We start from the raw sequence: 56,235 nt of genomic DNA, 5'->3' as shown, positions 1-56,235 counted from the left end.
GCCGTTCACCTGGAACCCGTCGGGACCCGGCGTGAAGATCGAGGACACGGTCCAGCTCACCGAGTCCGGAATAAAGGTCCTGACGGTGGATGACCGCTGGCCCGCTGCCACCGTCAATGGCCTCCAGCGGCCGGTGACGCTGCAGCTGTAGGGCCCACAGCCTTTAGACCGCACGGAGAAACCCGGGAGGGACGATCCGGGTTTCTCCATGCCAGGTGATCGGGCTGGGGGTCTTGTGGATACTGGCTGTCGTGAGCGAGACTCATTGAGCACACGATGAACCGATCATTTGGATTGCAGTACAAAACCAGCGGGAAGTGGACGCAATGGCGCGTCCGCGTCTGCTCCGTGGCAACGACGCCGCAGGGGCGGATCCCGCAGACCGGGAGGATTGCTATGGCCGGAATGTTCGAACTGTTCGTTGACGCGGAGTCGTATTTCAGGTTCCGTCTGACTGCGCCGGATGGCACCGTGATGGCAGTGTCCAAGGCTTTTGACAACAAAACTGCGGCTGTTGCCGGTATCGCCGCCGTGCGTGAATACGCCGGTATGGGACTGATTGCCGATGTTGTCCCGACGGAGAGGCGGGCCACGCCGCCGGAGGCACGTGATGTGAATGTTCAGGTTCGTGAAGTCCGGCGCATTCCGACGGCCGATCTTCACGCACGTTCCAGAGAAATGCATCGGGCCACCGGCGAACGTCGATGGGCCGGCGCAGTTTGAATGGCGCAATCTGACCAGCACGGGCCAATAGCCAGGGCATTGCCTCCGCGAAGAGCCGATCCATTCGTTCCCCCAACTACCGTTCCCGGCTCGTAGTGTCGTCTCGACAGGTTTTTCCGGAGAGCGGTCTGCGGGCGCGGGGAGCGCTGCGCGAGGACCAACGTTGACGTCGCTTTAGTCGCTGGCGCCTCCGTGCACTTGATCACGCACCGTCCTGGCCTGTGGATCGCAGGGGTTTGGGTGTCCCGATAGAGGAACCTTTACCGGGCAGGTTTCAGCAACAGTGACGAGGGGTTGTTCTTGGTTATCAGCGCTTGGGTCGCGCGCGTACGTGCATCCGCTCTCCCTGCTGTCCAAACAGACTTAGGAACTCGACGGGTCTGCCGTCAGCGCTGGCGAACCAGTGGGGGGTGTGTGTGTCGAATTCCGCGGCTTCGCCAGGGCGGAGTTCAAAGTCCTTGTCGCCCAGTACCAGTCGCAGCCGTCCGTTGAGGATGTAAAGCCATTCGTAGCCTTCATGAACGCGCGGGTCTGGTTCTGCCCCGCGGTCCTCACCGGTGAGCACCATCTTGAAGGCCTGTAGTCCGCCTGGGCGGCGCGTGAGTGGAACAGCCGTCATGCCGGCGTGGGTGATGGACTGCAGGTGAATTCTCGGGTCCCCAGTGGGCGGGGCACCGACCAGATCATCGAGGGGAACACCGTACAACGTCGCGAGGGGCAGCAGGATTTCGAGGTTGGGCCGGCGTTGGCCCGACTCAAGGCGGGACAGCGTGCTGACCGATACCCCGGATGCGGTGGAGACAACTCCGAGCGTGAGGTTCCGTTCCGTGCGGAGCGCGCGAAGTCGGGGGCCGACCGCCCCGAGAATATCGTCAAGTTCATTAGCCATACCGCTACTTTGCCATAACAGCAAAAGTATTTGTCAGTTCTCATTGGTGCGAGGCAGGCTGGTGTTACCGCCCAAAGGATCGTGGCGGCGAAACTTCAGGACGCGACGAAGGGCACATCAGTATGGAAACCACACGGTATGACGTTGTGATTATTGGCGGTGGCGCGGCAGGGCTCAGTGCGGCAACGACGCTGGGCCGGGCGCTGCGCTCGGTGTCGGTGATCGATTCCGGAACTCCGCGCAATGCACCCGCGGTGGGCATCCACGGTTTTCTTTCGCGGGACGGCATGAATCCCGGGGAACTCCTCTCCATTGGACGCAGCGAAGTGCTCTCGTACGGGGGAACAGTGATTGACGGCGAAGCCGTCTCGGCGCGGCGGACACCCGAGGGGTTCGAAGTGATCTTAGAAGATGCCCGCCGGTTCTCCGCGCGGCGCCTCCTTGTCACCACTGGGCTTACAGACGAGCTGCCTTCCATCGATGGATTACGGGAGCAATGGGGAAAGGGCGTTGTGCACTGCCCTTATTGCCATGGCTGGGAAATCCGCGGGCAACGCATTGGGGTGCTGGGCACAGGCCCGATGTCCGTCCAGCAGGCACTCCTGTTCAGGCAGTGGTCCCCGGATATCACCCTTTTCCTGAACGACACCGTGGAACCCACCGACGAGCAGTGGGACAAGCTCGCTGCCAGGTCCGTCACAGTCGTTGACGGACCGGTGGCTTCTGTTGACGCTGTCGATGGCGTCCTAGCGGGACTCACACTTCGCGAAGGCCATTCGTTCGATGTACAGGCACTGGCTGTCGGAACACGGATGGAGGCCAGATCCGCGCTTTTGGAATCCCTCGGGCTAAGTTCTCAGGTGCATCCCTCGGGTGCCGGGCGGTTCATCGAGACCGACGCTATGGGTGGTGCGACCGCGGCTCGCGGCGTGTATGCGGCGGGCAACGTCTCCAACCTTATGGCCCAGGTGATCACCGCGGCGGCCGAGGGTGTCATGGCCGGCGCGAGGATCAACGCGGACCTCATCGAGGATGAAACCCGGTGGGCCGTGGAGGGCCACTTCGGCCCCTTCTCCGCCGCCTCAGAATCAGCCGTCTCCAGGATCGTTCTGGGTAAACGGCTCCGTGACTTTGATGTTGGGCAGAAAAACAGCGATATATCCACAGTGGCCACAGGAGAAAGGCAACGATGATGGATCATCTGCACCAGCAGGTTCGACACAACGACCACCAGGACCACCAGTCCCAGCAACGCTCGGAGAGTCATGAGCAGCACCGCGTCCTGGACTTGGATGCCGAGGTGTTCGGTGACAATCTTGCAACGGTCCTGGACATGACTGGGGTGATAGCTGCGCGCAGCGTAATTGACCTTGGCGCTGGCACCGGCGCAGGTAGTCGGTTGCTGCGCGAGAGTTACCCCGATGCTACGGTGACGTGCATCGATAACGACCCGCAAATGCTCAAGCTGCTGCGCGAGCAGGGCTTCGCAGTGATCGAGGCCGATCTCGATGACGGCTTCCCCACACTGACCGGCTCCTTGCTCACAGCCGATGCAGAGGCCGAGACGCCCGTTGACCTGGTGTGGGCATCGTCCTCGCTGCACCACGTCGCCCACCCACCCCGGCTCCTGTCGGGGGTCCACCGGGCACTGGCGCCAGGCGGGGTTTTAGTCGTCGTCGAGCTTGCCGCTCTACCTCGCTTCCTCGGCGATCCCAATGGAGCCCGGCTGGAGCAGCGTTGCCATGCCGCTGCGGCGGCCGAGGGCTGGAACCACCACCCGAACTGGGCTCCTGTCCTTGAGGCCGTCGGGTTTGCTGTCACCCAGTCCGACGTGACGACCAACGCACCTGTGACCCCGGCTGCACGGGAGTACGCCCAGCAGTGGTTCGCGCGCTTCTCTCGTCTGGCGGCCCTGACCGCCGACGACCGCGCCAGCCTGGAAGACCTGCTGAAGCGGTTCTCCGACGACATCGAACTAGACCCCCGCACCACCAGAACCGTCTGGGTAGCCATCCCCAAATGGAATCAAAAACAGCCCTGAGCTAGCCCGTCAGAGTTGGAATCAGCGCAACACCCGCGCATCCCCTTCAGGGACGGGCCCGCCGCCGGTGTGGCTGGGGCCCGTCGAGAATTAGGAGCCTCAACAACGCTAAGCGGCGCCTTTAGGGGCTGACGTAGTTTCGAGCTCCGTTTTTCGGTCCGTGTTCTCTGTCCGGGTGGAGAACCGTTTTCGTTCGCCGAGGTGCCCGGTAGCGGATCGCTCACCGGGCGCCTTAAGCCTTAAACATTGCCAGACTTGAAGGTGAAGAACGTGACCGGCGAAGCGGTAGCTCCCAGCGCCCGATAGAAATCCAAGGCGTGCACGTCCTCGTTGTCGGCCGGGACGAATATCTCGTGGATGCCCTCCAGCGCGGCAGTGGCACGCAGTTCGAGCACCAGTCGGCTTGCGAAGCCCTGTCTCCGATGGTCCTGCCGTACGGCAAGATCGTAGATGAACACCTCCGACGTTGGTGAACGTGTCATCGGCAACGTGTGAGCAGTTAGGCCGGCAACAATATCCGGGCCAATGAAAGCCGCCAGGGCCCAGAAACCCTCTCGACCAAGAAGATCTTCGAGGTAGTCCTCGCTGAGCGGCTCGCTGTCTTCTCCGAAGACACGCGCCATCATCTCAAACATGACGCCTGCCGCAGCCGCGTCCCCGCGGAACAAGCGCTTGACCTCAAGTTCGCTCATTGCAAGATCATCCCACGCCATGCGGCCCGGTTCGGGCGAGATGTGCGGTTCCTCAAAAGATACCGGTAGAACAACACCCGTTGGTGCGGCATGTAGGGTCGCGTCACAAAACTCGGACGAGAGAACCGTACTTGGTGCCCGCTAGCCGGTCGTCTACTGGCGCGCGACTTGTCGATTGGCGCTGTGCCAATCAATGTCCGCAGGGGAACCTTTAACGGGGCATGAGTCACTGATGATCGTCAGATGGTTCGGAGTTCCTTGGTGGAGGGGGCAGTTGCAGCGGGTTGTGGCAACGCAACGGTCAGACCTCGGTGCAGGCACCCTTGGGTACTGATGGGTGTCCGAACAGGACGAAGTTGGTGCCATCATCTTCTAGAACCGAGACGTAGCTCGGTTCTAGAAGAGCAACGGCGGACTCGCAGATGGCGATCGCGGTCTTGGCCGCGTCGCTGCCGTTGGCGCCGCGCGGGTCCACGACACTGGTCTCGATGCGAATCCTGCCTGACTCGGTTTCAGTCACAGACTTGACCTGGCCCACCCAGGGCGCGTTCGCGTTGGCTGTCCTGAAGTCTGCGGTCTTGTCCGGCTCATTGGTGGCGCTGGGAATGGACTCAGGAGCGGCAGCCGTCTGGCTGGCTGCCGTCTGGGCCGGCATAGCGGTGGTGGGTGCTGTCTGGGGAACGGACGATGAGCATCCAGTGAGCAGCAGGGCAGCAATAGCCGTAGCGAGGGCAGGAATAGTCTTTTTCAAGGGTTGTCCAATGTCCAAAGGCGCGCGAAGGCGGCGCGCCCCCAGCACGATGTAACGGTAGGACTGGGTGATTCACCGGCCCCTGCCGCCCACATAACCCTCACCCTAACGAAGAATGGCGAAACCATGTCTATGCCTATGAGGCAACCCTGACCGGGCAGACTATTCAACGTCAGCAACAAAGTCCCGGTGAGTAGGTGCAGAACGCTGAAAGTCGTGTCGTCAAAAGCGCAGCGACGCGACTACTTCGGGATGACGGTGCCTTTTTCCACGGACAAGAGCCTGGCGTAGTTCATACACATGCTCAGGCTTTCGTTTGCGGGAACGCGGGCACCATCCAGGATTACGGAATTTCCCTCAGATAGAGATGAGCTATCGGGCAGAACCAATGACTCGCCATCGAAGTGCGTTCCTCTGGGGAAAACCAACGTGTAATCATCACCGTCTGCCGCTCGCACGATGACGCATCCGGCCTCGTCCTTTTCCAAGCTTCCCGTGAGCTGCGCTCCCACTCTCGGAGCCGAAGACGGGCCGGATTGAACTACGGCCTTCTTGCCCCCATCACTGAGAAGCAAATCGGTTGGCAATTCCTGCTGCATTGAAGGGGTCTGTGAGGGAGATCCAATGGTCGGTGAGTCCCCTGGCGTTGTCGCACATGACGCCAAAGAAAGAGCGATGGCCGCTACAGCGCCCAAGGCTAGGCGGTGCTCCATATCTGTCCCCAATCAGATAGCTGGTCCGTTGCCCCAGCCTAAAGCCGCCCAAAGGAATGTGACCCCTACTCAACGCGACTGCGACCGAATTGATACCGGCGCTATCTATACGAAAAGCTCCGCCGGCCGCCATACGCTGTGAATCGCGGCGGGTATTTTGGCTTCGTTCTGTCAGCCGAAAGTGGCCGGGTGCCCGCTCAGGGAACCTTCAGCGGACTCCGCGAGAAGACTGCTGGTTATAGGCCCAGGGCCATGGTCTGAATGCCATGCGACGCTCAGTATCGGCAGCACGCGGAATCGAGGACTTAGGGTGAGGCCATGGCTATGACAAAAATTGCGATCGATAGAGCGACGATTGAACCTTGGATAGCAGTGGCTCAATCCTCGCGGTTGTTGGCCGACATCCTCTCGCAGATTGGAGAGCCGCTTAGCGGGTCCAACTTTGAGGAGATGAATGCCCACTATCCTCCCGAGCGCTCTTCTGACTGGTGTCGAGAATTTCTAACCGCGGGAATCGAACATATGACGCTATGGGCGGATCACGTAGCTCCGCTCCGCTTTCACGAGGAAGCACATGTAACTCATACTTTCCGGCCCGTTCAAACCTTGTCACGTGCCGCGATCGAATCGTCCTCGCAGGCAGTATGGATGATGAACGGCGAATCGGCGCGAGAGTGCGCCCGACGCCACGTTTGCCTACTCCTTGATGACCTTGAGGAGCAACGCAAAGCCGCCCTGGGCGATGAACGCAAGAAACGTCTTAAACTGGCCCGCCAGATTGTTCTGGACAGGCTGGAGCCATTCATCGGTGAAAAGGACATCGGCCGATTTCCGGGATATATGAACATTGTCAAAGAAGCAGCTGCCACAGTAGCGGCCAAGGGGTCGGGAGATGCTGATCTGGTCGATGCAGAAGTGGTTGAGCGCCTATGGCGCGCCTCAGCGGGATCGGCACATGGCAAGAGATGGCCATCGTTGGAGCTGCAAATCGTTAACCCCGGGAAGGAGATTGCGCCTGGGTTATTCGAAACCGACAGGGCTCCCGACCCCGTGGCAATCACCAAAATCCTCAACCTTGCGAATTCTGTGGTTACCTACGGCGTCCTACGATTTGCTGACTACTCAGGCTACGAGCCGCAGCTGGCCGAGATCATCGACGCCGCCCAAAAAAAATTGGCCGCAGTCATTCCGCGACGCTCCGATTTATAGAACCGTGTCGGTGCCCGACTACTTCCGAAACGTCCTTGGCTGCGTCAGGAAACCCGTAGGGTGCTCCGGCTCCCTGGTCCGTGTCATCGCCGTCCCATATCCAGGGCGGACCGCAGCCACGAGGTCTTTTTCGGCCTCTTTAGGCTTGGGTGCAACTCCCGGTCAAGATCCGCGGACTTCACTTCCCATTCTTCCCACATCCCGAGCAGATCGTCCGCTCGGTTGCCGTGCCGGAACTCTGCCTCTTCAGGGAAAACCGGCAGCGCGTCAAGGAAAGTGATGTGGCGCCCGTCCTTCAGCTGCAGGTCTGAAATGAGTTCATCCGGCCGTTCGGTCAGGACCCAGCCGGTGAACTTTCGGCCTTCGATAACTTTCCAGTCCCCCGCGACAAAGACGCCGTGACAGGCCGGGTGCGGCGTGGTGCTGCAGACCATGCTCGTGATGAGGTTGGCGAACGCCTCTCGAACTTGAGGAGAGTCCTGCTTGATGCCGGTGAAGACTTCCACTGTGTGTGAATGGCCGCGGCCGCCGGGACCGGGGACGCTGATGCCGGCGGAAGCGTAGAAGTGGACCCCCATCCGTGATGATGCCTTGGGCCAGTAGAAGATGCCAACAGTGTTGCCCTCCAACGAGGTCATCGTGCCGAACTCAGGTTCGGCGCCGACAGCGGACGTATAGTGCGCTTCCAGATCCTCTAAATGTCTCACGGGGCCTCCACTTCGACCAGGCGATTGATCTCCGCTAGCCGATGCAGCGTTATGCCCATACCCTGCTCTCCGACCAAGGGGTGGTCCACCGACGGGTCGAGCTGAATGAAGGGAACAACTCCTGGGTCCCTACTATGCACAAGTGTTGGAGTGGAGATGGTTGAGTGCTCGTAGGGCAATTCGTTGCATAACCACCCGAACACTGGGGGCAGGGACGCACGTGCCGGGTCTTCCCAGTGGTCTGCCACCTGTTGGATGCTTTCCTCACTGACTGAGACCCACACGGACCAGCTGAAAACTTCACCAGGTGCATCGAGGATAGGGATTTCGATATGTCCCCTGAGAAAGTAATGCCACTCGCCTTTGATTTCGAGGACGCACATGTCAGAGTTCAGTTCGCCTGCGTCGCGTTCCGCCTGGGTTGCCTGCAACCAAGGATCTGGCGCCTGCGGCCCGAACACCATGGCGACCCCCTCATGTTGCTGCCCACAAGTTCCGCATTCCCACTTGGCATGACCGTCCATTAGCTCCCCCTCTATGTCTTGTGGCGCTCAACTTGCCGAGCCTACCGCCTCACAATGTTCCTTCTCTCTCAAATCGTCCCGTTTGCCGGTCCCCCACCGGCGCAGGCGCCAGCCAAAATTTCCGGGTCGCGATCGCCGTGTTTCCGGGGTCTGTCGATTCCCGTAAGACCCGCCCGCAAAAATGCCCGGTGAAGGAACCCTATACGGGACACATGGAGAAGTGTTCTCAGGCGATGACGATATCCGGTCCCTGAATCGCTCCCTGAGCATGCGGTGGTTCGGAGCCGGCACGCTTCGCTGAGCTAACCTCGTCGGCGTCGTATGGAGTGCGGAACAGGGCGGCTCCCCGTTCAGGGTTCTGCGGGACAATACCGGTCCCGCCATCGACAACCGCCTTTGCTGCGCACTCCAGCGGTTCCCCCTGCACCCATGTCCCGAACACTGGGTGTCCGGTGCCCGTTGTGACAGCACCCCAAGGGTGAAGTTCGAACAGTTACGGAAGAACCAGCGCACCGTCCACGCGGCGCGGGATGCCCAGCGGGTTGCTTTCGCGCAGTGCAGGGTGCAGGACCGTTTCCGGAGCGTCCTGGTAGGCGACCGGTCGCTGGAAGCGGCGGACCGCCGTCGCGCCTACCGACGTGAACAGGGATGTGGTGGCCGGGTACGGGCCGCCATGCTGCTGCGCCCAGTTCACTGCGACGCCGGTTGGCCAGCCGTCAAACAGGACCCTGCCGGCAAGGCCGGACAGTTGCTCCACGAGCTCCGCGACGTGCTCGCCCGGCTGGGCGTGGACTGTGGCGGTCAGGCTCCCGGGAACCTTGGCCAGGACCGCGGAGAGCTCCTCCTGGTCAGCATATTCGATCAGCATTGTGGTGGGACCGAAGCACTCCTCCAGAAGCTCGTCCGGGCGCTCCAGGGCATTGGCTGCGGAGGTGGAGAACACCACGGGCGCGGCACCATGAAGGGTTGCGTCCTGGTCCGCCGAACCGCTGACGACAGTCACGTCGGGCAGCGACGCCACGCTTCGCAGGCCCTCCGGGTAGGCATCCGAGATCCGGGTGGTGAGCATGGCCGCCGTCGGCTTGTTCTTGCTGGCCTCGGCCAGTTCCGCGGCGAAGCCAGTGCCCTCCGGGATGAAGACCAAGCCGGGCTTGGTGCAGAACTGGCCGGCACCCATGGTGAACGAGGCTGCAAGTCCCGCCGCGAGCTGGCCGGAACGCTCGGCCAGCGCGGCCGCGGTGATGACCACCGGGTTCAGGCTGCCCAGCTCGCCGTAGAAAGGGATGGGGTCGGGACGGGAGACCGCGAGGTCAAACAGCGCCCGGCCGCCGGGGATGGAGCCGGTGAAGCCCACGGCTTTGATGGCGGGATCCTGCACCAGCGCGGTGCCTACCTCACGGCCTGCCACAAGCGCGAACAGCCCGTCCGGCGCTCCGGCGGACCGCAGGGCTTCGGTGACCAGTTCGGCCGTCCGCCCGGACAGCTTCAGGTGGCCCGAGTGGGCCTTGACGATCACCGCGGAGCCGACCGCCAGGGCTGACGCGGTATCCCCGCCGGCCACCGAAAAGGCGAACGGGAAATTGGAGGCCGAGAAAACGGCCACCGGCCCGATGGGACGCAGGATGCGGCGCAGGTCCGGCTTGGGCGGCGTGGCGGACGGGTCGGCGTGGTCGATCACGGCTTCAAGGTAGGAGCCTTCGGTGATCACACGGGCGAAGAGCCGCAGCTGCCCGGACGTGCGGGCCACCTCGCCGGTCAGCCGGACCGTGCCGAGGCTGGTCTCCGAATCGGCGATCTCCACCAGTTCGGCCACATTGGCGTCCAAGGCGTCGGCGACGGCGTGGAGCCAGCCTGCTCGCTGGGCGTCCGACGCGACAGCCGCGATGGCGGCCGCCCGGGTAGCGGCGGCCGTGAGCTCGGAGAGGGAAAGGGTTGCAGTTGTCACTGGAGGTACCTGATTTTCGTCGGGAGTGGTGGTGTCTGCGGTCAGAGGTGATTGCAAGCAGTCAGGCTTGTGTAGGTCCCCCTGGAGGAGCGTCCGTGAACCGGAAGCCCAGTCCGGGCTGGTCCGTGAGGGTCAGGCGGCTGTTGCTGAAGCGGACCGGTGACGGCCCGGCCAGGATGCCCAGCTGTTCGAAGGAAGCGTCCTCCACGTCCTCTACCAGGGTGGGTTCCGCCAGCGTGAGGGCCAGCTGCCCGGACAGCTCCGGCAGCAGGTGCGGCATCACGCGGATGCTGTTGGTCCGTGCCAGCTCGACGATCCGCCGGAATGGCGTGATCCCGCCAACCCGGATGATGTTGGGCTGGATGATGTCCACAGCTCCCGCCTCGATGAAGTCGCGGAAGCGGTAGATCGTATGCAGGTTTTCGCCCAGGGCAATGGGCACGGGTGAATGCTTTCGCAGCCTGCGGTAGGCCCAGAGGTCGTCCGCCCGGATGGGCTCCTCAAGCCATTCCAGCCCGTATTCCGCGAGCACGTCCAAAGCCTTGAAAGTGGTGGGGAGGTCCCACCGCTGGTTGGCGTCGATCATCAGCTTGCGGTCCGGGCCGAGGACGGACCGGACCGCCGCCACGCGCTCGGCGTCCTCACGGATATCGGGCTTGCCCACCTTGATCTTGACCGCCCGGTGCCCTGCTGCCATCCAACGCTCGGTCTGGGCCACCAGCTCCTCCAGCGTGTAGTGCAGGTTCACGCCGGACCCGTACACCTCCGCGGACTCCTGCCGCTGGCCCAGCAGGGCCGTGACTGACGTACCGGTGCGCCGGGCCTGCAGGTCCCAGAGGGCAAGGTCGACGCCGGCCATGGCGATGGTGGTCAGTCCCCCGCCGCCGGCCTCGTGCAGCCGCTTCCACAACGCGTCCCATACCGTCTCGGGGTTGGCAGGCAGCCCCGCGATGAAAGGCGCGATGTCGTACTCGAGGAGGGCCTTGACGGCCTGCGGACCGATGGTAGGGGTCCAGGAAAAACCGTGCCCCGCGCCGCCGTCGTCCGTCTGAATTTCCGTGACGATCACGTGGTTTTCCGGTGCCTCCGCGCCCCAGCTGCGGCGCAGCGGGACGGTCAGGAGCCGGGCGGTCAGACCGGTAATCAGCGGCACGGTCCGGACGGTTTCGACGGCGGGCGCAGTCATCAGCGGCCGGCCAGCTCGTAGCCCTTGGCCAGGATGGATTTCAGCTGGAGCAGCTGGTCCTCGGTGGGGTCCACCAGCGGCGGCCGGACCGGGCCAACGGGAAGTCCGCCCAGCCGCAGACCGGCCTTGACCAGCGAGACGCCGAAGCCGGGGGTCTGGTCCCGGAGCCGCACCAGCGGGGCGTAGAAACCCTCCAGCAGGGCGTTGCGGCGGTCCTCGTCGCCGGAGACATAGGCGTCGTAGTACGCCTTGGCGATCTCCGGTGCCATGGCGAACGCGGCCGAGGAGTAGAGCGGAATGCCCAGGCCCCGGTAGGCGCCCTGGGTCAGTTCGGCGGTCAGGAGGCCGTTGAAGAAGGCGAAGTCCTCCCGTCCCGTGGCCCGGACCGCGGACACAATCTCCTGGGCCAGGCCCACATCGCCCAGTCCGTCCTTGAAGCCGATCACCTTCGGGTTGGCCGCGAGGCGGACCATGGACGCGGCAGTGAACTTGGCATTGCCGCGGTGGTACACGATCACCGGTAGGCTGCTGGCGTCCGCCACGGCTTCGATGTACGCCACCAGGCCCTCGGTGGGTCCGGTCACCAGGTACGGCGGGAGAACCAGGAGTGCGTCGGCACCAGCCTCCTCGGCAGCACGGGCGGCAGCAAGCGCATGCCCCAGCGGACCGCCTGCTCCGGCCACCACCGGGATCTTGCCTGCCACAACCTCGACGGCGGCGGTCACCACGGTGCGGACCTCCTCGATGCTCAGCGCATGGAACTCGCCGGTGCCGCAGGCCGGAAACACGCCGCCGGGCCCGAACGGAAGCCGCGAGCCGATGTGCTCCTTGAGGAGCTCCACATCAACGGCGCCTTCCGGCGTGAACGGGGTGACGGGGAAAAACAGTACGCCGTCGAATTTCATGGTGTCTCCTTGGATCCGCTGCCGGCGCTTACCAGCCGGGCGGATGTCTCGTCGTTGAGGGTGGATTCTGTCTTCAGTTCGGTCCGCCAGCTGCGCTTGGGTTCCCAGCCCAGCAGTTCACGGGCCTTGGTGATGGAGAAAGCGGGGCTGGTGCCGGTCAGGCCGGCGGCCAGGGCCTCGCTTCCGGGCAGGAACCGGGGCATCAGCTCGGCCAGCGGTGCCGTGGCCAGGGCGTCAGCCGCCCCCACAAAGAAGGTTTCCCCGTTGGGAATGCAGTCCATCTTCTGCAGGAGCACGTCAAGGAAGTCGGCCACATCGCGGGCGTCCACGTAGTTGAACAGCGCCGGCGCGGACAGGGCAGGATCGGCCAGGCGTTCGGCCAGGGTGTGGCCCTGTTGTGTGGGCGCGCCTTCCCACTCCTCCGGCGAGATGACGTAGCACGGGCGGAAGGCGGCGTACCGGATCCCCGCACCCTGCGCCGCGGCAAACATCGCCACCGTCTGCTCAGCGATCAGCTTGGACAGCGCATAGGCGTTCCAGGGCTTCGGCGTGCTGCGCTCATCCAGGGGGAAGCTGTCCGGCAGCCAGCCTGCCGGCGATCCGTAGCCCAGCACCGTGGGGCTGCTCGCCGTGACGATCTTGCCGATCCCCAATTCCGTGGCCGCGCTGATGACGGCAAAGGCCATGCGGGTATTGGTGGCGAAGATGACATCCTCCGGCGCGCTGAACGGAACAGCGATCGCCGCGAGGTGGATGACGGCGTCGGGCGTGGCCTTCCGGAGGAGGCGCAGGGCCTCGCCCGGGGCCAGCAGATCGCCGGTTTCCTGCACAACGCCGGCCGGCAGCTGCTGCGCCGGGATGGCGTCGCGGTCCACCGAGGTGACCTCGTGGCCCGCTTCGGCCAGCCCCGCCACAACGCTGCGCCCCAGCCGGCCGGAGCCGCCGGTGACAAAGATCCTGCTCATGTTGGTTCCTTTTGGATTAGGGCGGACTAGGCGTCGCGGCGAAGGTCTGCGCCGAGGTGGAGATCCTCGATGCGGACGGGAAGGGAAGACTCCAGCGAAAGATTGCCGGCAATGCCCACGGACACGGAGCGGAGGCCGTCGAGGTAACCGGACGGACGGCCCAGCGGGTCCTCGCCGGGGCCGTTGAAGAGATCGGAGAGGAGCAGGTCGTCGCCGCCGCCGTGGCCTCCCTCGCCGTTGACGATGGGCACTTCGTAGGCAGCTTCCCAGTGGCGTTGGACCACCAGGCGTTCGCCGTTGCGGCGGACGGCGTCTTCCTCCTCGACGGGAGTGGCGCTCGGGTCAACCACGGTCTTTTTGTCCGTGCTGTTGAGGACGGCGGCGCGTTCCACGACTTCGAGTTCGGCCCGGCCTTCGGTACCGTTGACGGCCACACGGTAGCCTTCCCACGGGCTGTGGGCGTTCAGGGAGTAGCTCAGGCGCGGGCCACCCTGGTACTCCACCACGAGTGCCAGGTTGTCCTCGATGGTGATGCCGTCGGTGAAGACGTCCTGGTCGCGGCGGTACCCGTCGTAGTGCTCGTTGTCCAGGAACAGGGCCTTCAGGCGCTCATCCTCACGCAAGTCCAGCGCGAACGGATCCTTTTCGGCTGTTTTGTCCCCGGGGCCGGGGCTTCCGGCGTCGGGCGTTCCACGCTCCGGACGGGGACCCAGGCCGCGCTCGGCGGCATTCCTGTCGCCATAGAACTTGAGGCCACCGGAGGCGAAGACGCGGTCCGGAACGTCGTTGATCCACCAGTTGACGAGATCAAAGTGGTGGGATGCCTTGTGGATCAGCAGGCCGCCGGAGTTCTTCTTCTCGCGGTGCCAGCGACGGAAGTAGTCAGCTCCGTGCACGGTGTCCAAAACCCAGCTGAAGTCGATGGAGGTGACCTTGCCAATCACGCCGCTCTGGATGATTTCCTTCAGCGCACTGTTGCGCGGTGAGTAGCGGTAGTTGAAGGTGACCACCACGTTGCGGCCGGTTTCCGCCACGGCCTTGGTGATGCGGCGGCAGCCTTCGGCGTCGATGGTGAGAGGTTTTTCGACGACGACGTCGGCGCCCGCCTCGAGTGCCTCCACGATGTAGTCCGCGTGGGTGTAGTCCGGCGTGGTCACAACAACGCGGTCGATGTTGTTGGCCTGGATGAAGGCGGTGAGTTCAGCGGGGGCAAACGAGGCCACGGGACCCGGAGCACCGAGCTCCTGGATGAGCTTCTGGTAGAACTCGACGCGGCCGGGGTTGACGTCGGAGAACGCCACAAGCTCGGCGGTGTCCCCGTGCTTGCCGAAAATGGCACGGATATACATCTCGGAGCGCCCACCGGTGCCGATGAGGGCGATGCGGGCCTTGCTGCCCGCCCCTGGCTCCGGAGCGGAGGTGGAGGCAGCGGTAGCAGAACTCAATTCGGCTGTGTTGACCATGAGGGTCCCTTTCGAAGGCTTTAATACTCGGCCGTGCTGCGGCCGCTGGTGGTGCGCTGGGCTGTAGTGCTTGGAACCTGTGCTGCTATGGACCGTGGTCCGGAAGTCTCTGCGGCAAGCGAGAAAGCGTTTTCTCGGCGCCGCTACATGATTTCTATCAAGAGACGCGCGGTCCCGTCAACCCTTATCCTCTCTGAGAGAAAGCGCTTTCTGGATGGAAGGCCCTGATTCTGCAGCGGCACAGCCTACACTCTTCGCGCCGAACGAATGGAAATCGGTTTCCCGGGGCGTTGTATGCTGTCCCACGGGCGCCGGTACTCGCGGGACCGGGACTTACGAAAGGCAGGGCCATGGCCAGGAAATCGGCAACCGGAAGGATCGGCATTGCAGATGTTGCTGTGAAGGCAGGGGTATCACACGCCACTGTTTCCCGCGTCATGAACGGCAACTTCACCGTGGACCCGGACATCGCGGCACGGGTACGGGCGGCCGCCGTCGAGCTCAAATACCAGCCCAATCCCGTGGGGCGCAGCCTCGCACTGGGAAAGACGGACACCATCGGCATTGTGGTGCCGGACCTCGCCAACCCCACCTTCCAGGCGATCCTGCGCGGATTGAGCCGGGCTGCGGCGGAGGATGGCTACCGCGTCCTGATTGCCGATTCCTTCGAGGTCTCCAGCGAGGAAGCCATCCTGGCCGGCGAGGCCCGCCGGCGCTGCGACGGTCTGGTGCTCTGCGCCCCGCGCATGAGCGACGCCGAGCTCGAGGAAATCGCACCATCGCTGCACCCGCTGGTCCTGATCAACCGGACGACGGCGGCTGCCGGGATTCCGAGCCTCGTGGTGGACTACGGGCAGGGAGTCCAGGACCTGGCCGAGTACCTGGTGGGCCTCGGCCATACGCGCCTGGCCTTCCTGGCCGGCCCGGCAGGCAGCGCCTCCAATGGCCTCCGGCTCGAGGGCCTCGAAGCGTTCAAGACCAGGCACCCGCAGGTGGATGTCACCATGCTCGACGGCGGCTCGGACTTCGATACCGGCCACGGGGCAGTGGACTCGGTCCTTGCCAGCGGCGCCACGGGTATCCTGGCCTTCAACGACCTCGTGGCCATGGGCCTGATGAGCGGCCTGCACGAACGCGGCGTGGACGTTCCGGGCGACATCTCCGTCACCGGCTTCGACGACATCCCTTTCGCCCGCTACACCACGCCCACCCTGACCACCGCGGCAGTCCCCATTGCCGAGCTCGGCGGCCAGGCCTGGCGTGAATTGCGGGCACTCATCCGCAAGGAAGACCACGACGCCCCGGGCGGCCGGTACCAGCCGCGCCTGGAAATCCGGGCCAGCAGTGGCCCGGCCAAGGCGCGCGGTACTGCAGCCCACGGCTGACCCGCACTATTCCTCCGCCGCGGGCCCAGCCCCGCCCTCGCGGTAATAGCCCTCGATGTGGGCAGCCACCAGCGTGGCCGCGCGCGCGCCGTCGTCGTTCCTGATGGCGGCCAGAATGTCACGGTGCTCCGCCTGCAGGCGCGACGCCGTGGCATCCCAGTCCGGGAGATTGGCCGTAAACCGGGCGGTGTATCCCTGGATGGATTCGCGCAGCGAGCCCATCATGGCGCTGACCACGGCATTGCCGGCGGCGTCCGCGAGGGCCAGATGGAACCGTATATCCAGCGCCAGGAAGTCATCCGCCGTCCGGGCAACACGTTCGACGGCGTCCATCTCGCCCAGGAGCGTGGCTGCCAGTTCGAGCTCCGGAGCATCCGGCTTTGCCCGGGCAGCCGCCCAGGTCTCCAGCAGGATGCGCGTTTCCACGATGTCGGACACGGGCAGATGCTGGGTGGCAACGTGAAGCCGAAGCGCCGAGCCGAGCGCTGCCGTCGGATCCGAAATCACCACAGTCCCTGCTTCCGGGCCGGAGCCAACCCCCGCGCGGACCACCCCCATGGCCTCCAGTATCCGGATGGCCTCTCGTACCGAGGTTCTTGACACGGCCAGCTGCTCGGCGAGTGCCCGCTCCGCAGGCAGGCGTCCGCCCACGCTCAGCTGCCCGTCGGAGAGCTGCTGTTCGATCCACGTCAGGACAAGTTGGTGCGTACGCATGGCACCATCGTAGTTGATGTGGTTGGACCACATGGCTTAGAGTGTGGTTAGACCACAGCTCCAACCCTGCGCCAGGCCCACCAACGGAGGCAGCCATGACCCACACCATCCAGCCGAACAATCCCGAGGTCACGCCAGCCCCGGATGCCACGGACGTCCCGGCGTTCACCGCCAGCGCGCCGAAGCCGGCCGCCGCCGCAGTCCCGGCCGCGCTTAGGCGCCGGATCCCCAAGTATTCGGACCTGGCCCCGCTGATGCAGTTCAAGAAGCCCGAATTCAGTAAGGAAGCCCGGCTGAAGCGGGCCAGCACCATCTGGGACCTTCGCGACATGGCCAAGCGCCGCACGCCGCAGGCCCCGTTCGACTACACCGACGGCGCCGCCGAGGGCGAGATCACCCTGCGCCGCGCCCGCGAGGCCTTCCTGGACATCGAGTTCCGGCCCGGCATCCTGCGCAACGTCTCCAGCATCGACCTCAGCACCGACATCCTGGGCAAGCCTTCCCGGCTCCCCGTGGGCATCGCCCCCACCGGCTTCACGCGCATGATGCAGTCCGAGGGTGAGTACGCCGGATCGCAGGCTGCGGAAGCCGCCGGCATTCCATACACCCTCTCCACCATGGGCACTGCCTCCATCGAGGACGTTGCAGCAGCCGCCCCGCACGGCCGCAACTGGTTCCAGTTGTACCTGTGGACGGACCGCGACCGGTCGCTGGAGCTGATCGAGCGCGCCGCCAAGGCCGGCAACGACACCCTGATGGTCACAGTGGACACCGCCGTCGCCGGCGCCCGCCTCCGCGACGTCCGCAACGGCATGACCATCCCGCCCGCACTGACCGTCAAGACCGTCCTGGATGCGTCCTACCGCCCGGCCTGGTGGTTCAACTTCCTCACGCACGAGCCGCTGACCTTCGCCTCGCTGTCCCGCTACACCGGAACCGTGGCCGACCTCATCAACTCGATGTTCGACCCCACGCTGACGTTCGAGGACCTGGACTGGCTGCGTGAAACCTGGCAGGGCAAGCTCGTGGTCAAGGGCATCCAGACCGTGGAGGACGCCCGCAAGGTGGTGGACCACGGCGCCGACGGCATTGTGCTGTCCAACCACGGCGGCCGCCAACTGGACCGCGCACCCATCCCGTTCCACCTGCTGCCGGGCGTCAAGGAAGCCTTCACCAAGGACAACTCGGACGCGGCCATCATGCTGGACACGGGCATCATGAGCGGCGCGGACATCATCGCGGCCCTGGCCCTGGGCGCCGACTTCACGCTGATCGGCCGCGCCTACCTGTATGGCCTCATGGCCGGCGGCCGGGCGGGCGTGGACCGCACCCTGCAGATCCTCGAGAAGGACATGGCCCGCACCATGGCGCTGCTCGGTGTCAGCAAAATCTCCGAGCTGACCCCGGACCACGTACGCCTGCTCACCAAGTAGCGGCCCCGCCCGCCCCCGAGTTTTTGTCCAGATAATGGCCGGAATATCGACTTTTGGTGCCATTATCTGGACAAAAACTCAGAGTATTGGGGTTACTTTTTGCGGCCGAACTTGGGGAGGTTCGGGAGGTTGGCCAGCAGGTCCGCGGCCTTTGTGGCGGCGCGGCCCACAGTGCGGCCGATCTGCTGCGGCACCGTGTCGTCGCTGAGCGGGGCAACGGTGCCGCCCGGAATCACGACGGCGGGGCTCAACTCGGCGCCCGGACGTTCCAGGACGGCGGCGATGGCGGCGTTGTCCGGCAGTGCAGTAGCCACGGTTTGCCCGGTGCCGGCTTCCGCCGCAGCACGGGGTGACTTGGCGACGGCGGCCGCCGGGCCGACGTCGAACGTCTCCAGCCAGCTGACGATCCCCTCAAGCGGCTTGGGGTTCAGCGCGTAATAGCGCTTCTGGCCCTGCGCCCGCATACTGACCAGCTGGGCCTCGCGGAGGACTTTCAGGTGCTTGGAAATGGTGGGCTGGCTCGCGGACAGTTCTTCCACCAGCTCGCCCACTGCCTTGTCCCCGGCGCGCAGGGAAACCAAAATGTCACGCCGGGTTGCTTCCGCAATGACGGCAAATACGTCGTCTGTCACCATGACTCCCACCCTAGCGACATATACGCCGTCAGGCATCAACTATTTCGCCCGTGACCGGCCCTCGTGGGGTGAAGAAGGATCAGTCGAACCAGGGATCGAGGCCGTGCAGCGGGAAAACGGCTTTGCGGGTGGCCATGACGGTGCGGTCCACGGCGTCGTTGGGGTCAAAGCCCACTTCCCAGGACCGCCACCAAAGCTCCACGTCGTCACCCATCAGGACCGGGGCGTCCCTGCCGAACTTGTCCGAAACATAGGCGCGCCAATCCTCCGGCACCGGGGTCCGGAGCGGAACGGGACGCCCGGCAGCGATGGCGATCAAGTGGCTCCAGGACCGCGGCACAACGTCTGTGACGCTGTATCCGCCGCCGCCAGTGGCGATCCAGCGGCCCTCGCAGTGCCGGGCAGCGAGATTCCCGACGGCGGTGGCCACCTCACGCTGGCCGTCCACGCTGATGTTCAGGTGGGCCAGCGGGTCAAGGCGGTGCGAATCGCAGCCGTGCTGGCTGACGATGACTTCCGGCCGGAACGCGCCCACGAGCTGGGGCACCACCGCGTGGAAGGCCCGCAGCCAGCCGGCATCGCCGGTGCCGGACGGCAGGGCGACGTTGACGGCGCTGCCTTCAGCCCCGGGACCGCCGATTTCGTTGGCGTAGCCGGTCCCGGGGAAAAGGGTGAGTCCGCTCTCATGCAGGGAAATGGTCAAGACCCGGGGGTCGTCCCAGAAGATGCTTTCCGTCCCGTCGCCGTGGTGCGCATCGACGTCGATGTACGCCACGCGGCTGATGCCGCCGTCGAGCAGTCTCCGGACGGCAAGGGCGGAGTCGTTGTAGATGCAGAAGCCGCTGGCGCGGTCACGGGCAGCGTGGTGCATACCCCCGCCGAAGTTCACGGCGTGGAGCGCGGACCCGTCGAGGATGGCGGACGCAGCGGCCAGCGATCCACCGGCAAGCCTTGAAGCGGCGTCGTGCATACCCGCGAAGGCTGGATCGTCGTCGGTGCCCAGTCCGCGGGCTTCATCCGGCGAGGTCGGGTCGTCACTGACCCTGCGGACAGCAGCCACAAACTCCGGCGAGTGTACGGTTTCCAGTTCGGCATCGGACGCAACCTCCGGGGCCTCCACGGACACATGCGCAAAGTCCAGCAGGCCGAGACTGCTTGCAAGCCTCGCCGTCAGGTCCAGCCGCGCAGGAGCCATCGGGTGGCCCGGGCCGAAATTGTAGGCCGTCATGGCGGAATTCCACACCACCATCGTCGGCGGCGCGGGCTGGCTGAGACCGGGCAGGAATGTCATCAATGACAGGCTACCGGAGGCCGCACCCGGCCCCGGCACGGCCATAACGCGGGCATTAGTGGTTTACTACTGGAGGAAACAGTTTCAACCGAGGAAAAGCCCCCCATGACGCAACGCCAGTCGAGGCCCCGGAACCCGGCCAGCTGGCACCCGGCCGCACCGGGGCGCGAAGGCCTATGGATCTTCACCCGCATACGCGACTTCGTTGACGATATTGCCAACACGTCGCCCGCACGGCTTGCCTTGAGCGCCTTCGCGACGGTCTGCCTGGTCTTCACTTTCCTCCTGTCGCTGCCCATCTCCTCCGCCACCGGTATGGCCACCCCGATCCACCAGGCACTGTTCACGGCGGTGTCCGCCGTCTGCGTGACCGGCCTGACAGTTGTTTCGACGGCGGTGCACTGGTCATTTTTCGGCCAGCTGGTCATCCTGATCGGCATCTTTGTGGGCGGACTGGGAACGCTGACGCTCGCCTCCCTGCTGGCCCTCATGGTGAGCAAGAAGCTTGGCGTCCGCGGCAAACTCATTGCGCAGGAGGCCATGAACAACGCCGGCCGGCTCGGTGAAGTGGGTACGCTGCTGCGAATAGTCATCACCACGTCCGTGGTGATCGAAGGTGTCCTGGCGCTTGCCCTGGTCCCCCGGTTCCTAACCCTCGGCGAGCCGTTCTGGCAGTCCGTGTGGCACGGCGTCTTTTACGCCATTTCTTCGTTCAACAACGCCGGCTTCACCCCGCATTCAGACGGCATCGTGCCGTATGAGACCGATCTCTGGATCCTCATCCCGCTGATGCTCGGCGTGTTCCTCGGCAGCCTGGGTTTTCCCGTTGTTATGGTCCTGCAGCAGAACGGGCTCAACTGGAAGAAGTGGAACCTGCACACCAAGCTGACCATCCAGGTGTCCTTCATCCTGCTGGCCGCCGGCGCGGTGCTTTGGGGGCTGATGGAGTGGGACAACGTGCGGACCATTGCCCGCATGGACCTCGGGGACAAGATCACGCACTCGCTTTTTGCGTCCGTCATGACCAGGTCCGGTGGGTTCAACCTGGTGGAGCAGAACCAGATGGAGTCCACCACCATGCTCCTGACGGACGCGCTCATGTTCGCCGGCGGCGGCTCGGCCTCCACAGCGGGCGGCATCAAGGTCACCACCATCGCCGTAATGTTCCTGGCCATCGTGGCCGAGGCCCGCGGCGACGCGGACGTCAAGGTTTACGGCCGGACCATCCCGCAGGGCACCATGCGGGTGGCCATCTCGGTGATCGTCGCCGGCGCAACCTTGGTTTCGGTTTCCGCCCTCATTCTCCTGCACATCAGCAACGCGCCCTTGGACCGGGTCCTGTTCGAGACGATCTCAGCCTTCGCAACCTGCGGCCTCAGCACGAACCTGAGTGCAGAGCTGCCACCGTCGGGCGTTTATGTCCTCACCGCCCTGATGTTCGCGGGCCGTGTCGGCACCGTCACCCTTGCCGCTGGGCTGGCACTGCGCCAACGCAGCCAGCTGTTCCACTACCCGGAAGAGAGGCCCATCATTGGCTAATTCCTCAGGCGCCCCCAACCGCCCCGCCCACAACGCGCCGGTCCTGGTGATCGGGCTCGGCCGCTTCGGCTCCTCCACCGCCGAGCAGCTTGTGAAACAGGGGCGTGAGGTGCTGGCGATCGAACGCGACCGGAACCTGGTCCAGAAATGGGCGCCACTCCTCACCCACGTGGTGGAGGCTGACGCCACCAACATCGATGCGCTGCGCCAACTCGGCGCCCAGGAGTTCAGCTCCGCAGTTTGTGGCGTGGGCACCTCGATCGAGTCCTCCGTGCTGATCACCGTGAACCTGGTGGATCTCGGCATCGAGCACCTCTGGGTCAAGGCCATCACGCCATCACACGGCAAGATCCTCACCCGGATCGGCGCGAACCACGTAATCTACCCCGAGGCCGACGCCGGCGTCCGCGCCGCGCACCTGGTCTCCGGCCGCATGCTGGACTTCATCGAATTCGACGACGACTTCGCCATCGTGAAAATGTATCCGCCGCGCGAGACCGTGGGATTCACGCTGGATGAGTCCAAGGTGCGCTCCAAGTACGGCGTGACGATCGTGGGCGTGAAGTCGCCCGGTGAGGACTTCACCTACGCCCGCCCTGAAACCAAGGTGTCCGCCCGCGACATGCTGATCGTGTCCGGTCACGTGGACCTGCTGGAACGGTTCGCCGCGCGGCCGTAAGTGGAGCCCAAAAACCCGAGGCGGTGGGGATTAGCCGAGCTGCTTTGTGATCTCTGCAGCGCGGTCTGCTGCGGCGCGGGCGCCAGCGGCGATGATCGCCGGAATGCCGCGGTCGTCGAAGGTGGCGATGGCCCGTTCGGTGGTGCCATTGGGGCTGGTCACGCCCTTGAGCAGGGCCGAGGGATCGGCGCCCGGCTCGGCCAGCATGAAGCCCGCGCCGGCCACTGTCTCCCGGGCCAGGAGCAGCGACAGCTCGGGATCCAGACCCAGTTCGACGCCGGCAGCGGCCATGGCCTTAGCCAGGTAGAACGCGTAGGCGGGACCCGAGCCGCTGATGGCCGACACCGCGTCCACCTGCTCCTCCGGTACCTCCACCACGGTGCCTGCGGCCCGCAGGATGTCCTTGACGGTCTGGAGCTGTTCCGGCGTGCAGTTGGTACCGGGTGAAACGGAGACGACGCCGCGGCCCAGCTTCGCAGGGGTGTTCGGCATGGTCCGGATCACCGGTTGTCCGGGAGGCAGTGCTGCTTCGAGCTGCGCCAGCGATACGGCTGCGGCGACGCTGACAACTACCGATTTCGGCGAAAGGGAGCCGCTGATTTCGCGGGCCAGGTCGACGATGCCCACCGGCTTTACACCAAGGATTACGACGGCGGATCCCTTGGCGGCGTCCTTGTTGTTGTCCGGTTCCTCTTCGCCAGCGACAGCGGTAATGCCGTGGTGGCGCAGCGCCAGCTCCTCGGCCCGTTCGGCACGCCTTACGGTAGCTATGACGTCGGCGGGGTTGGTCCCGGCGGCCAGAAGGCCCGAGAGGATGGCTTCGTTCATGGATCCACAGCCCAGAAAGGCGATTCGGTTACTCATGGTTCCATCATTGCAGTTTGGCTGGGCGGCTGCAGAAATGGAACGAATCAGACAACGCGGGAACCCGCCGAAACTGATTCACAGCGGACTCCCATGTTCGCCGCAGCTTGCTCACAACTTCGCCGCCTAACGTAGTTATTACCTCATTGAGGGTGCGAGTGATGCGGCAAGCATGGGGATGTTTGCCCGAGGCGCCGGTGGTTTGCAGCAGGTTTTCCCCCATTTTCCTGCTGCGGACGCCGGCGCTTTCGCGTTAACGCTGTTTTCAGGCGGGGGTGGCCTCGATCGCCTGACGCGCCGGGGCGGGCTCCACGATGTGCGGGGCCGGATCCAGCGGACCGGCAAAGACCAGCTGGTCGAGCCGGCGCAGGATCAGCCCTTCACGCAGCGCCCAGGGGCAGATTCTGATCTTTTTGAACTTGAACATTTCCAGGGCGGCCTCGGCCACCAGGGCCCCGGCGAGGAGCTGGTGCGCGCGGGCCTCGGACACCCCCGGCAGAAAGAGCCGGTCCTCGGCCTTCATGGCTGAAATGCGCTGCGCCCAGACGCCCAGATCCGTCGCGTTGAGTGTGCGCTTCACGTAGGGGCCTGCGGCGCTGGGGGCGGCCCCTGCGACCCTGGCGAGCGACCTGAAGGTCTTGGAGGTGCCGGCCACAACATTGGCGCGTCCCAGGCCGTCGAACTGCTTCACCGCGGGGGCCAGCGTGGCCCGGATATAACGGCGCAGCTCCTTGACGCTCTTGGCGGAAGGCGGGTCCTCGGCCAGCCAGTCGCGGGTCAGGCGGCTGGCGCCCAGCGGGACGGAGGTGGCCACTTCGGGCAGCTCGTCCTGGCCGAAGGCCATTTCGAAGGAGCCGCCGCCGATGTCCAGGTTCAGGATGGGCCCGGCGCCCCAGCCGTACCAGCGGCGGACGGCGAAGAACGTCATGGAGGCTTCTTCGCTGCCCGTCAGTTCCTGCAGGGTGACAGTGGTTTCGTCCTTGACCCGGGCCAGCACCGCGGCGCCGTTGGCGGCTTCGCGGATGGCGGACGTACAGAACGCCAGCAGGTCGTCCGCTTTGTGCCTGGCCGCAAACTCCCAGGCTTCAAGAACAAATTCGGTCAGCTCGTGCTGGCCGGCGTCCGTGATATTACCGTCGGCATCCAGGTACTGGACCAGGGACAACGGCCGCTTGTGCGACGCGAAAGGCACCGGACGCGCGCCAGGGTGGGCATCCACCAGGAGAAGGTGGACAGTGTTTGACCCGATATCGAGGACGCCTAGCCGCATCCTGCCATTATTCCCCCGCCCGGGCCCTCACTCACAACCTGCGCAGAAGATGTCAGTTTGCGGAGGCGTCCTCTGGTGCACCGTCCAGGAGTTCATCGGCGCGCTTGAAGTCGCGCTTGATGTTGGCGACGCCCTCCGGGTTGATCTCGAAGCCGTAGGCGGCTCCGGGGTTGATCACCATGCCCAGTTCCTCGCCGATGTTGGCGATAATGGCCGCACCCTGGGTCCCCAGGACGTTCGGGGCAGCCTCAAGGTACTGCTCATCAACCCTGCTGGGGTGCGAGAACACAGCAAGGACGGGCTCGCCGTCGGCGTTCGCCAATACCAGCGGCTCCACCTGGGAATCCTCCCCCTCGATCCCGTCGGTGCTGATGACGTAGACCTCGCTGTTGAGGAAGGACAGGATGACATCCACCGGGCTGCCCTCGGGCTGGCCGCCCTGGGCGAGCTTCTCTTCGAGGTCGTTGAGCGGCGTGAGATCGGCTGTGCCGGGCTGTTCAGTCATGTATCTACTCGACCACGTTGGAGAGCCCGGCGCAATTCCGCCCGTACTTACTTCTTGGCGGGAGCCTTCTTCTTGGCCGGGGCCTTGCGGGCCGTGGTGGTGCGTTTGACCGGCCCCTTGGCCCTCTTCTCGGCGAGGAGTTCAACGGCTTGTTCCCGGGTCAGTTCCTCCAGGGACGTGGACCGCGGGACGGTGATGTTGGTGACGCCGTCCGTGATGTACGGGCCGAAGCGGCCTTCCTTCACCACGATGTTCTTCTCGGAAACGGGGTCCGGTCCGAACTCGGCCAGCGGGGCTACCGCGGCACGGGCGCCGCGCTGCTTGGGCTGGGAGTAGATTTCCAGCGCCTGCTCCAGTGTGATGGTGAAGATTTCCTCTTCGGTGCCGATGGAGCGGGAGTCCGTGCCCTTCTTCAGGTACGGGCCGAAGCGGCCGTTCTGCACCGTGATGAGGTTGCCTTCGGCGTCCTCGCCCAGGGCGCGGGGCAGGCTCATCAGCTGCATCGCTTCATCCAGCGTGACGGAGTCCACCGTCATGGACGCAAACAGCGAACCGGTGCGCGGCTTAGCCTTGACAGGCTTCTTCGGCGGCTTCGGCTTGCCGTTTTTGTAATACTCCACGGGCTGGTTGGCCAGCTGTTCCTCGGTCATCTCGGGGATGACTTCGGTGACGTAGGCGCCGTAGCGGCCGTTCTTCGCCACCACGGTGTGCCCGGTGTGCGGGTCAGCACCGAGGACGCGTTCTTCCGGCGCAGCCGTCTCCATCAGTTCGATGGCCTTGGCCGCGGTGAGCTCGTCCGGTGCCAGATCCTCCGGGACGTTGGCTCGGGAGTTTTCCACGATTTCGCCGGTCTTCGGATCAACCGTGGCGGCGGAGCTTTCCAGGTACGGACCGAACTTGCCCACCCGCAACGTGATCTCGTCCGTGATGGGAATGGAGTTGATTTCCCGGGCGTCAATATCGCCCAGGTTGTTCACGATGCTCAGCAGGCCCGGATCTGCGTCTTCACCAAAGTAGAAGTGCTTGAGCCACGCAGACCCCACAGCCTGGCCGTTGGCGATCTTGTCCAGGTCGCCTTCCATGTCCGCCGTGAATTCGTAGTCCACGTAGTCGGTGAAGTGCTGCTCCAGCAGTCGGATCACCGAGAACGCGATCCAGCTGGGCACCAGGGCAGAGCCCTGCTTCCGGACGTAGCCGCGGTCCTGGATGGTGGAGATGGTGGAGGCGTAGGTCGACGGGCGGCCGATGCCCTTCTTTTCCAGCTCGGCGGTCAGCGACGCTTCGGTGAAGCGCGGCGGCGGCGAGGTCTCGTGGCCCACAGCCAGAATGTCCGACGCCGTGAGGGCATCGTCCTTGGCCACGTTCGGCAACCGTCGGGCTTCGTCGGAGTCGTCGTCCCCGCGGCTTTCGTCCTTGCCTTCTTCGTAGGCGGCCAGGAAGCCGGGGAAGGTGATGACGGTGCCGGAGGCGGAGAACTCAGCGTCCCGGCCGTCGGTTGCAACGGCACCAAGGCGGATGGTCGCCGTCGAGCCCTTGGCATCACCCATCTGGGAGGCGACGGTGCGCTTCCAGATCAGCTCGTACAGGCGGAACTCGTCGCCGGAGAGCTGCTTGGCAACCTGCGCCGGCGTGCGGAAGGAGTCACCGGCGGGGCGGATGGCCTCGTGGGCTTCCTGCGCGTTCGCGGCCTTGCTGGTGTAGACGCGGGGCGACGCCGGGATGTACTCCGGGCCGTACAGTTCGGACGCCTGGCGGCGGGCGGCCGTGACAGCTTCGTCGCTCAGCGCCGAGGAGTCGGTACGCATATAGGTGATGTAGCCGTTTTCGTACAGCCGCTGGGCCACCTGCATGGTGCTCTTGGAGGTGAAGCGCAGCTTGCGGCCGGCCTCCTGCTGCAGCGTGGAGGTGGTGAACGGCGCTGCGGGACGGCGGGTGTACGGCTTGGTGTCCACGGACCGGACGCGGAAGTCCGCATCCTGGAGTCCTGCAGCCAGCGACGTAGCCAGTTCCTCGTTGAGGTGCGCCGCGTTGCGCGAAGTGAGGACGCCGTCGTCGTTAAAGTCCCGGCCCGAAGCCACCTTGGCGCCGTCAACGGAGGCGAGCTTCGCCTTGAACGAAGCGGAACCGGCACCAAACTGGCCTGTGAGGTCCCAGTAGGAAGCAGCCTTGAAAGCCATGCGTTCGCGTTCACGGTCCACCACCATGCGGGTGACCACGGACTGCACGCGGCCGGCGGACAGGCCGCGTGCCACCTTGCGCCACAGCACGGGAGAAATCTCGTAACCGTAGAGGCGATCCAGGACACGGCGGGTCTCCTGCGCATCCACCAGGGCCGTATCAACATCGCGCAGGTTGCCCATGGCGCGCTGGATGGCTTCCTTGGTGATTTCGCCGAACGTCATCCGGTAGACGGGCACCTTGGGCTTGAGCACTTCCAGCAGGTGCCACGCGATGGCCTCGCCCTCGCGGTCCCCATCGGTTGCGAGATAGAGGGCGTCGGCATCTTTCAGCGCGGCCTTCAGTTCGGTGACCTTTTTCCGTTTGTCCGCGGACACCACGTAATAGGGTTTGAAGTCGTTTTCGATATCGACGGCGAACTTGCCCACCGAGGTTTTCTTCAGTTCTGCGGGAAGCTCGGACGGTTGCGGCAGGTCGCGGATGTGACCAACGGAGGCCTCTACGATGAAGCCCTCGCCGAGGTACTTGGCGATGGTCTTGCTCTTGGCCGGAGACTCCACAATCACGAGTTTCTTGCCTGTTTTGGCCTTGCTTGGCACGGTGCTCCTACAGAAAAGGGTTGCGTGGGCAGATGAGCCCATATTGGCCTAGTTCACCATATTTTGGACAATCGTGCGCATTCATGTGGAAAACCCGGCGACTCACCCGGCACGTCCAGGACCCCGTTTTGGGGTGTTCCGGAGCCCGCCAAACCGCTATGCGGCTGGCTCGGCGGGAACCAGGAAACCGTCGCTGACCAGGTTCGCGACGTCGTCGAGCAGCCTGGTCCGGAACGCCTCGCCGTCGAACCCGTCCTCTCCGGCGAGGCTCCCGCCGAGCAGCGCTGCGAGGGCACCGATGATCTGGCCGACGGACAGGTCGCCGTCGCAGGCGGAGACAAGCCCAGCGAGTTCGGTGCTCAGCAGATTGGTCCGGCGCAGGCCGGCACCCTGGCGCAGCAGGATCACGCCCGGGTGCTCGGCGCCGGGACGCTGATGGCGTTCCTCCGTGACGTCGTCCGCCACGAGCAGATGCGCGTCCGCCAGGCTGTTGGCGGCCAGCCAGCCGGAACGCTCGACGGCGGCGCCCAAGTGGGGCCCGATGGGCTGCTCAATGGGGTACGTAATTTCCTCGAACCGGCTGATGGCCGGGGCGCCCGATTCCGCCGGCGGCCGGCGCAGCCAGATCATGCCGAAGCCGATCCCCGCCACGTTCCGGGACGCGAAGTCCGCCAGATACGCGGCATAGGCGTCCCGGTAATGCTTGCGGTCGCGGGATTCTGATGCGTCCTGCAGCCACGTTTCGGCGTACTGTTCCGGGCCCACCTGCTCGCGCTGGATGAACCAGGCGTCCGCATCCGGACCGATCCAGCTCTTGGGCCGCCTGTGCCACTCGGCCCCGACGGGAATTTCCCAGTTGCCCAGCAGTTGCGCGGTGCCGCCGGGGGCCAGGGCTCCGGGCAATGCCGCCACGAGCGAGGCCACGATGTCGTCGCCCGGCAGCCCGCCGTCGCGGTAGGTGAACTGCCCGGACGCGTGTTCGCCTACCGTCCGCGGCGTGATGACGAACGGCGGGTTGGACACCACAAGCTCGAATTCCTCACCGGCGACGGGCTGCAGGAGCGACCCCAGCCGAAGGCTGACCCGGTCCTCCAGATGTTGCGGGTCCACGTGCAGGGCCTCGGCATTCAGGAGCAGGTTGAACCGGGTGAAGGCCAGAGCCCGCTCCGAGATGTCCGTCGCGGTGACGTGCTCGGCATGGTGCAGGAGGTGGAAGGACTGGATGCCGCAGCCCGTGCCCAGATCCAGGGCCTTGGCGACGTGGCGCCGGACGGTGGTCTGCACCAGCGTGGTGGATGCCTGCCCGATCCCGAGTACGTGATCGTGCCGCAGCACGCCGTCCTGCTGGTGCGCTGCGAGGTCACTGGCCACCCACAGCTCGGCGCCGCCGCTGCCGTCCTCATTGGAATCCCAGCCGTACGGCCGCAGATCCGCTTTTGCCTGCAGCAGATCCGGCGCCGATTGAACGGCGCCGGGCAGATCAGAGCCGGGCACGGGCTCAAGCAGCCCCAGTTCGATCAGGCCGTCGGACCGGACTCCCGGCAGGGCGGCGTCGAGCGTTTCCCGCGTTTGAGGTTCCGCCAGGAGCCAGAGACGTACGACGGCGGCCAGCGCCGACGTCGTATTCTCACCGTTCGCAGGCCCACCCGCCGCCGCATCATTCCGGAGGGCGCTTTCGGTAGCCAGCAGAGCCGGGATGATCTGGTCCCGGTTCAGCGCGCGGTAGGCGGAGTCGCCCAGGAGCCCGGCCACGCCGTCGAGCGTGTAGTCCACCCGGCGCAGGTCCGCGGCGAGCGCCGTCAGCAGTTCGGGGAGGTCGCTGCGCGGGGCGTCGGGGGTATTGCCGGCCAGGAAAAGCGTGTAATCAGTCACCGCCCAAGTCTATTGGCGGGCAGGCTTCCCCCTGACGGGCTACAGGTTCTCCGCCGCCTGGATCTTCAGGGCATCCCGGACGAAGCCGGTACCTTCCGCCCCGCCGTAGTTCTTCCACGCCGCCTTTTCGTCGGTGCTCATGCCGCGCCAGCCTGTCCTGTTCCTGCTTGAGCCATGCCAAATGCCCGGTGAGGGCGTTGGCCGCGTCCGTTTCGTCGTCGAGCACCTGGCTGATGACCGGCAGGCCCAGCCCCAGGCCGCGAAGGAGCATGATGCGCTGGAGCTGCATCAGTGCCGCCTGGTTGTGGTAACGGTAGCCGTTGTGGCCGGTGCGGCTGGGCTTGAGCAGCCCGATGCCGTCATAGTGGCGCAGCGTCCTGCCGGTAGTCCCTGCGATCCGGGCAATGTCCTGGATGGACCAGTCCATATGTTCCTCCTTCCCGGTCTGTTGGCGGGATAAGTCCCGGGTTGTGATCCGGCTGATGGTTCAACGATAAATGTTGACGTAGCGTCAAGGTCAAAAGTCTGAATCACAGAGCGCAGGTGTGGCCGGGTAAGTTGGAAGCATGGTTCTGTTTCCTTCCTCCCTGCCGCGCGCCCTCTCCGCCGTGGCGGCAGCAGCTGTCCTCCTGGGCGTCTCCGGCTGCGCGCAGCAGCTTTCGGTGGAGAACGCCGATGTTCCTGCCTGGAAGGCCACGGCGATGCCATTGGCCAGCGGCATTGTTGCCGAGGACTCTGGCAGGATTCTCAACGCCCAGCCCATTGACCATACGGAGACTGTGCCGGCAGGCAAGTACACGCTGACACTTGTCTGCGAAGGCGGCGGCAAGGCCTTCCTCGCAGTGCGGTCCGGCGGCAAAGCGCTCGCCGACCTCGGAGCGGCCTGCTACGGCACGCCGGAGTCCCGCAAAATCACTCTGCCGGAATCCGGGCCATTGGAGCTCAGTGCCTCCAGTGTTGACGCGCCGCTGATCTACGCATACCAACTGGTAACCGCGGGGTAGTTGCCGGCCGCTCCCGCACGACCGGCTTTCCTGTCACCTACTCGAGGCTCTGGATTGGCGTCCGTGCCGGGCATAGAGTCGGAGTATGCCCGGATCGCAGGGGGCGCCGCCGCCCCGCAGGGCGGTACTTCGTCCGGGTACTTGCCCGTCCCGGTCAGTCCCGGCGCGCACCCGGGTAAGGACCGCCGTCGTATTCTGGACGGCGGGCGCCTTGGTGGCCGGATCTGCGCTCACCGGATGTGAATACACGTACGACGAAGGATGGCGGCCCGCCGAGAACGCCCCGGCTGCGACGGCAGTGACCGAGCCGGGGCCACGCACTGAACTGTGGCGGAACGATCCCGTCAGCGAGGCCGAAATGGAGGGCTGGCTGACTGAGTCCCAGGTGGGGACCGGGCTGCAGGTGGGGCACAGGGAATTCGGCCTGTTGCGGGCCGAAGAAATCCGGACCGGCGCCACAGCGCCCCTCCCGGCCGGAACCTACGTCCTGGCGCTGGTGTGCCGGAGCCAACGGCGCGTCGACTTCAAAGTCCGCAATGAAGAATTCACTATGGTGGACCTCAGCCTGCGCTGCGGATCCCGGCACGATAGCGTGGTCTACCTGTCCACGGAAACGGTGCTGCATTTCCAGGTCGAAGCGCAGTCCGCCGCCAATTTCGCCTACCGGCTGTCCCGGCTGTGAACTTTTCTGCCTGCCGGATCCAGGCCGGCCGGACCCTTCGGCGACGCGCGGTTCAGGCCGCGCAGCCTTCGGGGCAGCGAAGCGTCTCCGGGCTGGCGGCACACTCGGCGCAGTACAGCGTCAGAGTGCGGCAGCTCGGGTTGGAGCAGTTCTCGAACTTGCTGGTGGGAGAGGCGCAGCGGACACACGCACCGATCGTTTTGGCCTCCTCGCTGAATTCCAGGTGCATGCGCTTGTCGAACACGTAGAGCGAGCCTTCCCAGAGGCCCTGGTCCTTGAACGTTTCGCCGTAGCGGACGATGCCGCCGTCGAGCTGGTACACCTGCTTGAAACCGCGGTTCACCATCAGGCTGGACAGCACCTCGCAGCGGATGCCGCCGGTGCAGTAGGTGACCACGGGTTTGTCCTTGAGGGCGTCGTACTTGCCGGAGTCGAGCTCCTTGATGAAGTCGTGGGTAGTGGCCACGTCGGGGACGACCGCGTCCTTGAACTTGCCGATCTGGGCTTCGAAGGCGTTGCGGCCGTCGAAAAACACGACGTCCTCGCCGGCCTGTTTCGTGGCCTCTACCAGTTCGTGCAGTTCTTCGGGCTTGAGGTGGGTGCCGCCGCCCACCACGCCGTGCTCATCCACCTTGAGTTCGCCGGGCGCGCCGAAGGAGACGATCTCGTCCCGGACCTTAACGCTCAGCCGCGGGAAGTCCTCCGCGCCGCCGTCGGACCATTTCACGTCGATGCCGTGGAAGCCCTTGTATTCGCGGGTGGTCTTGACGTACTGCTTGACCGCGCCGATCTCGCCGCCCACCGTGGCGTTGATGCCGTCTTTGGAAATGAGGATGCGTCCGGTCAGCCCGAGTTTTTCGCACAGGGCACGCTGCCAGAGCCGCACCGCGTCCGGATCTGCGATGGGGGTAAAGCCGTAAAAGAGCACAATTCGGTTCAAAGCCACGTATTTAAGGGTACTGGGTTACCGGGCACCGGGCCCGCCTGGCGGCCGGGGCTAAGGTTGGCCCGCTGCGATGGCGGCGTCGCGCCTGTTCAGGGCGCCGCCCACCGTGGTCACCAGTGCTGCACCACAGACCGGCAGGGGCACCGCCAAGGTGTTCCTGTATGGATCCTTCGTGGCGTTCATGCCGTCAGTCTTGTCCGGTCACGATTGCATAAGCAAGTCACATCGGGGCACCCTACCCCTGTTGCTTGTGTCGGGGCTGGAATACTCTCATGACATGAGTCCGGACGCCTTGGTTGAAGACATCACACGCCTTCTTGAAGTCTGGGTAGCTGGCTGGGCCGGTTGCCGCGGTTACCAGACATCAGTTGAGGGCCGCTTCCCCGCTGCAATGCGGGCCGACACCACCGGGGAGTGGGAGTACTTCGCCCATGACCCCTCCGCTGACGAGTTCACTGCCCTGGCTGCGAAGACCGTCGAGGCGCCGGCCAGGGTCCTGACTATCCTCACCAATGACGTTGCCCGCTTCAGGGCGCTGGCCCAACAGAACGGTCTGAACGTCACGTCCGCCTCGCAGGCCATGATGATTGTGGACATGTCCACCCAGGATACGGAAGATCCGTGGCTCTCCGACGATGATCTGAACCTGGTCACCTCCGAACTCGACGGCGTCCACCACGCGGTGGTCCGTTCGGGTGACACGGTGGCGGCGAGCGGCAGGGTTTTTGTGGTGGGCGAGACCGCTGTATTCGACAAGATTGTTGTCCAACCGACGTTCCAGCGCCGCGGCCTGGGCAGCTTCATCATGAAGGCCCTGGCCGCGCAGGCCATCGGACCGGATGTGGAAAACGGCCTGCTCCTGGCCTCCCTCGACGGACAGAAGCTCTACTCCCACCTGGGCTGGTCCACTGTTTGCCGCGTGCTGATGCTGTCCACGTCCGACGAAGGCGCAGACCTTTCCGTGGGGTGATTTTTTCCCGGGTGAAAGAATGTTGGGGTGAACCCCCATGACTCCCTGATTCCTTTGCTGGGCCGAGGCCCGGACCCGGAGCAGCTGCGTCATGTCCGCATCATCCCTGCCCGCCAGGCGGTCCACGAACCGTGGCCGGAGTGGGCGCACCCGGATCTCGTGGCCGCTTATGGTTCGCTCGGCATCCACGAGCCGTACCGGCACCAGATCCAGGCCGCCAACCTGGCCCACGGCGGCGAGCATGTGGTCATTGCCACCGGCACCGCCTCCGGCAAGTCCCTGGCCTACCAACTGCCGGCGATTGACGCCATCCACCGCTCCGAACTGCGCGTACTGTCCGAACCGGGAAAGATCCACGACGACGGCGCCGTGACCCTTTATCTCTCGCCCACGAAGGCGCTGGCCGCTGACCAGCTGGCAGCCATCCGTTCGTTGAAACTGCCCACCGTGCGGGCCGAGACTTACGACGGCGATACGGACCCCACGGCCCGCCGGTGGATCCGGGACCACGCCAATTTCATCCTCGCCAATCCCGACATGCTCCACTTCGGCATCCTGCCCAATCACGCATGGTGGGCCAGCTTCTTCCGGCGGCTGCGATACGTGATTGTGGATGAGGCTCACAGCTACCGCGGCGTGTTCGGCTCGCATGTAGCCAACCTGATGCGCCGGCTGCGCCGCATCTGCGCGTACTACGGCGCAGGGACTGCCCAACCCGGTCCGGTGTTCATCGCCGCCTCTGCCACGGCATCGGAGCCGGGCACATCGTTCGGACGCCTGATCGGGGCGCCGGTCCGGGCCGTTGCCGAGGACTGCTCACCGCACGGCTCCACCACGGTGGCTTTCTGGGAACCCGCATTGACCGAGCTCAAGGGCGAGAACGGCGCCAACGAACGACGCACCGCCGTTGCCGAAACGGCCGACCTGCTGGCGAACCTGGTCTCGTCCCGGATCCGGACCATTGCCTTCATTAAGTCCCGTCGCGGTGCGGAAACGATCGCTTCGATCACCAAGCGCCTTCTGGACGAAGTGGATCCCAGCCTGCCGCAACGCGTGGCCGCCTACCGCTCGGGGTACCTTCCAGAAGAACGCCGGACCCTGGAAAAGGCCCTCCGCTCCGGTGAACTGCTGGGTGTCTCAAGCACGTCCGCCCTCGAACTGGGAATCGACATTTCCGGGCTGGACGCCGTCCTGGTGGCGGGGTGGCCAGGCACCCGGGCGTCACTCTTCCAGCAGATCGGCCGCGCAGGGCGCGCGGGCCAGGATGCCATCGCCGCCTTTGTGGCCAGTGATGATCCGCTCGATACCTACCTGGTGAACCATCCGGAGGCGATTTTCGACGTGTCGGTGGAGGCCACCGTCTTTGACCCGTCCAATCCGTACGTGCTGGGGCCCCATCTCTGCGCCGCCGCCGCGGAGCTTCCGCTGGGCGTAGCTGAACTGGGCCTGTTCGGCAGCACAGCAGAGAAGCTGCTGGGCCAGCTTGTGGCGCAGGGGTATCTGCGGCGCCGGCCGGCGGGCTGGTTCTGGACGCACTCCCAGAGCGCTGCGGCCTTGGTGAACCTCCGCGCCGACGGCGGCGGGCCGGTGAGCATCGTCGACGCCGACACCGGCTCCCTGCTCGGGACGATGGACTCGCCCCAGACCCACTACCAGGCGCATACGGGGGCCATCTACGTACACCAGGGCGACAGCTATGTGGTGGAGGACCTGAACGAAGACGACCATTGCGTGGTGGTCCGGCGCGCCAACCCCGACTACTACACAACGGCCCGGGACGTGACCCAGATCGAAGTGCTCGAGACACTCCGTACTGAGCACTGGGGCGATGTTGCCGTGCACTTCGGCGATGTGAAGGTGACAACGCAGGTGGTTTCCTTTCAGCGCAAGGCCCTGATTTCAAATGAAATCCTGGGTGAAGAGCCGCTGGAGCTGGGCGCCCGGGACCTGTTCACCAAGGCGGTCTGGTTTGTGGTGGAGAACCGTTCGCTGACGGGTGCCGGGCTCATCGAGGCGCAGTTCCCGGGGGCCCTGCACGCCGCCGAGCACGCAGCGATCGGCCTCCTGCCCCTGGTGGCTTCCAGCGACCGCTGGGACATCGGCGGGGTGTCCACCGCTATCCACGCCGACACAGGCGTGCCCACCATCTTTGTGTATGACGGGCACCCTGGCGGTGCCGGCTTTGCCGAACGCGGCTTCGATAAGGCCAAGGTGTGGCTCTCGGCGACACGCGACGCCATCAAGGCGTGTGAGTGCGAGTCGGGCTGCCCCTCCTGCGTCCAGTCCCCCAAATGCGGGAACAAGAACAATCCGCTGGACAAGGCTGCCGCCGTCACGCTCATCGATGTCCTCCTCAAGGACGCCCGTGAAATGCCTCCCCGCGGCGCGGAAATCCCGGCCAGCACGGAGCCGTTCAGCACCACAGCCGCTCAGGGCGGCGGCCCGGCCCGCGCCTGACCGGTGGCGGCGCCAACCAGAGTCCCTGCATTCAGCTCAGTTCGTACCATAACGGTCTGACCGGTCCCTTCCGTGCAGCTGACGAGTGCTGCAGCATGGCGGGCCACCACCTCTGCGGCCACCGTGCAGGGGTCGCCGGACGTGATCCCGCGCAGGGCATCGGCCGCTGCAAGGGCGGCGAGGTCCGCCGCCGCCGCTGCCCTGCTGGCCATCACCGCCGACTGCGCGAACAACAGCATCAGGGCCATCGCCATGACGACAACCAATGCCAGTCCCGCGGCCAGGACCGTTCCCGAGCCGCGCTCCGGGTTGTCCCCGGACTGCCTCTTCACGACGGCTCCACATCGGGGGCCCGGATGTGTCCCGTCCGTTCGTCCGCAGACTGTGCCAGCCTGAAAAGGTACCCGTGCATCGTGGCCGGCATTGGCAGTACCAGCGGCTGAGGATCGCCGCTGGCCGCCGGCGTTTCGCTCCGCGTGGTGGCCGTGGCTGTAAGCGTCCAGGGCACTGTTGCCCCCAGGGGTCCGCCCACACCGTCAGCCACCGTGACGCTGATCCATTCGCCGTCAGCCGCAACGGACGCCGTTGCCGACGTCCCCGCCAATGTCCTGACGATCCCCTGCACCGCGGAAGGGTCCTCACCGCGGGCCAGCGCCCGGGCGCCGGCCCGCGCCGCTTCCTCGAGCCTGAGCTGGGTGACGCCTGCGGAGGCTCCGGCCAAAAGCAGGGCAAGGAGCAACAGTACCGCCGGCAGCGCTACCGCGAACTCCGCCGTCACGGCGCCGTGGGCATTCCCCGGCCCACGGCGGCTGCTCCGGTCATTAGGACGTTGCAGCGCTGCCGGCGACAGAATCACGGCAAAGCCAGCGCCGTGCGGATGAGGTTCAACAGGAATCCGCGTACTTCGTCGCTACGGAGAATGAAGACGAGAAGTCCAGCGAAGCCCACAGCGGCCAGGGTGGCGATGGCGTATTCAGCCGTTGCCATTCCGGCTTCTGAAGCTGAAAGCCGGCCGTGGCGCTCCTTCCGCTCGCTGGCACCAGGGTAAAGCTCCACAACGTTGCCAGCAGGCTCTGTGGATTCCTGTCGTTGGCAGGTACACGCCCCCAATGCCGCATCGGAGCGTGTTCCCGGGTCCCATGGTGCTGTGCCCGTAGGAGCGGCGCTGGACTCCGGTGCAGGTGCTGCGGAATGGCTGTTTTCGATGATGGTCATAGTGACATTTCCCTTCTGTGCTCCGGCCGAGTTGCCGGCTGATTCGACTCTTCCCGGCTGCGGAAGTCTCGGTAAGAGCCAACAACCCGTAAGTGGATAAGCGCGGCTTTGAGCGGATTGTGGAGGACAGGACGGGGTGTGGAGGAATGGACCGGGTGTGGAGGAATGGACCGTAGCTCAAATCCCGCGCTCAGGACCCGGACGGCACCAATGCCAGCAGGACCGGAACAACGCCCAGGCAGATGAACGCCGGGAGCGAGCACAGGCCCAGCGGAATGACCAGCTTCACGCCGAGGGAGGCCGCCCGTTTCTCCGCAGCACGGAATCTTTCCCGGCGCAGCCTTGCGGCCTGCGCGTAAAGGATGGCCGACGACGGCGCTCCGGTCAGGGCGGCGAATCCCAGTGCGTCACGCAGTTCCAGGATTTCGGGAAGCCGGACTTCGGAACTGCGCCAGGCTGTCTCCCAGTCGGCCCCGATGGCGAGCGCTGACACCACGGGACGCAGCGCCTTGCCGTAGTCCGTCGAGGCCGAGGCAGCGACGAGTTCCAGGGACCGCCCGATGCCTGACCCCGCGTCCAGCATCGCCGCCACGAGCTCAAGCATCATGGCCGAGTCCCGCAATCCGTGCAGACGGCCACGATGTGTGAAGGCTTCATCGGCCCCCGGCGACCCTGCGCCCACTTCACCTCGGAGCCGGACCAGCCGCTTTCGGACCCGGCTTGGCTGCGAAAGGGCCAGGCAAGCGGCCGCAGCCAGAACAACTGCCACAGCAAGCCCCGGCACAAGAACGTCCGTCATGGCACACCGGCCCCGGCAGCAGCACCGACCAGGCGGGCAGACCAGATTCTTCCGGCGATGGTGAGGCCCACTCCCGCTGCGAGCGCCGCCAGTCCCAGCGGAGTCCCGATCAGGATGGCCAACGGGTCCACGCCCAACGCTATTCCCAGGCCCAGCCCCATCAGCGGGAGCCACGTCAGGAGACCCACCGTGGCTTTCGGTCCGGCGAGGGCCGTCTGCCGTGCGGCCTCGGCATCGTCTTCCACTTCGAGTTGCGCGGCAAACCGCGCCAGCACATCAGCCAGCGGACAGCCACTGGCTTCGGCGATATCAAAGCAGGCGGCCAGCTCGCACCAGATTCGTAGCTCCCTGCCGTCGGCGCGCGAATACTCCGCCTGCGCGGCCTTCCTGATCGCTTCAGACACGGGCGCGCCCCGGAACGCTGCTGCCCGGATGGCGCCAAGCATCACCAGGGAACCTGCGCTGAGGCTCGGACCGCTGCGACTGGACGCTGGCCCGCGTGATGGTTCCGCCCTTCCTGCAGGGTCCTTTGATGCGCGTAAACCTGCGTCCGTACTTGCTGAACCAGGCTCCGGACGGCCACCGTGGACCAGCCACAGTTCATCCCAGAGCCGTGCCGGAGTGCGGCCGCCCTTAAGCAGCGCAGCCAGCTGCTGGACCACAAGGGTCAAGGACAGGTCATTGCTTTTCGGTCGTGCGCGGAAGACGTTGCGCCACATGCCGCCCGTTCTGCTGCCACCGGCCCCTGCGTGAACTCGAGAGGCAAGGCCTGGTCCTGCACTCGCCAAGGCCCGCCGGAAACGGCTGGTGGCACCGCCTGGCGGGCTGAAGAGGAGCACGACCGCCAGCCCCAGGACCACGGCCAGCAGAAGTGTCATGCGGCGGCACCCGCCGCGGGGGACAGTCCCAACCTCGAGCTCAGCGTCTCCCAGGCAGGACCGGTGCCGAGCTGGCCGCGTGCGGTCTCCAACGCCGGAACCACGGTAAGCCCGCCAGGACCGTCGTGCACCACACCCACGCAGGCAACATGCCGCCCGCGGCTGGACCGCTCCACGTGGACCACGACGTCCAAGGCACTGGCTGCCTGCAGCCGGACGGCGTCCTGGCCCATGCCGGCCAGTGCGCCCAAAGCTGTCAAGCGGGCCGGGACGGCGGTGGCAGTGTTGGCATGGATGGTTCCTCCCCCGCCGGTGTGGCCGGTGTTCATGGCGGTCAGGAGCTCCCGGACCTCGGCACCGCGGCATTCGCCCACCACTAGCCGGTCCGGCCGCATCCGCAGTGCCTGCCGGACGAGTTCGCCCAGGTCCACTTCGCCGCCGCCTTCGAGGTTTCCGTGCCGGGACTCGAGCGAAACAATGTGCGGATGGACGGGGTTCAGTTCGGACGCGTCCTCGATCAGAACCAGCCGTTCTGCCGGGGAGCACAGCCCCAGCAGGGTGGAGAGCAGAGTAGTCTTCCCGGAACCCGTGGCCCCGCTGATCAGGAAACTCAGCCGCTGTTCAACCACGCCTTCAAGCACCTCCCGGACCACGCCGCCGAACATGCCGCCGGCACGGAGTTCGTCCATCGAGAAGACCTGCTCCCGCCGGATGCGGACACTCAGCAGAGTGCCGGCCGTCGAAATCGGCGGCAGGACGGCGTGGACGCGGTAGCCGCCGTCGAGCCTGACATCGACACACGGGGAGCCGTCGTCCAGCCGCCGTCCGCCGGCGGCCACCAGCCGTGATGCCAAGGCCCGCACCTGCGCCTCACCGGAAAACGAAACCCCGGCCGGTTCGAGGCCCTTACCCCGGTCGATCCAGACCGAGTCCGGGGCGTTGACGAAGATGTCGGTGACATGGACGTCCCGCGTCAGTTCCTGGAGTGGGCCAAGCCCGTTCAGCTCGGCGCTGATCCGTTCCACAGCCGCGAGGGATCCGGCTGTCCCCAGCAGCCGCCCGGTGGCCTGGACAGCGGCGGCGACCCGGGACGGCGTGACAGGTCCGGCGTCGGCCATGACTGATTCACGGACGGTCTCCAACAGTGACGAATCCAAAAATCGCTGATCCAGGACCCGGGCCTGCCGACGGCGTGCCCCCGTCCGGTGCTCCTGGGGCGACGGCGGCGGGACTGGCTGCCGCTCGCTCACGGCAGGTCTCCGACGGGGATGTCGCCGTCCAGCAGATCGAGCACTGAAGCGGCGAAATGCCTGACGCTCCGCCGTTTGCCCACGTCCAGGAGCCGTCCGTTTTCCCCGGCCGCCGTAACGCCGCGCAGCTCCGGAACCCGGCCGTGGACCGGCAGTCCGACGGCGTCCGCAATCAGTCCGCCGTCCAGCGCGGCGCCCGCCTTTCCCCGAACCAGGAGGGCCGCCTCGACCGGCGGAAGTTCGTGCAGCAGCCGGGCCGTGGCCACCGCGGCCTTCAGCTGCGCCGGCACAACCACCAGCATGCGGTCACAGTCCCAGGCGAACATCCGCACGGTTTCGGCGCTCCGACCGATGTCCACCACCACCAGTTCATAGCCCCGCCGGGCCGCATCGAGGACGCCACCTGTGGTGGCGGCATCCACCGGCGTCTGGCGGTCGCGGCTGCCTGGCCAGGACAGGAAGGAAAACCCGCCGGCGATCGGCAGTGAATCGGCCAGCTGTTCGGGATCTATGCTTCCGCTCGCCTCGGACAGATCAGGCCAGCGCAGCCCCGGCGTCTCCTCAGCCGCCAGCGCCAGTTCCAGGCCACCGCCCCACGGATCTCCGTCAACGAGCAATACACGCACACCCAGCCCGGCCGCCGCCTGGGCGATCCAGATTGCCGCGGTGGTGGCCCCGGCACCGCCGCAGCCCCCTGTTATCCCGAGGACGAGTCCTCCCGCTTCGGGCGACCGAGACCGGCTCAGGTACTCGGCCAGCCAGGCCGAGGCATCCGGCAGTACCGCCACCCGCTCCGCTCCGAGGGCTGTAGCCAGGTGCCAGAGACTGTCCCCCTCCCCGTTCAGGCCCACCAACACGGCAGGGGCACGTCGCCGCGGCGGCAGCTCACGAACATCGCTCCCGACCAACACGGCGGCCGCGGCATCCCAATACTTGGCGGCGTCAGCCACGTCCGCCACCACCCGCAACTGGCCGCCGGCGGCAGCCACGATCCGTTCCACTTCGCCCTGCAGAAAGTCATAGCTGGTGACCAGGAGCACCTCGGCACCAGCGGGGTCCGGCAGCCAGGCTCCTGCGGCCCGTCCCGAGGTAGGCGCACGGGACGTGGAAGCACCGGACCTGGAATCACGGGGCTGGGAACCAACGGAGTCAGATCCGGGGGAAGGGGAGGGCCGGGCGCGGGAGAGCTGGGTGGAAGACCGCTCGGACGGGGGTGGAGATAGCTGGTGCCTGCTCATGAAGCCACTCTCCACCGAACTCAGGGGCGGGAAACAGGGGCATGCCACCGTATGTGGACAACTCCCCCGAACACCCGGGGTAGAACGGCCGGGGCAGAACGGCCGGACCGAACAGCGCAGCCGAACAACGCTGCCGAACTACGGGGCCGGTTACTGCTTCCCGTATTTGCGGTGGACGGCCTGCTTGCTCACCCCAAGGCACAGGGCAATGGCTTCCCAAGACAGACCGGCCTGCCTCGCCTTGCGGACCAGTGCCGCTTCGGTGCGGCCAACTTCCTTCTGCAGCTCCGCCACTGCGTACAGAGCCTCAGCGGGGCCCTTCCCGTCCATTGATGCGACCAGCATTTTCATCCGCCCTACCTCCATTCGTCAACTTTAGTTGACGCCCCTGAGATCGATGCCATTCACACCACAGCCCGCGTCGCGGCCCCCTACCCCGGCCCACACAGGCACACCACCCGGACCGCTGGTGCGCCCGAACCCCCGCCACAGGGCAGAATTGGACCTATGTATCTGCTGCTCGCCGCCCACGCCAACGGCGCAGCCCTCCAGCAGGTCACCCAGGCGGGCGATCCGCACCCAGACCGTCCCGAACCGCGCCTGATCAGCGCAAGCGAGCTGGCCGGCGTCGTACGCCAACTGGAAAACCGTCCCCGCGAGGCGCCGCCCCGCTGGATCTGGAAGCGGACCCAGGACTGGTACCCTGCGCTGCTGGCGTCCGGCGTGGAGCTGGAGCGCTGCTATGACCTAGGTTTGTGCGGCAATATCCTGGCGTATTCGCAGTTCACGGCCCACACGGAGTACGCCCGGAAGGCCGAAAAGGAACCGCTCGACGATCCCCAGGCGCTGCCCCGCGCCCTCCAGCCGCCGCCCCCGCCGGCGGACCAAGGCGCCCTCTTTGACGACGTCCGCCACCGCGCCCCACGGCAAGGACTGGCGGAGCTCCGCGCGGAATACGCCGCGCAGCAGGCAGCCCTCGCCGATGCGGCTCCGGACGAAAACAAGCGGAAGCGGCTCCAGCTGCTGCTGGCCGCCGAATCCGCTGGCGCCATGATCGCTGCCGAGATGCAGCACACCGGTGTTCCCTGGCGGGAGGACCTGCACAAGCAGATCCTGGCCGATCACCTCGGGCCGCGCCCTCCGTCCGGTCACCGCCCCGCGAAGCTGGAGGCCCTGAACACCGAGCTGCGGGGACTGCTCAACTCGCCCGGACTGAACCCGGACTCGCCGCAGGAGCTGATGCGCGCCCTGCACCGCAACGGCATCGAGGTGAAAAGCACCCGGCAGTGGGAGCTGATGGAGTCCAGCCACCCCGCCATTGAACCGCTCCTCGCCTACAAGAAACTGTCCCGCCTGCATACTGCCAACGGCTGGGCCTGGCTGGACGCGTGGGTGGCCAACGGCCGTTTCCAGCCCGAGTATGTGGTGGGCGGTGTGGTGTCCGGCCGTTGGGCGTCCCGGGGCGGCGGGGCCTTGCAGATCCCGCGCCACATCCGTGGCGCGGTCCATGCGAATCCCGGACACAAACTCATCGTCGCGGACGCCTCCCAGCTGGAACCCCGGGTGCTGGTGGCGCTGGCGCAGGACGCCAAAATGGCTGAAGCGGCGCGCGACAAGGACCTGTACGCCGGCATCGCAGCCCAGGGTTTCGGCGGCGACCGCGCCAATGCGAAGATCGCCCTCCTGGGCGCCATCTATGGCGCCACCACCGGCGAATCCGGGCGCCTGATGCCACAGCTGGCACGAACCTACCCGCGCGCCGTCGGCTTTGTGGAGCAGGCGGCGCGGGAGGGCGCGGCCGGCGGCACGGTGACCACCAGGCTTGGCCGGAGCAGCCCGCCACCGTCGGAAGGGTGGTTCCGGAGCCAGCAGTCGGCCACTGCAGAGGAGCAGCGCCGCGCGGAATCGATTGCCCGTTCCCGCGGCCGCTTCACGCGCAACTTTGTGGTGCAGGGATCCGCCGCTGACTGGGCGGCATGCTGGCTGGCGGAATTACGACGGCGGCTGCGGGCCCTGCGTGCCGACGGTTCCGTTCAGGCGGAGCTGGTGTTTTTCCTGCATGACGAGGTGATGGTCCACGCCCCCGAGGCTGGCGTCCAGGCCTGCATCCGGGCCATCGAGGAAGCTGCCGCCGCCGCGAAGGAACTGCTGTTCGGTCCCATCCCGGTGGAGTTCCCCGTCAGCGTGGCCGTGGTGGACTCATACGACAACGCAAAGTAGCAATTGGCCCCACTGCGTAGCCCAAAGAAACCTACCCGGGAGTAGCTGGTCGGAACTTCTGTGACCATGGTTACATCAGAGCAGCGACTTAAGCAGACGGTCCAGCTATTCATGCAAAGACGCATATCAGGGGAGGTCCGGCCTATGGCGGGCAGGTTTGAAATACATCGGGTAAGTGATGAGTGCTATCGGCTCAGGCTCACCGACTCAAACGGCAATATTGTGGCAGTTTCGCCCGACTTCAAGCATCTCGGTGCCTTGAAGGACGGCATCAAAGCCCTGCGTGAAAACGCGGCCACGGGCATTGTTGTTGATCTTCGGCAGCAACCAGTCACCACCGGCTAAGCCCCGGTGAGCTCCAGCTAAGCCGCCACCCGCGGTGCACGCCCGGCGGACTCAGTCCCGCCGGGCCACCCACGCTACGCACCACGCCGAGGCTAGAAGACCACCTCGTGCAGCATGGTCCGGTCCCACGGCACGGCCCAGCCCAGCAGCTCAAAGAGGCCATCCAGAATGATCCCGGTGAAGCCCCAGACCAGCACACCGCTGACCGCGAACGCGGGGCTGCTGAAGGTCCTGCCATCGCGGCTGACGGTGGCTGTCATCCGGTTGGCCGGGTCCAGCAGGTCCCGGACGGGGATCCGGAAAACCTGGGCGGATTCGGCGTAGTCCACCACCTGCACCGGCGACGGCGCCGCCCACCAGCCGAGCACCGGCGTCACCAGGAAGTTGCTGCGGGCCAGCCCAAGCTCCTGCAACGTTCCCAGCACCTCCACCCCTGCGGGGTCCAGCCCGGTCTCCTCTTCGGCTTCGCGCAGGGCTGCGGCTACGGGGGTTTCGTCGGCGTCAATGGTGCCACCGGGAAAGGCGACCTGGCCCGGATGGGAATCCAGGGTGTGCGCGCGTTCCAGCAGCAGGACATCAAGATCCGCCGCGGCCAGGGGTTTTCCGGAGACGGCCGGAACATCGTCCAGTACCCCGAAAAGCATCAGGACTGCCGCCTTGCGGGCTATGGTTTCATCCACGGTCAGGGCCGCCCAGGCAGTGTTCGGCGCAGTGACGTCGCCGCTGTCCGATCTGCGCACCAGGTCGATCAGGTCCTGGCGTGCGCTCATGGGAGCCGCCTCTGTGATTCCATCCGGATTTCAGCGGCGCGGTGCGTTTCGGCCAGCAACCGGTCCAGGAGAATTTCGCTCCCGGGCGCCAGCTCGTATTTAAGGAGCTTGGCGGCCTTGGCGGGATCAGTCTCGCCCAACCCGTAGCTGGGGCACCAGTTCGCTACCGGACATGCGCCGCAGGCAGGCCTCCGTGAGTGGCACACCCGCCGCCCATGGAATACCACACGGTGCGAGAGCATGGTCCAGTCCTTGGGCTCAAACAGTCCAGCAACGTCGAACTCGATTTGCACCGGGTCTTCAGAGGTGGTCCAGCCGAAGCGCCGTGCGAGCCGGCCGAAGTGCGTATCCACGGTGATCCCGGGGATCCCGAAGGCATTGCCCAGCACCACGTTGGCGGTTTTGCGCCCCACTCCCGGCAGCGTCACGAGGTCCTCCAGCCGGCCGGGGACCACGCCGTCGTACTCGTCCACCAGGCGCGTGCTCAGCGCCATCACGTTCTTCGTTTTGGCCCGAAAGAAGCCGGTGGGCTGCAGGATCGCTTCCAGCTCGTTGGGATCGGCCTCGGACATTGCCCGGGCGTCCGGGTACCGCGCAAACAGGACCCTGGTGACCTGGTTGACCAGCACATCGGTGGTCTGGGCCGACAGGACCGTGGCCACCACCAGCTCGAACGGGTTCCGGAAATCCAGCTCAGCATGGGCATACGGGTACTTCTCCGCCAAGGCCTTGTTGATCCGTCGCGCCCGGCGCTTCAACGCCAGCAAAGACTCCGGGGCTGCAGCCGCCGGGCCGGATCCGGGTCTACGGGAGGGGGCCACGGGCCTGGTTAGCCGCGCTCGATGTTGCTGAGGTCGCGCAGCACGCCCACGCGTCCGTCGGTGTGCTGGACCAGGAATTCGTGGCCGCGGTCTTCCAGGGCCAGTACCCAGCCGCCCGGTTCAATCACAAAGGCGGGGGCGCCGGTCTGGGGGTCCACCGCTGTACGGTGCTGCGCCACGGCAAACCAGAATGCCTCATGCGCAGGCTCTTCGTCCGATTCTTCCGGCCTGGAAGCCGGATCCACGGTGGCGCCGATGGGCTCCACGCTGCGCACCTGCTGATGGACGGCCGTCGCCGCAGGTTCCGCGGCAGACTGGCGAGCCGGGGCAGGGACACCCGCTCCGGCGTCGTGAACTGCCGCTTCAGGGGCAGCGGAGGCGGACGCGGCCGTAGCAGTCGGCGCAGATTCAACTGGAGCCGCAGCCGCCGTCGGGGTGTCACCCGCAGTGGTCTCCTCAACGGCGGGCGTCACTGAGGCGTTCGTCGCTGTTGGGGAAGGCACGACGTCGGCGGCGTGGGTTGCGGGGCCCGGGTCGCCGGCGGCGGTCCACTCGTTGACCTCCGGGGCGGACGAGACGGCTGCTGCCGCAGCCGGGGAGGAGAAGGCCCCAGCCGAAGCGGCGGGGGTGGCGGAAGCGGCGAAAGCTGCCGGGACGGGCGAGGCCTCAGGCTTGGGTTCCTTGGGCGTGTGCGGCTTGGGCAGCGGGACAGCCGACTCGCGGGCCATCACGTGGGCCGGTGATTCGTCGCGGCCCAGAAAGTCGCCGGCGAAGTAAGGGATATACCGGCTCAGCACGGTCCCCGCGAACAGCACCACCGAGCCGACCAAGCCCACCAACAGGCTGGGAACATAGGCCGCGGCCGCAGAGACGAAGAAGAACGCCAGCGCAAAGGAGGCCACCACAGACGCGAACTGGTCAACGGACAGCGAGCCGATGCGGACTCTTGTCGCGGGAGCGAGCCGGCGTCCAACAAAGAGTGCCGAGACAATCAGCGGCAACACAATGCCGAGGCCCAGGAAGAACAGGCTGCCTGCATTCCAGAGATTAAACCGGCCGAAGAAGATAGGCAGCAGCGAGGCTACCAGCAGAATGAGGGTCGCGGCGAAAACGGCCAGGTCCCGCAGCGTGAAGGGACCCAGCACGGCCTGGTTGGTGGTGCCCGGCTTGGCGCTGGCCGGCTTCTGGGCGCCCTTCGCTGAGCCCTCCTCCGGGGTGGTCCCAGCCTGTGCCCCGGTTGCACGGCCAAATTTCTGACCGAAGCGTTGCTGGTTCATTCTGTACTCCTTAGCGTGGCGGCACCGGGACGGTTCTGTCCCAAAACTGTGCCGTCCGAAACGGCGGCAACGGCCAGGCCCGGCAGTGAAGCACCGGATCCGACAACTCCGTGGAAACTCACAATTCAATCTCAGCCTAGCCAACCGCATGGCCGATCACTAGCTGATCCGCAGCGGCGGGACGCCGGTTCGCAGGGTCCATTAACCATTCACCGCTAAATAAATGCCGTTCGTGGGCGCCTTTGTGACAGCGAACACATCGCGGCCCAGGCACGTATTAGGCTTGATTCCGGAACAGCTCTTTGCGGAATGTCCGTGATCGGCCGCCGCCCAATGCCGCGCAAAGCGGAGGAGCACGGCCGGGCGACGGCAGCCGCTGAAAAGACCGATGAATGATGAGGTTCACCATGTCTCAGGACACTCCCGGCTCCACGGCCACCGCCCCCGCGGCTTCCGTGAAGGCCCACCAGCAGGGCGACGCCTTTGAAAACCTGCTGCACGAAAACCGCACTTTCGCCCCCAGCCCCGAATTCGCTGCCGACGCCGTTGTCACCGCCGCTGATTACGCAGAGGCCGACGCCGGCCGCCCGGCTTTCTGGGCGAAGCAGGCCCGCGAGCTGCTCACCTGGAGCAAAGACTTCGACCAGGCACTGGACTGGTCCAACCCGCCGTTCGCCAAATGGTTCGTGGGCGGCGAGGTCAACGCCGCGTACAACGCGCTGGACCGCCATGTGGAGAACGGCCTCGGGGACCGGGTGGCCATCTACTTCGAGGGCGAACCCGGGGATACCCGCACCTACACGTACGCCCAGCTCACCGAGGAGGTCAAGAAGGCCGCGAACGCCTTCGAGTCCCTCGGCGTTGGCAAGGGTGACCGGGTGGCCGTCTACCTGCCGATGATCCCGGAGGCCGTCATCACGCTGCTGGCCTGTGCCCGCATCGGCGCGGTGCACTCCGTGGTGTTCGGCGGGTTCTCCGCAGACGCCCTGCGCTCCCGGATCGAGGACGCCGAAGCCAAGCTGGTCGTCACCGCGGACGGCACCTACCGCCGCGGCAAGCCCAGCGCGCTCAAGACCGCCGTGGACGAAGCCCTTTCGGCAGAGGGGCACACGGTCCAGAACGTTGTGGTGGTCAAGCGCAACGGCCAGAACGTGGACTGGCACGAAGGCCGGGACCACTGGTGGGCGGACACCGTGGAGCTGGCCTCCACGGAGCACAAGGCCGTAGGCCACGACTCCGAGCACCCGCTGTTCATCCTGTACACCTCCGGGACCACGGGCAAGCCCAAGGGCATCCTGCACACCACCGGCGGCTACCTCACCCAGGGCGCCTACACCCATAAGGCTGTCTTCGACCTACACCCTGAAACGGATGTGTACTGGTGCACGGCCGACGTCGGCTGGGTCACCGGCCACTCGTACGTCGCCTACGCCCCGCTCATCAACGGCGCCACCCAGGTCATGTACGAAGGCACCCCTGATTCCCCGCACCAGGGCCGCTGGTGGGAGATCATCGAGAAGTACAAGGTCTCCATCCTGTACACCGCCCCCACGGCCATCCGTACGTTCATGAAGTGGGGCCGGGAGATCCCGGACAAGTACGACCTGTCCTCGATCCGGGTCCTCGGGTCCGTGGGCGAATCCATCAACCCTGAGGCGTGGATGTGGTACCGGGAGGTCATCGGGGCCAATGCCGGCAAGAACGGCGAAAGGAAGGAGCACCCTGCCCCGATCGTGGACACTTGGTGGCAGACCGAAACCGGCGCCCAGATGATCGCTCCGCTGCCCGGCGTGACCGCCACGAAGCCCGGCTCAGCCCAGGTCCCGCTGCCCGGCATCGCCGTGGACGTCGTCGATGAGCAGGGCGAATCCGTGCCGGACGGTCACGGCGGCTTCCTGGTGATCCGCGAACCCTGGCCGGCCATGCTCCGCGGCATCTGGGGCGACCCCGAACGGTTCAAGGAAACCTACTGGTCCCGCTTTGAAGGCATGTATTTTGCCGGCGACGGCGCCAAGAAGGACGAGGACGGCGACATCTGGCTCCTGGGCCGCGTGGATGACGTTATGAACATCTCCGGGCACCGGCTCTCCACCACCGAAATCGAATCCGCCCTGGTGTCCCACCCCTCCGTGGCCGAAGCCGCCGTTGTGGGCGCCGCGGACGAAACCACCGGCCAGGCCGTCGTCGCCTTCGTGATCCTGCGCGGCGACGCCGTGGACAAGGGCGACGCCACCATCACCGAACTCCGCAACCACGTGGGCAAGGAAATCGGCCCCATCGCCAAACCCAAAACCATCCTCGTGGTCCCGGAACTGCCCAAAACCCGCTCCGGCAAGATCGTCCGCCGCCTCCTCAAAGACATCGCTGAGGGCCGCGAATCCGGTGACGCCACCACCCTGGCCGACGCCACAGTGATGCAGCAGATCGCGGCGTCCCTCCGGAAATAACGCTTCGCAGCCAAGAAAGCCCGACGACGGCGCTTCCCACCTGGGCCCACACCGTCCGGGTTCCCTGACCGAGCTTGCGAGGTTAGGGGGACGGTGGGGAGGGCGGCGCCGTCGCCGTATGCTGGGAGCAGCCCTGTCGCCGGAATAAAGGATTGCTTTCACATGCTCCCCGCAGCACGCCACCAGGCAATCGTGGATGCCGTCCAACGCGAACGGGTTGTCCGCGTCTCGGACCTCGCCCAACAACTCGGTGTTTCGCTGATGACTGTCCGCCGGGATATCGAGCTTCTGGAGACAGGAGGCAAGCTGGAGCGCATCCACGGCGGCGCCAAGCTCCCCGGCGATGTCAGCACCCACGAACCTGGTTTCGAGCTCAAGTCCACCCAGCTGACCGCGGAGAAGCGGGCCATCGCGCTGGAGGCTGCCGGCCTGGTGTATGAGGGCATGGCCGTCGGTCTGAGCGCCGGCACCACCACCTGGGCCCTCGCCAAGGAGCTGGTGAACGGTCCGCGGATCACGGTGGTCACCAATTCCGTGCGCATCGCTGACCTCTTCCACCACGCTTCCTCCGGCGGCGCCACCCGCTTCCCATCAACCGTGATCCTGATCGGCGGCGAGCGGACGCCGTCGGACGCTTTGGTGGGTCCCATCGCGACGGCCGCGTTGAAGCAGCTGCACCTGGACGTGCTGTTCATGGGTGTGCACGGTATGGACGCCGACGCCGGCTTCACCACGCCCAACCTGTTGGAGGCGGAGACTGACCGGGCGTTCGTCGCCGCCACCCGGAAAACCGTGGTCCTGGCCGATCACACCAAGTGGGGGCTGCTGGGCATCAGCACCATCGCCCCCTTGGACGCGGCCGATGAGGTCATCAGCGACGCCGGACTGGGCCCAGAAGCCCAGCGCATCCTCGGCCAGCGCGTTGGCAAAATCCGGATCGCGGGGCAGCGAACCAAGAGCCCTTGATTCAGGGGCAGCCGCAGGACTGGCGGACGTGGAGCTTCGTGGGGAACATCTGCTGCTGCGGCGCGGCCTTGAGCCGCGCAGCCAGGATGCCTTCGACGGCGGCCGTGGCCATCTCCCGGACCGGCTGATCCACGGTGGTCAGCGCCGGCCACGTGTACTCTGCCTCGGCGGAGCCGTCGAAAGAGGTCACCGCGATGTCTCCGGGGACTGAGACTCCTGCCTCATGAATTGCGCGGAGGATGCCGACCGCCTGCATGTCCGAGCTCGCGAAAATCGCAGTGGGCCGATTCGAAGCGGCCAGAAGGCGCTTTCCCGCCTCGTAGCCACCGGCCCGGGTGAATGGGCCGCGCGCGATCGGCCCCTCAGGGAGGCCGGCCTCCGCAAGCGCCTTCAGCCAACCGAGTTCGCGACCGTCAACGTCATTCCCCACGTTGGTGCCCATGGCCAGGCCGACGTTGGTATGCCCGTGCCCCAGGAGGTGCTCCACGGCGATCTGTGCCCCGGCCAGAAGGTCCACACCGATGCTGTTGACGCCCGCCACCTCACGGTCCTGGTTGAGCAGGACCCACGGAATGTCGGCTTTCTCGAGTTCTTCCAGGTCCGGCTGGAACAGGACGCTGGCGAGCAGTACGCCGTCCACCTGCCGCGCTGCCAGGTTCCGGACGTTCCGGCGTTCCTTGGCTATGTTGCCGTCGGAGTTGGTCAGCAGCAGGGCGTAGCCCCGCTCGGCCGCCGCGTCCTCCACAGCATGCGCGAGGAGCGAGAAGAAAGGGTTCGAGTTGTCCGGCACGATCAGCCCAAGTGTCTCGCTGGATCCCAGCTTGAGGGCCCTGGCCGCCGCGTTAGGGCGGTAATCCAGGACACGGATCGCATCCTGGACCTTCGCCTCCGTGGCCGGAGCCACCTTCTTGGGCCCGCCATTCACTACGTAACTGACGACGGCGGTGCTGACGCCCGCGTACCGGGCAACGTCCTTGCGTGTCACCGGGCCACGCGGGGCCTGCACTATGGGAGTCGTCATGTTGTACATGCTAGCTATCGGATCCCCGGGGCGTCGCCGAAGTCGCGGATCGGCAGCCGTGCCCCGCCGCGGAGGGCCGACTCGTGAGCCACGATGCCGGGCAGCGTGAACCGGGCGGCAACCCAGGCATTGACCGGCGGCAGCGTGCCGGCGTTGACCGCTGTCACGAAGTCATCCACCAGAAAGTGATGGCTACCCTCGTGGCCGTTCGGCGCGCCACGGAACTCCTTCGGAAGCCGGTCAGCGTCATGGACCGGCGAGAGTCCGGAGACGAAGGCGTCTCTCAGTTCCGGCGCAACGTTGGCCAGCGACGGGTCATCCAGGGACATGCTGGGGCGTGATTCCAGCTGCTCGGAAATATCGTGGACGTTTTCCTTGTCCTGCCAGACGGAGACTTTTGCGAGCTGTTCAAAGCTGGCCTCCGTTCCGAAGAACCGGAACCGGGACTCCCTGATATGGGAGGGATAGCCCACGCGGCGCATCTCGTTGGTGCGCATAACGCCGCCGTCATTGAGTTCAAAGAGGGCGGTGGCGTTGGAGAAGTCGTTGCCGAACATGCTGACTTCCTTGTCGAAGACACCATCATTGCGGTCATCCTTGACTCCGACGCAACTGACGCTGACCGCGTGGGCCGGGACGGCGCCGAGCACGCCGCCCACCGCGTGCGTCGGGTACAGCATCGGCGGGTAGCTGGCGGTCTCCTTCCAGCGGTCACCGCCGCTGTACTGGTACGCGTCGTAGAAGCCCAGGTCCATGTCGTGGACGTAGTCGCCTTCGGTGTAGAAGATCCGGCCGAACCTGCCCGCCGCATGCTGCTTGCGCGCATAGACGGTGGCAGGGTTGTAGTAGCTGGTCTCACCCATCATGTAGACCAGGCCGGTTTCGCGGACGGCGTCGATGATCCGGGCAATTTCGTCCTCGGAGATGGCCATGGGCACGGCTGAGTAGACGTGCTTGCCGGCGCGGAGCGCCTGCTCCACCAGCGGTCCGTGCGTCCATCGCTGGGTGAAGATGGCCACGGCGTCGACGTCGGAGGCAAGTAGGTCGTCGAAGCTCGCCTCCGACCCCGCCAAGTGGTAGCGGTCCACTGCCTCGGCCGCACGCTCCGGCAGCTCGTCCACCACATAGACGTCACTGACGCCCGGGTGGAGATTAAAGAGGTGCGCGAACTGGCCGCCGAACTGGCCAACTCCTACTACGCCGATTGAGAACGTCATTGCCTGCCTTCCGTGGATGCCGTGACGGAGCGCGGGGCAAGCGCTGTCCATCAGGATTCCCAGTGTTTCACCCGGATCTACTCGAGTCAATGCCCTAGCGACTGGACAAATCCATGCAGATACAACGGGAAAATTAACACTTGCCACCATCAATCTACTCGTGTAGATTCCTCATTAGTTGTTATCCACATCACAGTCAGGAAAGGGTCGACGATGACCACCCTTGCCAAAAACGCGAGATCCGCTCCGCCCCGAACCGGAGCCCCCAAGCCGCGCGGCGGTTACCGCCGGCTCGGCGACCTCAAGATCGCCCTGTTCTTCATCGCCCCGGCCATGATCGGGTTCGTACTCTTCTACGTTGTCCCCACCATCCGGGGCGTGTACTTGAGCTTCACGGAGTACAACATCCTGGGAGACCCGACATGGGTGGGGATGGACAATTACACGGCGATCGCCAAGGACCCGCTGTTCTGGAATTCCCTCGCGGTCACCGGCCAGTACGTCTTCCTCAACATCCTCCTCCAGACGGCCCTGGCACTGGGCTTGGCGCTGCTGATGCACCAGGTCGCAAAGTCCACCCTCATCCGCGGCGCTCTGCTCCTGCCCTACCTGATGTCGAACGTCATCGCGGCACTGCTCTGGTTCTGGATGCTCGACTATCAGATCGGCGTGGTCAACCAGTTCATCGAGTGGGCCGGACTTCCCCGAGTCGCCTTCTTCGGCAGCGAGGAGTGGGCCATCCCCACCCAGGCGGTCATTAACACCTGGCGTCACATGGGTTACACCGCGCTGCTCATCTTCGCCGGTCTTCAGGCCATCCCGGGCAACATCTACGAGGTGGCAAAGCTGGACGGCGCTTCAGCGTTCCAGACCTTCCGCAAGATCACCATACCCCTGCTCCGCCCGGTCCTGGTGCTGGTGCTCGTGGTGACCGTGATCGGGTCCTTCCAGGTCTTCGACACCGTCGCCGTCACCACCGGCGGCGGGCCGATCAACGCCACCCGCGTCATCCAGTACTACATCTACCAGCGGGCCTTCACCGAGTCGGACTTCGGCTACGGATCCGCCATTGCCGTCATTCTCTTCCTCATCCTTGCCTTGGTGGCCTTCATCCAGATGAAGTTCCTCAAGGGCAACGAGTCGGACCTGGACTAAGGAGTCCCTCATGACATCCACCACCAGCCGCGCACCGCTGCAGGCCCGCCGCCGTCGTCCGTTCAACACCCGCCGCGCGGGTGCCTGGGCCCTCCTCGTCCTGGCCATCGCAGTCTCCGTCCTCCCGTTCCTCTGGGTGCTGCGGACGGCGCTGTCCACCAACTCGGCGTTGGCCGCAAATTCGGCCAGCCTACTCCCCGCTGAGTTCACCTTTGGCGCCTTCATGCGGGTGTTCGGGCTGCAGAGTCCCGCAGACGCCATCGCCGAGGGCGGTTCCGGCGCCACCATCGATTTCTGGCTGTACCTGAAGAACTCCATCATCTTCGCGTCCATCACCACTGCCGGAGCCGTGTTCTTCAGCGCAATGGCTGCCTACGCCTTTGCCCGGCTGCGCTGGAGGGGCCGGAACGCAGTGTTCAGCCTGTTCCTGGGCACCATGCTGGTCCCGCCGATCTTCACGGCTCTGCCCAACTTCCTGCTGATCAAGAACCTGGACCTGCTCAACACGATGCTCGGGATGGTCCTGCCGTATGTCTTTATGACTCCCTTCGCTATCTTCTTCCTCCGCCAGTTCTTCCTGAACATGTCCCGCGAGGTCGAGGAGGCAGCCATGCTCGACGGCGCCAAGCACTTTCGCATCTTCTTCCAGATCGTGCTCCCCAACGCCGCTGCACCCATCGCCACCTTGGCCCTGCTGACCTTCATCGGTCAGTGGAACGAGTACTTCTGGCCGCTGCTCGTCGGATCGCAGGACGATGTGCGCGTCCTGCAGGTGGGCCTGGGCGTCTTCAAATCACAGGCGCCCCAAGGTTCACCTGACTGGTCCGGGCTCATGGCCGCAACCCTGGTTTCGGCCCTGCCCGTCCTGGTGCTCTTCGCCGCCTTCGGCAAGAAGATCGTCAACTCCATCGGATTCTCCGGCATCAAGTAATCCCCCGAAAAACCCACCGCATCCCCCGATCGGAAAGTAGAACCATGAAGAAAACCCTCGGCGCCGTCGCCATCGCCGCAGCTGTGGCACTGTCCCTGTCCGCCTGTGGCGGCGGCTCATCCTCCTCGGCAGAGTCAGCCAAGGGCGAGCTCAGCTACTGGCTGTGGGACGCCAACCAACTGCCCGCCTACCAGCAGTGCGCAGACGATTTCACAAAGGCCAATCCGGACATCTCCGTCAAGATCACCCAGCGCGGCTGGGACGACTACTGGAGCACGCTGACCAACGGCTTTGTTGGCGGGACCGCCCCTGACGTCTTCACCAACCACCTGGGACGCTACGGCGAGCTCGCCGAAAACAAGCAGCTGCTGCCCATCGACGACGCCGTCGAGAAGGACAACATTGACCTGTCCCAGTACAACGAGGGCCTCGCGGACCTCTGGGTTGGCCAGGACGGCAAGCGCTACGGCCTGCCGAAGGACTGGGACACCATCGGCCTGTTTTACAACGAGGCCATGCTCGCCAGCGGCGGCGTCACCGACGACCAGATGAAGAACCTCACCTGGAACCCCCAGGACGGCGGCACGTACGAGAAGGTCATCGCCCACCTGACCGTTGACAAGAACGGAAAGCGCGGCGACGAGGCCGGCTTCGACAAGAACAACGTCGCCGTCTATGGCCTTGGCCTCAACGGCGGTGGCGACTCGTCCGGGCAGACGGAGTGGAGCTACCTCACCAACACCACCGGCTGGTCCCACACGGACAAGAACCCGTGGGGCACGCACTACAACTACGACGACCCGAAGTTCCAGGAAAGCATGGACTGGTTCGCCGGACTGGTGGAAAAGGGCTACATGCCCAAGCTTGAGACCACCGTCGGCGCCAGCATGGCCGACACCTTCGCGGCCGGTAAGTCGGCCATCAACGCTCACGGTTCGTGGATGACCGGCCAGTACACCGGCTACCAGGGCATCGACGTGGGCATCGCTCCCACTCCGGTGGGCCCCGAAGGCAAGCGTGCCTCGATGTTCAACGGCCTGGCCGACTCGATCTGGGCCGGAACCAAGAAGAAGGACGCCTCGATCAAGTGGGTTGAGTACCTCGCCTCAGCTGACTGCCAGGACGTCGTAGCCTCCAAGGCCGTCGTCTTCCCCGCGCTCAAGGCTTCCTCTGATAAGGCTGCCGCGGCCTTCGCCGCTAAGGGAGTGGACGTCACCGCTTTCACCGAACACGTCAAGAACAAGAGCACGTTCCTGTACCCGATCACGGACAACACCGCCAAGATCAAGGGCATCATGGAGCCCGCCATGGACGCAGTGGTGTCCGGCAAGGCCCCGGCCAGTTCCCTCACCCAGGCCAACGAACAGGTCAACGCCCTCTTCAAGTAGGCCACCAGCTTGACCTGCTGTGCGCCGCGGGCATCGTTTCCGCGGCGCGCAGCCTCATTGCTTTCTCCCACACCGTTTTAACTACGCACTCCGCACTCCGCAGAAGGACAACAGCTTATGGACCCGCTCCACCTCCGTTCCGCCGGCACCAGCCTGGTGATCAGCTTCGACAGCGGGGAGGCCGAGGTCATCCACTGGGGCGCGGATCTTGGCAGTACGCTGCCGGACCTCGCTATCCTCACGGCCGCTATCCCGCCGTCATCCATCGACGCCAACGTGCCTGCCGGCCTCCTGCCGCAGGCATCGTCCAGCTGGCGCGGCCGTCCCGCACTCCGCGGCCACCGCCTCGCCGACGGCGTCTCCGGCCTCGACTTCTCAGCCCGCCTCCGCGTCGTGAGCGCCGGCGCCGAGGGGACTTCCGCCACCATCGTCCAGACCGATCCCGACGCCGGCCTCACCGTCTCGTCCGCACTGACACTGCACGAGGGAGGCCTGCTGGAGCTGCGCCACACCCTCACCAACGACGGCGCCACGCCCTACCAGCTCGACGAACTGGCCACC

The 56,235-nt window shown here is 65.5% G+C and carries 55 protein-coding genes and 1 pseudogene (1 of these 56 only partly in view); 21 read left to right on the top strand and 35 right to left on the bottom strand.

Features of this window, described 5'->3' with window-relative positions; genetic code table 11:
- Both DAD99_RS12090 and DAD99_RS12085 read left to right on the top strand, forming a co-directional pair.
- Positions 1-151, top strand: the 3' portion of a protein-coding gene (locus DAD99_RS12090) for a Xaa-Pro peptidase family protein (RefSeq protein ID WP_227007954.1). The gene continues 1,010 nt to the left of window position 1, outside the view; the window shows 151 of its 1,161 coding nt (coding positions 1,011-1,161); the start codon falls outside the window, past its left edge; the stop codon is at positions 149-151.
- A gap of 254 nt (positions 152-405) precedes the next feature.
- Entirely contained in the window at positions 406-723 is a 318-nt protein-coding gene (locus DAD99_RS12085; RefSeq protein WP_309233257.1) for a DUF1508 domain-containing protein, read from the top strand.
- Between the two features lie 307 nt (positions 724-1,030).
- On the opposite strand, the gene DAD99_RS12080 is transcribed toward DAD99_RS12085, so the two are convergent.
- A complete protein-coding gene (locus DAD99_RS12080) occupies positions 1,031-1,612 on the bottom strand; it encodes a helix-turn-helix domain-containing protein (RefSeq protein WP_193341731.1) in 582 nt (193 codons plus the stop codon).
- Positions 1,613-1,734: 122 nt separating this feature from the next.
- On the opposite strand from DAD99_RS12080, the gene DAD99_RS12075 reads away from it, so the two are divergent.
- Positions 1,735-2,805, top strand: coding sequence for an NAD(P)/FAD-dependent oxidoreductase (locus tag DAD99_RS12075; protein WP_193341730.1), 1,071 nt, complete (start codon positions 1,735-1,737; stop codon positions 2,803-2,805).
- Positions 2,802-3,653: a trans-aconitate 2-methyltransferase gene (locus DAD99_RS12070; protein ID WP_193341729.1), complete on the top strand. Its 852-nt coding sequence runs from the start codon at positions 2,802-2,804 to the stop codon at positions 3,651-3,653. Before DAD99_RS12075 ends, DAD99_RS12070 begins: the two co-directional genes overlap by 4 nt.
- Before the next feature lie 239 nt (positions 3,654-3,892).
- Here DAD99_RS12070 and DAD99_RS12065 read toward each other — a convergent pair whose 3' ends face one another.
- The 3 genes from DAD99_RS12065 to DAD99_RS12055 form a co-directional block, all read right to left on the bottom strand.
- Positions 3,893-4,345, bottom strand: coding sequence for a GNAT family N-acetyltransferase (locus tag DAD99_RS12065; RefSeq protein ID WP_193341728.1), 453 nt, complete (start codon positions 4,343-4,345; stop codon positions 3,893-3,895).
- A 301-nt stretch (positions 4,346-4,646) separates the two neighbouring features.
- Positions 4,647-5,096, bottom strand: a complete 450-nt coding sequence (locus DAD99_RS12060) for a hypothetical protein (RefSeq protein WP_193341727.1) — start codon at positions 5,094-5,096, stop codon at positions 4,647-4,649.
- Positions 5,097-5,338: 242 nt separating this feature from the next.
- Positions 5,339-5,695, bottom strand: coding sequence for a hypothetical protein (locus DAD99_RS12055; RefSeq protein ID WP_227007953.1), 357 nt, complete (start codon positions 5,693-5,695; stop codon positions 5,339-5,341).
- Positions 5,696-6,127: 432 nt separating this feature from the next.
- Here DAD99_RS12055 and DAD99_RS12050 point away from each other — a divergent pair, with 432 nt between their 5' ends.
- Positions 6,128-7,018, top strand: a complete 891-nt coding sequence (locus tag DAD99_RS12050) for a hypothetical protein (protein ID WP_193341725.1) — start codon at positions 6,128-6,130, stop codon at positions 7,016-7,018.
- 83 nt (positions 7,019-7,101) lie between these two features.
- On the opposite strand, the gene DAD99_RS22170 is transcribed toward DAD99_RS12050, so the two are convergent.
- From DAD99_RS22170 to DAD99_RS12015, 7 genes are all read right to left on the bottom strand, one after another.
- Complete coding sequence (locus tag DAD99_RS22170) at positions 7,102-7,725, bottom strand: suppressor of fused domain protein (RefSeq protein WP_193341724.1); 624 nt, start codon at positions 7,723-7,725, stop codon at positions 7,102-7,104.
- Positions 7,722-8,249 (bottom strand): DUF2199 domain-containing protein, encoded by a 528-nt coding sequence (locus DAD99_RS12040; RefSeq protein ID WP_193341723.1) that lies wholly within the window; start codon positions 8,247-8,249, stop codon positions 7,722-7,724. The genes DAD99_RS22170 and DAD99_RS12040 overlap by 4 nt, the downstream gene beginning before the upstream one ends.
- Positions 8,250-8,742: 493 nt before the next feature.
- Positions 8,743-10,194, bottom strand: a complete 1,452-nt coding sequence (locus DAD99_RS12035; protein WP_193341722.1) for an aldehyde dehydrogenase (NADP(+)) — start codon at positions 10,192-10,194, stop codon at positions 8,743-8,745.
- Positions 10,195-10,255: 61 nt separating this feature from the next.
- Positions 10,256-11,380, bottom strand: coding sequence for a mandelate racemase/muconate lactonizing enzyme family protein (locus DAD99_RS12030; RefSeq protein ID WP_193341721.1), 1,125 nt, complete (start codon positions 11,378-11,380; stop codon positions 10,256-10,258).
- The gene (locus DAD99_RS12025) at positions 11,380-12,285 is read right to left on the bottom strand and encodes a 5-dehydro-4-deoxyglucarate dehydratase (protein WP_193341720.1); all 906 of its coding nucleotides are present in this window, start codon (positions 12,283-12,285) and stop codon (positions 11,380-11,382) included. Before DAD99_RS12025 ends, DAD99_RS12030 begins: the two co-directional genes overlap by 1 nt.
- A complete protein-coding gene (locus tag DAD99_RS12020) occupies positions 12,282-13,250 on the bottom strand; it encodes an NAD(P)-dependent oxidoreductase (protein ID WP_193341719.1) in 969 nt (322 codons plus the stop codon). Before DAD99_RS12020 ends, DAD99_RS12025 begins: the two co-directional genes overlap by 4 nt.
- A gap of 26 nt (positions 13,251-13,276) precedes the next feature.
- The gene (locus DAD99_RS12015; protein WP_193341718.1) at positions 13,277-14,713 is read right to left on the bottom strand and encodes a Gfo/Idh/MocA family protein; all 1,437 of its coding nucleotides are present in this window, start codon (positions 14,711-14,713) and stop codon (positions 13,277-13,279) included.
- A gap of 350 nt (positions 14,714-15,063) precedes the next feature.
- Here DAD99_RS12015 and DAD99_RS12010 point away from each other — a divergent pair, with 350 nt between their 5' ends.
- Positions 15,064-16,098 (top strand): LacI family DNA-binding transcriptional regulator, encoded by a 1,035-nt coding sequence (locus DAD99_RS12010; RefSeq protein WP_193341717.1) that lies wholly within the window; start codon positions 15,064-15,066, stop codon positions 16,096-16,098.
- A 6-nt stretch (positions 16,099-16,104) separates the two neighbouring features.
- Here the strand turns inward: DAD99_RS12010 and DAD99_RS12005 are convergent, their stop codons facing one another.
- Entirely contained in the window at positions 16,105-16,845 is a 741-nt protein-coding gene (locus tag DAD99_RS12005; protein WP_227007952.1) for a FadR/GntR family transcriptional regulator, read from the bottom strand.
- Positions 16,846-16,907: 62 nt separating this feature from the next.
- On the opposite strand from DAD99_RS12005, the gene DAD99_RS12000 reads away from it, so the two are divergent.
- On the top strand, positions 16,908-18,245 hold the full coding sequence (locus DAD99_RS12000; RefSeq protein WP_305072209.1) for an alpha-hydroxy acid oxidase: 1,338 nt from the start codon (positions 16,908-16,910) through the stop codon (positions 18,243-18,245).
- A gap of 92 nt (positions 18,246-18,337) precedes the next feature.
- Here DAD99_RS12000 and DAD99_RS11995 read toward each other — a convergent pair whose 3' ends face one another.
- Both DAD99_RS11995 and DAD99_RS11990 read right to left on the bottom strand, forming a co-directional pair.
- Positions 18,338-18,880, bottom strand: coding sequence for a helix-turn-helix transcriptional regulator (locus DAD99_RS11995; protein WP_185261534.1), 543 nt, complete (start codon positions 18,878-18,880; stop codon positions 18,338-18,340).
- Between the two features lie 79 nt (positions 18,881-18,959).
- Complete coding sequence (locus tag DAD99_RS11990) at positions 18,960-20,171, bottom strand: acetoin utilization protein AcuC (RefSeq protein WP_193341716.1); 1,212 nt, start codon at positions 20,169-20,171, stop codon at positions 18,960-18,962.
- 105 nt (positions 20,172-20,276) lie between these two features.
- Between DAD99_RS11990 and DAD99_RS11985 the strand changes: the two genes are divergently transcribed.
- Together DAD99_RS11985 and DAD99_RS11980 are read left to right on the top strand one after the other, a co-directional pair.
- On the top strand, positions 20,277-21,710 hold the full coding sequence (locus tag DAD99_RS11985) for a TrkH family potassium uptake protein (protein WP_193341715.1): 1,434 nt from the start codon (positions 20,277-20,279) through the stop codon (positions 21,708-21,710).
- Positions 21,703-22,389 (top strand): TrkA family potassium uptake protein, encoded by a 687-nt coding sequence (locus DAD99_RS11980; RefSeq protein ID WP_058931335.1) that lies wholly within the window; start codon positions 21,703-21,705, stop codon positions 22,387-22,389. The genes DAD99_RS11985 and DAD99_RS11980 overlap by 8 nt, the downstream gene beginning before the upstream one ends.
- 30 nt (positions 22,390-22,419) lie before the next feature.
- Here DAD99_RS11980 and proC read toward each other — a convergent pair whose 3' ends face one another.
- The 6 genes and pseudogenes from proC to DAD99_RS11950 all read right to left on the bottom strand — a co-directional run.
- Positions 22,420-23,253 (bottom strand): pyrroline-5-carboxylate reductase, encoded by an 834-nt coding sequence (gene proC / locus DAD99_RS11975; RefSeq protein WP_193341714.1) that lies wholly within the window; start codon positions 23,251-23,253, stop codon positions 22,420-22,422.
- A 265-nt stretch (positions 23,254-23,518) separates the two neighbouring features.
- Positions 23,519-24,523, bottom strand: coding sequence for a Ppx/GppA phosphatase family protein (locus DAD99_RS11970; protein WP_193341713.1), 1,005 nt, complete (start codon positions 24,521-24,523; stop codon positions 23,519-23,521).
- 52 nt (positions 24,524-24,575) lie between these two features.
- Entirely contained in the window at positions 24,576-25,028 is a 453-nt protein-coding gene (locus DAD99_RS11965; RefSeq protein ID WP_193341712.1) for an SseB family protein, read from the bottom strand.
- A gap of 47 nt (positions 25,029-25,075) precedes the next feature.
- Entirely contained in the window at positions 25,076-27,805 is a 2,730-nt protein-coding gene (gene topA, locus DAD99_RS11960) for a type I DNA topoisomerase (RefSeq protein ID WP_185261540.1), read from the bottom strand.
- A 156-nt stretch (positions 27,806-27,961) separates the two neighbouring features.
- Positions 27,962-29,677, bottom strand: a complete 1,716-nt coding sequence (locus DAD99_RS11955; protein WP_193341711.1) for a methyltransferase — start codon at positions 29,675-29,677, stop codon at positions 27,962-27,964.
- A 91-nt stretch (positions 29,678-29,768) separates the two neighbouring features.
- Positions 29,769-30,104, bottom strand: a pseudogene (locus DAD99_RS11950) (MerR family transcriptional regulator); the annotation flags it as partial.
- Positions 30,105-30,243: 139 nt separating this feature from the next.
- On the opposite strand from DAD99_RS11950, the gene DAD99_RS11945 reads away from it, so the two are divergent.
- Together DAD99_RS11945 and DAD99_RS11940 are read left to right on the top strand one after the other, a co-directional pair.
- A complete protein-coding gene (locus DAD99_RS11945; protein WP_193341709.1) occupies positions 30,244-30,681 on the top strand; it encodes a hypothetical protein in 438 nt (145 codons plus the stop codon).
- Between the two features lie 85 nt (positions 30,682-30,766).
- A complete protein-coding gene (locus DAD99_RS11940; RefSeq protein WP_227007950.1) occupies positions 30,767-31,363 on the top strand; it encodes a hypothetical protein in 597 nt (198 codons plus the stop codon).
- Between the two features lie 52 nt (positions 31,364-31,415).
- On the opposite strand, the gene DAD99_RS11935 is transcribed toward DAD99_RS11940, so the two are convergent.
- On the bottom strand, positions 31,416-32,309 hold the full coding sequence (locus DAD99_RS11935; protein WP_193341708.1) for a rhodanese-related sulfurtransferase: 894 nt from the start codon (positions 32,307-32,309) through the stop codon (positions 31,416-31,418).
- A gap of 51 nt (positions 32,310-32,360) precedes the next feature.
- On the bottom strand, positions 32,361-32,492 hold the full coding sequence (locus DAD99_RS22040) for a hypothetical protein (protein ID WP_255527482.1): 132 nt from the start codon (positions 32,490-32,492) through the stop codon (positions 32,361-32,363).
- Between the two features lie 94 nt (positions 32,493-32,586).
- Here DAD99_RS22040 and DAD99_RS11930 point away from each other — a divergent pair, with 94 nt between their 5' ends.
- Both DAD99_RS11930 and DAD99_RS11925 read left to right on the top strand, forming a co-directional pair.
- Entirely contained in the window at positions 32,587-33,279 is a 693-nt protein-coding gene (locus DAD99_RS11930; RefSeq protein ID WP_193341707.1) for a GNAT family N-acetyltransferase, read from the top strand.
- A gap of 27 nt (positions 33,280-33,306) precedes the next feature.
- A complete protein-coding gene (locus DAD99_RS11925; RefSeq protein ID WP_309233256.1) occupies positions 33,307-35,736 on the top strand; it encodes a DEAD/DEAH box helicase in 2,430 nt (809 codons plus the stop codon).
- Here the strand turns inward: DAD99_RS11925 and DAD99_RS11920 are convergent.
- The 8 genes from DAD99_RS11920 to DAD99_RS11885 all read right to left on the bottom strand — a co-directional run bounded on the left by DAD99_RS11920 (position 35,709) and on the right by DAD99_RS11885 (position 41,482).
- The gene (locus tag DAD99_RS11920; protein ID WP_193341706.1) at positions 35,709-36,068 is read right to left on the bottom strand and encodes an Rv3654c family TadE-like protein; all 360 of its coding nucleotides are present in this window, start codon (positions 36,066-36,068) and stop codon (positions 35,709-35,711) included. The genes DAD99_RS11925 and DAD99_RS11920 overlap by 28 nt on opposite strands.
- Complete coding sequence (locus DAD99_RS11915; RefSeq protein ID WP_309233255.1) at positions 36,065-36,592, bottom strand: TadE family type IV pilus minor pilin; 528 nt, start codon at positions 36,590-36,592, stop codon at positions 36,065-36,067. Before DAD99_RS11915 ends, DAD99_RS11920 begins: the two co-directional genes overlap by 4 nt.
- Complete coding sequence (locus DAD99_RS11910; RefSeq protein WP_193341705.1) at positions 36,589-36,951, bottom strand: DUF4244 domain-containing protein; 363 nt, start codon at positions 36,949-36,951, stop codon at positions 36,589-36,591. The genes DAD99_RS11915 and DAD99_RS11910 overlap by 4 nt, the downstream gene beginning before the upstream one ends.
- Positions 36,952-37,141: 190 nt before the next feature.
- Positions 37,142-37,750 carry a type II secretion system F family protein gene (locus DAD99_RS11905; RefSeq protein ID WP_193341704.1) on the bottom strand — a complete coding sequence of 203 codons (609 nt, stop codon included), beginning with the start codon at positions 37,748-37,750 and terminating at the stop codon, positions 37,142-37,144.
- Complete coding sequence (locus DAD99_RS11900) at positions 37,747-38,628, bottom strand: type II secretion system F family protein (RefSeq protein ID WP_193341703.1); 882 nt, start codon at positions 38,626-38,628, stop codon at positions 37,747-37,749. Before DAD99_RS11900 ends, DAD99_RS11905 begins: the two co-directional genes overlap by 4 nt.
- A complete protein-coding gene (locus DAD99_RS11895) occupies positions 38,625-39,878 on the bottom strand; it encodes a TadA family conjugal transfer-associated ATPase (RefSeq protein ID WP_193341702.1) in 1,254 nt (417 codons plus the stop codon). Before DAD99_RS11895 ends, DAD99_RS11900 begins: the two co-directional genes overlap by 4 nt.
- The gene (ssd, locus tag DAD99_RS11890; protein ID WP_309233254.1) at positions 39,875-41,116 is read right to left on the bottom strand and encodes a septum site-determining protein Ssd; all 1,242 of its coding nucleotides are present in this window, start codon (positions 41,114-41,116) and stop codon (positions 39,875-39,877) included. Before ssd ends, DAD99_RS11895 begins: the two co-directional genes overlap by 4 nt.
- A gap of 150 nt (positions 41,117-41,266) precedes the next feature.
- Positions 41,267-41,482, bottom strand: a complete 216-nt coding sequence (locus tag DAD99_RS11885) for an AsnC family protein (protein WP_185261550.1) — start codon at positions 41,480-41,482, stop codon at positions 41,267-41,269.
- 141 nt (positions 41,483-41,623) lie between these two features.
- Here DAD99_RS11885 and DAD99_RS11880 point away from each other — a divergent pair, with 141 nt between their 5' ends.
- A complete protein-coding gene (locus DAD99_RS11880; RefSeq protein WP_193341701.1) occupies positions 41,624-43,336 on the top strand; it encodes a bifunctional 3'-5' exonuclease/DNA polymerase in 1,713 nt (570 codons plus the stop codon).
- Positions 43,337-43,480: 144 nt separating this feature from the next.
- Complete coding sequence (locus tag DAD99_RS11875) at positions 43,481-43,681, top strand: DUF1508 domain-containing protein (RefSeq protein ID WP_185261552.1); 201 nt, start codon at positions 43,481-43,483, stop codon at positions 43,679-43,681.
- 92 nt (positions 43,682-43,773) lie between these two features.
- Here the strand turns inward: DAD99_RS11875 and DAD99_RS11870 are convergent, their stop codons facing one another.
- Genes DAD99_RS11870 through DAD99_RS11860 form a run of 3 tightly spaced genes read right to left on the bottom strand, consistent with a single transcriptional unit; the run spans position 43,774 to position 46,549 of the window.
- Positions 43,774-44,451, bottom strand: coding sequence for a CoA pyrophosphatase (locus tag DAD99_RS11870; protein ID WP_193341700.1), 678 nt, complete (start codon positions 44,449-44,451; stop codon positions 43,774-43,776).
- Positions 44,448-45,272 (bottom strand): endonuclease III, encoded by an 825-nt coding sequence (gene nth, locus DAD99_RS11865; protein ID WP_193341699.1) that lies wholly within the window; start codon positions 45,270-45,272, stop codon positions 44,448-44,450. Before nth ends, DAD99_RS11870 begins: the two co-directional genes overlap by 4 nt.
- A gap of 8 nt (positions 45,273-45,280) precedes the next feature.
- Positions 45,281-46,549 carry a hypothetical protein gene (locus tag DAD99_RS11860; RefSeq protein ID WP_193341698.1) on the bottom strand — a complete coding sequence of 423 codons (1,269 nt, stop codon included), beginning with the start codon at positions 46,547-46,549 and terminating at the stop codon, positions 45,281-45,283.
- Between the two features lie 407 nt (positions 46,550-46,956).
- Between DAD99_RS11860 and acs the strand changes: the two genes are divergently transcribed.
- Together acs and DAD99_RS11850 are read left to right on the top strand one after the other, a co-directional pair.
- On the top strand, positions 46,957-48,996 hold the full coding sequence (acs, locus tag DAD99_RS11855; RefSeq protein WP_193341697.1) for an acetate--CoA ligase: 2,040 nt from the start codon (positions 46,957-46,959) through the stop codon (positions 48,994-48,996).
- 162 nt (positions 48,997-49,158) lie between these two features.
- Positions 49,159-49,962 (top strand): DeoR/GlpR family DNA-binding transcription regulator, encoded by an 804-nt coding sequence (locus tag DAD99_RS11850; RefSeq protein WP_193341696.1) that lies wholly within the window; start codon positions 49,159-49,161, stop codon positions 49,960-49,962.
- A 1-nt stretch (position 49,963) separates the two neighbouring features.
- Here the strand turns inward: DAD99_RS11850 and DAD99_RS11845 are convergent, their stop codons facing one another.
- Both DAD99_RS11845 and DAD99_RS11840 read right to left on the bottom strand, forming a co-directional pair.
- Positions 49,964-50,983 carry a LacI family DNA-binding transcriptional regulator gene (locus DAD99_RS11845; RefSeq protein WP_193341695.1) on the bottom strand — a complete coding sequence of 340 codons (1,020 nt, stop codon included), beginning with the start codon at positions 50,981-50,983 and terminating at the stop codon, positions 49,964-49,966.
- Between the two features lie 14 nt (positions 50,984-50,997).
- Positions 50,998-52,200: a Gfo/Idh/MocA family protein gene (locus DAD99_RS11840; protein WP_193341694.1), complete on the bottom strand. Its 1,203-nt coding sequence runs from the start codon at positions 52,198-52,200 to the stop codon at positions 50,998-51,000.
- A gap of 213 nt (positions 52,201-52,413) precedes the next feature.
- Here DAD99_RS11840 and DAD99_RS11835 point away from each other — a divergent pair, with 213 nt between their 5' ends.
- The 4 genes from DAD99_RS11835 to DAD99_RS11820 form a co-directional block, all read left to right on the top strand.
- Entirely contained in the window at positions 52,414-53,355 is a 942-nt protein-coding gene (locus tag DAD99_RS11835) for a carbohydrate ABC transporter permease (protein WP_193341693.1), read from the top strand.
- A 10-nt stretch (positions 53,356-53,365) separates the two neighbouring features.
- Complete coding sequence (locus tag DAD99_RS11830; RefSeq protein WP_193341692.1) at positions 53,366-54,286, top strand: carbohydrate ABC transporter permease; 921 nt, start codon at positions 53,366-53,368, stop codon at positions 54,284-54,286.
- Between the two features lie 44 nt (positions 54,287-54,330).
- Positions 54,331-55,674 (top strand): sugar ABC transporter substrate-binding protein, encoded by a 1,344-nt coding sequence (locus DAD99_RS11825; RefSeq protein WP_193341691.1) that lies wholly within the window; start codon positions 54,331-54,333, stop codon positions 55,672-55,674.
- Between the two features lie 117 nt (positions 55,675-55,791).
- Positions 55,792-56,235: glycoside hydrolase family 36 N-terminal domain-containing protein (locus tag DAD99_RS11820; protein ID WP_305072207.1), on the top strand; the 444-nt coding region annotated here is incomplete at its 3' end.

Source organism: Pseudarthrobacter sp. AB1 (assembly GCF_014926485.1).
Classification (GTDB): domain Bacteria; phylum Actinomycetota; class Actinomycetes; order Actinomycetales; family Micrococcaceae; genus Arthrobacter.
The sequence above is the reverse complement of the archived record's forward strand: the minus strand, read 5'-3'. Positions and strand labels throughout refer to the sequence as shown.

Coding starts and splice junctions, on each gene's coding strand:
- DAD99_RS11970 (WP_193341713.1), bottom strand. CDS start 24,523: ATGCGGCTAGGCGTCCTCGATATCGGGTCAAACACTGTCCACCTTCTC.
- DAD99_RS22040 (WP_255527482.1), bottom strand. CDS start 32,492: ATGAACGCCACGAAGGATCCATACAGGAACACCTTGGCGGTGCCCCTG.
- DAD99_RS12015 (WP_193341718.1), bottom strand. CDS start 14,713: ATGGTCAACACAGCCGAATTGAGTTCTGCTACCGCTGCCTCCACCTCC.
- DAD99_RS11905 (WP_193341704.1), bottom strand. CDS start 37,750: ATGACGGACGTTCTTGTGCCGGGGCTTGCTGTGGCAGTTGTTCTGGCT.
- DAD99_RS11840 (WP_193341694.1), bottom strand. CDS start 52,200: ATGACGTTCTCAATCGGCGTAGTAGGAGTTGGCCAGTTCGGCGGCCAG.
- DAD99_RS12070 (WP_193341729.1), top strand. CDS start 2,802: ATGATGGATCATCTGCACCAGCAGGTTCGACACAACGACCACCAGGAC.
- DAD99_RS11870 (WP_193341700.1), bottom strand. CDS start 44,451: ATGAGCGCACGCCAGGACCTGATCGACCTGGTGCGCAGATCGGACAGC.
- DAD99_RS12050 (WP_193341725.1), top strand. CDS start 6,128: ATGGCTATGACAAAAATTGCGATCGATAGAGCGACGATTGAACCTTGG.
- DAD99_RS11835 (WP_193341693.1), top strand. CDS start 52,414: ATGACCACCCTTGCCAAAAACGCGAGATCCGCTCCGCCCCGAACCGGA.
- DAD99_RS11965 (WP_193341712.1), bottom strand. CDS start 25,028: ATGACTGAACAGCCCGGCACAGCCGATCTCACGCCGCTCAACGACCTC.
- DAD99_RS11985 (WP_193341715.1), top strand. CDS start 20,277: ATGACGCAACGCCAGTCGAGGCCCCGGAACCCGGCCAGCTGGCACCCG.
- DAD99_RS12010 (WP_193341717.1), top strand. CDS start 15,064: ATGGCCAGGAAATCGGCAACCGGAAGGATCGGCATTGCAGATGTTGCT.
- DAD99_RS11995 (WP_185261534.1), bottom strand. CDS start 18,880: ATGGTGACAGACGACGTATTTGCCGTCATTGCGGAAGCAACCCGGCGT.
- DAD99_RS11885 (WP_185261550.1), bottom strand. CDS start 41,482: ATGGAGGTAGGGCGGATGAAAATGCTGGTCGCATCAATGGACGGGAAG.
- DAD99_RS12055 (WP_227007953.1), bottom strand. CDS start 5,695: ATGCAGCAGGAATTGCCAACCGATTTGCTTCTCAGTGATGGGGGCAAG.
- ssd (WP_309233254.1), bottom strand. CDS start 41,116: ATGAGCAGGCACCAGCTATCTCCACCCCCGTCCGAGCGGTCTTCCACC.
- DAD99_RS12030 (WP_193341721.1), bottom strand. CDS start 11,380: ATGACTGCGCCCGCCGTCGAAACCGTCCGGACCGTGCCGCTGATTACC.
- DAD99_RS11830 (WP_193341692.1), top strand. CDS start 53,366: ATGACATCCACCACCAGCCGCGCACCGCTGCAGGCCCGCCGCCGTCGT.
- DAD99_RS12040 (WP_193341723.1), bottom strand. CDS start 8,249: ATGGACGGTCATGCCAAGTGGGAATGCGGAACTTGTGGGCAGCAACAT.
- DAD99_RS12080 (WP_193341731.1), bottom strand. CDS start 1,612: ATGGCTAATGAACTTGACGATATTCTCGGGGCGGTCGGCCCCCGACTT.
- DAD99_RS12005 (WP_227007952.1), bottom strand. CDS start 16,845: ATGTGGTCCAACCACATCAACTACGATGGTGCCATGCGTACGCACCAA.
- DAD99_RS11910 (WP_193341705.1), bottom strand. CDS start 36,951: ATGACCATCATCGAAAACAGCCATTCCGCAGCACCTGCACCGGAGTCC.
- DAD99_RS11930 (WP_193341707.1), top strand. CDS start 32,587: ATGAGTCCGGACGCCTTGGTTGAAGACATCACACGCCTTCTTGAAGTC.
- proC (WP_193341714.1), bottom strand. CDS start 23,253: ATGAGTAACCGAATCGCCTTTCTGGGCTGTGGATCCATGAACGAAGCC.
- DAD99_RS11850 (WP_193341696.1), top strand. CDS start 49,159: ATGCTCCCCGCAGCACGCCACCAGGCAATCGTGGATGCCGTCCAACGC.
- DAD99_RS12020 (WP_193341719.1), bottom strand. CDS start 13,250: ATGAGCAGGATCTTTGTCACCGGCGGCTCCGGCCGGCTGGGGCGCAGC.
- DAD99_RS11875 (WP_185261552.1), top strand. CDS start 43,481: ATGGCGGGCAGGTTTGAAATACATCGGGTAAGTGATGAGTGCTATCGG.
- DAD99_RS11990 (WP_193341716.1), bottom strand. CDS start 20,171: ATGACATTCCTGCCCGGTCTCAGCCAGCCCGCGCCGCCGACGATGGTG.
- DAD99_RS11880 (WP_193341701.1), top strand. CDS start 41,624: ATGTATCTGCTGCTCGCCGCCCACGCCAACGGCGCAGCCCTCCAGCAG.
- DAD99_RS11860 (WP_193341698.1), bottom strand. CDS start 46,549: ATGAACCAGCAACGCTTCGGTCAGAAATTTGGCCGTGCAACCGGGGCA.
- DAD99_RS11900 (WP_193341703.1), bottom strand. CDS start 38,628: ATGACACTTCTGCTGGCCGTGGTCCTGGGGCTGGCGGTCGTGCTCCTC.
- DAD99_RS11825 (WP_193341691.1), top strand. CDS start 54,331: ATGAAGAAAACCCTCGGCGCCGTCGCCATCGCCGCAGCTGTGGCACTG.
- acs (WP_193341697.1), top strand. CDS start 46,957: ATGTCTCAGGACACTCCCGGCTCCACGGCCACCGCCCCCGCGGCTTCC.
- DAD99_RS12065 (WP_193341728.1), bottom strand. CDS start 4,345: ATGAGCGAACTTGAGGTCAAGCGCTTGTTCCGCGGGGACGCGGCTGCG.
- DAD99_RS12025 (WP_193341720.1), bottom strand. CDS start 12,285: ATGAAATTCGACGGCGTACTGTTTTTCCCCGTCACCCCGTTCACGCCG.
- DAD99_RS12000 (WP_305072209.1), top strand. CDS start 16,908: ATGACCCACACCATCCAGCCGAACAATCCCGAGGTCACGCCAGCCCCG.
- DAD99_RS11940 (WP_227007950.1), top strand. CDS start 30,767: ATGCCCGGATCGCAGGGGGCGCCGCCGCCCCGCAGGGCGGTACTTCGT.
- DAD99_RS12085 (WP_309233257.1), top strand. CDS start 406: ATGTTCGAACTGTTCGTTGACGCGGAGTCGTATTTCAGGTTCCGTCTG.
- DAD99_RS11945 (WP_193341709.1), top strand. CDS start 30,244: ATGGTTCTGTTTCCTTCCTCCCTGCCGCGCGCCCTCTCCGCCGTGGCG.
- DAD99_RS12075 (WP_193341730.1), top strand. CDS start 1,735: ATGGAAACCACACGGTATGACGTTGTGATTATTGGCGGTGGCGCGGCA.
- DAD99_RS11845 (WP_193341695.1), bottom strand. CDS start 50,983: ATGACGACTCCCATAGTGCAGGCCCCGCGTGGCCCGGTGACACGCAAG.